General features: G+C 49.7%; 52 protein-coding genes, 1 other RNA gene and 2 pseudogenes (1 of these 55 running past the window's edge). 6 read left to right on the forward strand and 49 right to left on the reverse strand.

Features of this window, described 5'->3' with window-relative positions:
* Nucleotides 1–134 precede the first annotated feature (134 nt).
* The 27 genes and pseudogenes from rfbD to xerD form a co-directional block, all read right to left on the reverse strand.
* Nucleotides 135–986, reverse strand: a complete 852-nt coding sequence (rfbD, locus tag JK198_RS13560) for a dTDP-4-dehydrorhamnose reductase (RefSeq protein ID WP_212710786.1) — start codon at nucleotides 984–986, stop codon at nucleotides 135–137.
* 250 nt (nucleotides 987–1,236) lie between these two features.
* Entirely contained in the window at nucleotides 1,237–2,412 is a 1,176-nt protein-coding gene (manA, locus tag JK198_RS13565; RefSeq protein ID WP_212710785.1) for a mannose-6-phosphate isomerase, read from the reverse strand.
* A 193-nt stretch (nucleotides 2,413–2,605) separates the two neighbouring features.
* Nucleotides 2,606–2,899, reverse strand: a pseudogene (locus JK198_RS16850) (sugar nucleotide-binding protein); the annotation flags it as partial.
* 14 nt (nucleotides 2,900–2,913) lie between these two features.
* Nucleotides 2,914–3,234 carry a sugar nucleotide-binding protein gene (locus tag JK198_RS16855; protein WP_249213333.1) on the reverse strand — a complete coding sequence of 107 codons (321 nt, stop codon included), beginning with the start codon at nucleotides 3,232–3,234 and terminating at the stop codon, nucleotides 2,914–2,916.
* A 52-nt stretch (nucleotides 3,235–3,286) separates the two neighbouring features.
* Nucleotides 3,287–4,120, reverse strand: coding sequence for a hypothetical protein (locus tag JK198_RS13575; protein WP_212710784.1), 834 nt, complete (start codon nucleotides 4,118–4,120; stop codon nucleotides 3,287–3,289).
* On the reverse strand, nucleotides 4,110–5,357 hold the full coding sequence (locus JK198_RS13580; protein ID WP_212710783.1) for a flippase: 1,248 nt from the start codon (nucleotides 5,355–5,357) through the stop codon (nucleotides 4,110–4,112). The genes JK198_RS13575 and JK198_RS13580 overlap by 11 nt, the downstream gene beginning before the upstream one ends.
* A gap of 27 nt (nucleotides 5,358–5,384) precedes the next feature.
* Nucleotides 5,385–6,344 (reverse strand): cellulase family glycosylhydrolase, encoded by a 960-nt coding sequence (locus JK198_RS13585; protein ID WP_212710782.1) that lies wholly within the window; start codon nucleotides 6,342–6,344, stop codon nucleotides 5,385–5,387.
* A 64-nt stretch (nucleotides 6,345–6,408) separates the two neighbouring features.
* On the reverse strand, nucleotides 6,409–7,521 hold the full coding sequence (locus tag JK198_RS13590; protein WP_212710781.1) for an EpsG family protein: 1,113 nt from the start codon (nucleotides 7,519–7,521) through the stop codon (nucleotides 6,409–6,411).
* A 106-nt stretch (nucleotides 7,522–7,627) separates the two neighbouring features.
* Nucleotides 7,628–8,161, reverse strand: coding sequence for a dTDP-4-dehydrorhamnose 3,5-epimerase (gene rfbC, locus JK198_RS13595; protein ID WP_212710780.1), 534 nt, complete (start codon nucleotides 8,159–8,161; stop codon nucleotides 7,628–7,630).
* A gap of 1 nt (nucleotide 8,162) precedes the next feature.
* Nucleotides 8,163–9,032: a glucose-1-phosphate thymidylyltransferase RfbA gene (rfbA, locus tag JK198_RS13600; protein WP_212710779.1), complete on the reverse strand. Its 870-nt coding sequence runs from the start codon at nucleotides 9,030–9,032 to the stop codon at nucleotides 8,163–8,165.
* A gap of 19 nt (nucleotides 9,033–9,051) precedes the next feature.
* On the reverse strand, nucleotides 9,052–10,113 hold the full coding sequence (gene rffG / locus JK198_RS13605) for a dTDP-glucose 4,6-dehydratase (RefSeq protein WP_212710778.1): 1,062 nt from the start codon (nucleotides 10,111–10,113) through the stop codon (nucleotides 9,052–9,054).
* Between the two features lie 8 nt (nucleotides 10,114–10,121).
* On the reverse strand, nucleotides 10,122–11,270 hold the full coding sequence (locus JK198_RS13610; protein ID WP_212710777.1) for a glycosyltransferase family 4 protein: 1,149 nt from the start codon (nucleotides 11,268–11,270) through the stop codon (nucleotides 10,122–10,124).
* 49 nt (nucleotides 11,271–11,319) lie between these two features.
* Complete coding sequence (cpsG, locus tag JK198_RS13615) at nucleotides 11,320–12,696, reverse strand: phosphomannomutase CpsG (RefSeq protein WP_212710776.1); 1,377 nt, start codon at nucleotides 12,694–12,696, stop codon at nucleotides 11,320–11,322.
* A 9-nt stretch (nucleotides 12,697–12,705) separates the two neighbouring features.
* The gene (locus tag JK198_RS13620; RefSeq protein WP_212710775.1) at nucleotides 12,706–14,130 is read right to left on the reverse strand and encodes a mannose-1-phosphate guanylyltransferase/mannose-6-phosphate isomerase; all 1,425 of its coding nucleotides are present in this window, start codon (nucleotides 14,128–14,130) and stop codon (nucleotides 12,706–12,708) included.
* A gap of 10 nt (nucleotides 14,131–14,140) precedes the next feature.
* Entirely contained in the window at nucleotides 14,141–15,025 is an 885-nt protein-coding gene (locus tag JK198_RS13625) for a glycosyl transferase (RefSeq protein WP_212710774.1), read from the reverse strand.
* Nucleotides 15,022–16,200, reverse strand: coding sequence for a glycosyltransferase (locus JK198_RS13630; RefSeq protein ID WP_212710773.1), 1,179 nt, complete (start codon nucleotides 16,198–16,200; stop codon nucleotides 15,022–15,024). Before JK198_RS13630 ends, JK198_RS13625 begins: the two co-directional genes overlap by 4 nt.
* Before the next feature lie 34 nt (nucleotides 16,201–16,234).
* Nucleotides 16,235–17,665: an undecaprenyl-phosphate galactose phosphotransferase WbaP gene (gene wbaP / locus JK198_RS13635; protein WP_212710772.1), complete on the reverse strand. Its 1,431-nt coding sequence runs from the start codon at nucleotides 17,663–17,665 to the stop codon at nucleotides 16,235–16,237.
* Nucleotides 17,666–17,769: 104 nt separating this feature from the next.
* The gene (locus JK198_RS13640) at nucleotides 17,770–19,941 is read right to left on the reverse strand and encodes a polysaccharide biosynthesis tyrosine autokinase (RefSeq protein WP_212710771.1); all 2,172 of its coding nucleotides are present in this window, start codon (nucleotides 19,939–19,941) and stop codon (nucleotides 17,770–17,772) included.
* A 15-nt stretch (nucleotides 19,942–19,956) separates the two neighbouring features.
* Entirely contained in the window at nucleotides 19,957–20,391 is a 435-nt protein-coding gene (locus tag JK198_RS13645; RefSeq protein WP_212710770.1) for a protein tyrosine phosphatase, read from the reverse strand.
* A gap of 4 nt (nucleotides 20,392–20,395) precedes the next feature.
* Nucleotides 20,396–21,529: a polysaccharide export protein gene (locus JK198_RS13650; RefSeq protein ID WP_212710769.1), complete on the reverse strand. Its 1,134-nt coding sequence runs from the start codon at nucleotides 21,527–21,529 to the stop codon at nucleotides 20,396–20,398.
* Nucleotides 21,530–21,643: 114 nt separating this feature from the next.
* A complete protein-coding gene (locus tag JK198_RS13655; protein WP_249213336.1) occupies nucleotides 21,644–23,065 on the reverse strand; it encodes a capsule assembly Wzi family protein in 1,422 nt (473 codons plus the stop codon).
* Between the two features lie 885 nt (nucleotides 23,066–23,950).
* Nucleotides 23,951–25,471 (reverse strand): lysine--tRNA ligase, encoded by a 1,521-nt coding sequence (gene lysS, locus JK198_RS13660; RefSeq protein WP_212710767.1) that lies wholly within the window; start codon nucleotides 25,469–25,471, stop codon nucleotides 23,951–23,953.
* Between the two features lie 9 nt (nucleotides 25,472–25,480).
* A protein-coding gene (gene prfB, locus JK198_RS13665; protein ID WP_212709130.1) for a peptide chain release factor 2 occupies nucleotides 25,481–26,579 on the reverse strand; the annotation gives its coding sequence in 2 pieces (ribosomal slippage) (nucleotides 25,481–26,503 and nucleotides 26,505–26,579; 1,098 coding nt in all).
* A 166-nt stretch (nucleotides 26,580–26,745) separates the two neighbouring features.
* Entirely contained in the window at nucleotides 26,746–27,741 is a 996-nt protein-coding gene (locus JK198_RS13670; RefSeq protein WP_212710766.1) for a glycosyltransferase family 1 protein, read from the reverse strand.
* Nucleotides 27,742–27,900: 159 nt separating this feature from the next.
* Nucleotides 27,901–29,634, reverse strand: a complete 1,734-nt coding sequence (gene recJ, locus JK198_RS13675) for a single-stranded-DNA-specific exonuclease RecJ (RefSeq protein WP_212710765.1) — start codon at nucleotides 29,632–29,634, stop codon at nucleotides 27,901–27,903.
* A gap of 3 nt (nucleotides 29,635–29,637) precedes the next feature.
* Nucleotides 29,638–30,342 (reverse strand): bifunctional protein-disulfide isomerase/oxidoreductase DsbC, encoded by a 705-nt coding sequence (gene dsbC / locus JK198_RS13680; RefSeq protein ID WP_212709132.1) that lies wholly within the window; start codon nucleotides 30,340–30,342, stop codon nucleotides 29,638–29,640.
* A gap of 28 nt (nucleotides 30,343–30,370) precedes the next feature.
* Complete coding sequence (xerD, locus tag JK198_RS13685; RefSeq protein WP_212710764.1) at nucleotides 30,371–31,285, reverse strand: site-specific tyrosine recombinase XerD; 915 nt, start codon at nucleotides 31,283–31,285, stop codon at nucleotides 30,371–30,373.
* A 188-nt stretch (nucleotides 31,286–31,473) separates the two neighbouring features.
* On the opposite strand from xerD, the gene fldB reads away from it, so the two are divergent.
* On the forward strand, nucleotides 31,474–31,992 hold the full coding sequence (gene fldB / locus JK198_RS13690) for a flavodoxin FldB (protein WP_212709134.1): 519 nt from the start codon (nucleotides 31,474–31,476) through the stop codon (nucleotides 31,990–31,992).
* Nucleotides 31,993–32,000: 8 nt separating this feature from the next.
* Here fldB and JK198_RS13695 read toward each other — a convergent pair whose 3' ends face one another.
* Together JK198_RS13695 and sdhE are read right to left on the reverse strand one after the other, a co-directional pair.
* Nucleotides 32,001–32,423, reverse strand: coding sequence for a protein YgfX (locus JK198_RS13695; protein ID WP_212710763.1), 423 nt, complete (start codon nucleotides 32,421–32,423; stop codon nucleotides 32,001–32,003).
* Nucleotides 32,395–32,679 carry an FAD assembly factor SdhE gene (gene sdhE, locus JK198_RS13700; protein ID WP_212710762.1) on the reverse strand — a complete coding sequence of 95 codons (285 nt, stop codon included), beginning with the start codon at nucleotides 32,677–32,679 and terminating at the stop codon, nucleotides 32,395–32,397. Before sdhE ends, JK198_RS13695 begins: the two co-directional genes overlap by 29 nt.
* Before the next feature lie 308 nt (nucleotides 32,680–32,987).
* Between sdhE and ygfZ the strand changes: the two genes are divergently transcribed.
* Nucleotides 32,988–33,968 carry a tRNA-modifying protein YgfZ gene (ygfZ, locus tag JK198_RS13705; RefSeq protein WP_212710761.1) on the forward strand — a complete coding sequence of 327 codons (981 nt, stop codon included), beginning with the start codon at nucleotides 32,988–32,990 and terminating at the stop codon, nucleotides 33,966–33,968.
* Nucleotides 33,969–34,002: 34 nt separating this feature from the next.
* On the opposite strand, the gene JK198_RS13710 is transcribed toward ygfZ, so the two are convergent.
* From JK198_RS13710 to JK198_RS13770, 13 genes are all read right to left on the reverse strand, one after another.
* Nucleotides 34,003–34,656, reverse strand: a complete 654-nt coding sequence (locus JK198_RS13710; RefSeq protein WP_212710760.1) for a hemolysin III family protein — start codon at nucleotides 34,654–34,656, stop codon at nucleotides 34,003–34,005.
* A gap of 194 nt (nucleotides 34,657–34,850) precedes the next feature.
* Nucleotides 34,851–35,387 carry a GNAT family N-acetyltransferase gene (locus tag JK198_RS13715; protein ID WP_212710759.1) on the reverse strand — a complete coding sequence of 179 codons (537 nt, stop codon included), beginning with the start codon at nucleotides 35,385–35,387 and terminating at the stop codon, nucleotides 34,851–34,853.
* Nucleotides 35,388–35,490: 103 nt separating this feature from the next.
* Complete coding sequence (gcvP, locus tag JK198_RS13720) at nucleotides 35,491–38,325, reverse strand: aminomethyl-transferring glycine dehydrogenase (RefSeq protein WP_212710758.1); 2,835 nt, start codon at nucleotides 38,323–38,325, stop codon at nucleotides 35,491–35,493.
* A 104-nt stretch (nucleotides 38,326–38,429) separates the two neighbouring features.
* Nucleotides 38,430–38,810: a glycine cleavage system protein GcvH gene (gene gcvH, locus JK198_RS13725; protein WP_212709141.1), complete on the reverse strand. Its 381-nt coding sequence runs from the start codon at nucleotides 38,808–38,810 to the stop codon at nucleotides 38,430–38,432.
* Nucleotides 38,811–38,834: 24 nt separating this feature from the next.
* Nucleotides 38,835–39,929: a glycine cleavage system aminomethyltransferase GcvT gene (gene gcvT, locus JK198_RS13730; protein ID WP_212710757.1), complete on the reverse strand. Its 1,095-nt coding sequence runs from the start codon at nucleotides 39,927–39,929 to the stop codon at nucleotides 38,835–38,837.
* A 311-nt stretch (nucleotides 39,930–40,240) separates the two neighbouring features.
* Nucleotides 40,241–41,218, reverse strand: a complete 978-nt coding sequence (locus JK198_RS13735) for an ABC transporter substrate-binding protein (RefSeq protein ID WP_212709143.1) — start codon at nucleotides 41,216–41,218, stop codon at nucleotides 40,241–40,243.
* Nucleotides 41,219–41,267: 49 nt separating this feature from the next.
* Complete coding sequence (locus JK198_RS13740) at nucleotides 41,268–42,059, reverse strand: ABC transporter permease (protein WP_212709144.1); 792 nt, start codon at nucleotides 42,057–42,059, stop codon at nucleotides 41,268–41,270.
* Nucleotides 42,052–42,849, reverse strand: coding sequence for an ABC transporter ATP-binding protein (locus tag JK198_RS13745; protein WP_249213334.1), 798 nt, complete (start codon nucleotides 42,847–42,849; stop codon nucleotides 42,052–42,054). Before JK198_RS13745 ends, JK198_RS13740 begins: the two co-directional genes overlap by 8 nt.
* A gap of 30 nt (nucleotides 42,850–42,879) precedes the next feature.
* On the reverse strand, nucleotides 42,880–43,536 hold the full coding sequence (gene pncA, locus JK198_RS13750) for a bifunctional nicotinamidase/pyrazinamidase (protein ID WP_212709145.1): 657 nt from the start codon (nucleotides 43,534–43,536) through the stop codon (nucleotides 42,880–42,882).
* A gap of 299 nt (nucleotides 43,537–43,835) precedes the next feature.
* Nucleotides 43,836–45,044, reverse strand: coding sequence for an FAD-dependent 2-octaprenylphenol hydroxylase (gene ubiI / locus JK198_RS13755; protein WP_212710756.1), 1,209 nt, complete (start codon nucleotides 45,042–45,044; stop codon nucleotides 43,836–43,838).
* 13 nt (nucleotides 45,045–45,057) lie between these two features.
* Nucleotides 45,058–46,236, reverse strand: coding sequence for a 2-octaprenyl-6-methoxyphenyl hydroxylase (gene ubiH, locus JK198_RS13760; RefSeq protein ID WP_212710755.1), 1,179 nt, complete (start codon nucleotides 46,234–46,236; stop codon nucleotides 45,058–45,060).
* Between the two features lie 15 nt (nucleotides 46,237–46,251).
* Entirely contained in the window at nucleotides 46,252–47,583 is a 1,332-nt protein-coding gene (pepP, locus tag JK198_RS13765; protein WP_212710754.1) for a Xaa-Pro aminopeptidase, read from the reverse strand.
* Nucleotides 47,584–47,626: 43 nt separating this feature from the next.
* Nucleotides 47,627–48,205 carry a YecA family protein gene (locus JK198_RS13770; RefSeq protein WP_212710753.1) on the reverse strand — a complete coding sequence of 193 codons (579 nt, stop codon included), beginning with the start codon at nucleotides 48,203–48,205 and terminating at the stop codon, nucleotides 47,627–47,629.
* Nucleotides 48,206–48,368: 163 nt separating this feature from the next.
* Between JK198_RS13770 and zapA the strand changes: the two genes are divergently transcribed.
* The 3 genes from zapA (at nucleotide 48,369) to JK198_RS13785 (ending at nucleotide 49,779) form a co-directional block, all read left to right on the forward strand.
* The gene (gene zapA / locus JK198_RS13775) at nucleotides 48,369–48,698 is read left to right on the forward strand and encodes a cell division protein ZapA (RefSeq protein ID WP_212709150.1); all 330 of its coding nucleotides are present in this window, start codon (nucleotides 48,369–48,371) and stop codon (nucleotides 48,696–48,698) included.
* Nucleotides 48,699–48,737: 39 nt separating this feature from the next.
* Nucleotides 48,738–48,922, forward strand: a non-coding RNA gene (gene ssrS / locus JK198_RS13780) — 6S RNA.
* A gap of 260 nt (nucleotides 48,923–49,182) precedes the next feature.
* Nucleotides 49,183–49,779 (forward strand): 5-formyltetrahydrofolate cyclo-ligase, encoded by a 597-nt coding sequence (locus JK198_RS13785; protein ID WP_212710752.1) that lies wholly within the window; start codon nucleotides 49,183–49,185, stop codon nucleotides 49,777–49,779.
* A 56-nt stretch (nucleotides 49,780–49,835) separates the two neighbouring features.
* Here the strand turns inward: JK198_RS13785 and serA are convergent, their stop codons facing one another.
* Nucleotides 49,836–51,074 carry a phosphoglycerate dehydrogenase gene (serA, locus tag JK198_RS13790; RefSeq protein ID WP_212710751.1) on the reverse strand — a complete coding sequence of 413 codons (1,239 nt, stop codon included), beginning with the start codon at nucleotides 51,072–51,074 and terminating at the stop codon, nucleotides 49,836–49,838.
* A 237-nt stretch (nucleotides 51,075–51,311) separates the two neighbouring features.
* Nucleotides 51,312–51,977 carry a ribose-5-phosphate isomerase RpiA gene (gene rpiA, locus JK198_RS13795; protein WP_212710750.1) on the reverse strand — a complete coding sequence of 222 codons (666 nt, stop codon included), beginning with the start codon at nucleotides 51,975–51,977 and terminating at the stop codon, nucleotides 51,312–51,314.
* A 191-nt stretch (nucleotides 51,978–52,168) separates the two neighbouring features.
* Between rpiA and JK198_RS13800 the strand changes: the two genes are divergently transcribed.
* Nucleotides 52,169–53,074 (forward strand): LysR family transcriptional regulator ArgP, encoded by a 906-nt coding sequence (locus tag JK198_RS13800; RefSeq protein WP_212709154.1) that lies wholly within the window; start codon nucleotides 52,169–52,171, stop codon nucleotides 53,072–53,074.
* Between the two features lie 27 nt (nucleotides 53,075–53,101).
* Here the strand turns inward: JK198_RS13800 and JK198_RS13805 are convergent.
* The 5 genes and pseudogenes from JK198_RS13805 to pgk form a co-directional block, all read right to left on the reverse strand.
* A pseudogene (locus JK198_RS13805) lies at nucleotides 53,102–53,822 on the reverse strand (oxidative stress defense protein).
* Nucleotides 53,823–53,916: 94 nt separating this feature from the next.
* Nucleotides 53,917–54,546 (reverse strand): LysE family transporter, encoded by a 630-nt coding sequence (locus JK198_RS13810; protein WP_212709156.1) that lies wholly within the window; start codon nucleotides 54,544–54,546, stop codon nucleotides 53,917–53,919.
* Between the two features lie 152 nt (nucleotides 54,547–54,698).
* Nucleotides 54,699–55,568, reverse strand: a complete 870-nt coding sequence (gene mscS, locus JK198_RS13815; protein ID WP_212709157.1) for a small-conductance mechanosensitive channel MscS — start codon at nucleotides 55,566–55,568, stop codon at nucleotides 54,699–54,701.
* Nucleotides 55,569–55,899: 331 nt separating this feature from the next.
* Complete coding sequence (fbaA, locus tag JK198_RS13820) at nucleotides 55,900–56,979, reverse strand: class II fructose-bisphosphate aldolase (protein ID WP_212709710.1); 1,080 nt, start codon at nucleotides 56,977–56,979, stop codon at nucleotides 55,900–55,902.
* Between the two features lie 86 nt (nucleotides 56,980–57,065).
* Nucleotides 57,066–57,671, reverse strand: partial view of a phosphoglycerate kinase gene (gene pgk, locus JK198_RS13825; RefSeq protein WP_212709711.1) — the 3' portion only. It continues 558 nt past the right edge of the window; the window shows 606 of its 1,164 coding nt (coding positions 559–1,164); its start codon lies beyond the right edge, outside the window; the stop codon is at nucleotides 57,066–57,068.

Here is a 57,671-nt window from a genome sequence, read left to right on the forward strand (position 1 = left end):
CGGTAACGTTGAACCCGGAACGGGAAAAACAGGCGGCTTAAATTAACCGGGGGTGACAACTACCTTGACACTTACCGTACGGGAAGTAACGCGGGGAAAATAAATCCCGTGCAGGATCCTGCACGGGATTTATTTTAAAGAACCGGAATGATTTTAACCAAAGCCGCCTGCCAGTCAGAAGCCGGGTAAAATTCAGAAACTCTGGCGGTAGATAACACCGAGTATGCCGGACGCTTTGCCGGAGTCGGGTACTGGTCGGTAGTGATATGATTCACCTTCGGTTGCCGGGCTAACATACCAGACTTTTCACCCTCAGCGAAGATAGCCTGTGCAAACTCAGCCCAGCTGACACTGCTATCACCACAGTAATGGTAAATCCCGCCTGCTGCATCAGCAGCAACCATCTTCAGAATGGCAGCAGCAATATCCCCGGCATACGTCGGGCAGCCCACCTGGTCGCCAACGACACCTAATTCCGGACGATCTTTTGCCAGCCGCAGCATGGTTTTAACGAAATTATTGCCGTATTCGCTAAACACCCAGGCAGTACGCACAATAATCGCGTCCGGAAGAATACTGCGTACCAGCAGCTCTCCGGCCAGTTTGGTCTGCCCGTAAACGCCTAATGGGTTTACTGCATCTGTTTCCAGGTAAGGCGTACTGCCTGTGCCATCAAATACATAATCGGTAGAGACGTGTACCAACCGTGCCCCCACCGCTTTTGCCGCCAGCGCCAGATTTTCCGGCCCATGGCTATTTACCTCCGCCGCGCGTTCAGGTTCGCTTTCTGCCTTATCTACCGCAGTGTAGGCAGCAGCATTAATGATGATATCAGGCTGAAACTGTTTAGCGGTTTCAAGCACTGCCTGTCGATTACTGATATCCAGCTCCTGCGAACCCAGAGCTAAAACAGTATCAGTTTCGGACACCAGGTCCCGGAAGCAACGGCCCAGCTGACCGTTTGCACCTGTAAGGATAATTTTCATTTTTATACATCTCGTAAGCTGAATCTATTAGTATCTTTTTCTGATAATCATAATTATCAATTAATCAGTTTGTTAATCACTGCTTCAGGCTCATTCTATCCAAGGCGGCCTTCAAACCCGGGAGGGGATTCTAAAAAGAAAGATTAAGGAAAAAAGCAACTAAAACGCAAAAATACACATTAAATCCAGTTAAAAATACAGAGTAAAACCGGATAAACCACGGGGGCTCCCCGCAGCACGCGACTAGTGATTAAACCTCTGCATAAGCACGAGCTATCCGCCCCTGACCGAAGAAAGATATAGCTGCTTCATTGGCTCCGATAAAAGCAGATTCTCCCGGAACCAGAGCGATGGTTTGTTCTCCATTACTACAGGTCACGTTTCCATCAATACAGAAAATAATTGCTGGCCCATCCTGATTAAATGTTGCCGGTTCACTTGTTACATGATGAATAGAGAAAGAGAAATCATCAACCGGGACCGGGAAATAATCAGCATTACCTTCAGTAACAGGAGCAGTACGTAACATATTATATGGAACAGGTTTAAAGATGACGTTAGCAAGTAACTCGGGAACATCTATATGCTTTGGTGTTAACCCTGCACGCAAAACGTTATCTGAATTAGCCATAACTTCCAGACCGACACCTTTGAAATAAGCATGTGGTGTTTCAGCATGGAGGAACATAGCCTCGCCTGGTTGCAACTCAATAACATTAAGCAGTAAAGGCATAAACAGCCCTGTATCCTGAGGGTAATCTTCAAGCAAATGTTCAATAGTTCGCCATGCAACGCCCTGTTTTGAAGAAACCACAGACTTAAGCAATGAAAGGGCATTATCCTTCGCCTGTCCCTGAAGACTAAGTAAATCAGCAAAAACAGTTTTCAGATGGGTGGTATCAGGATTAGCGACAAATTCAGCAACTGAAGGGTGAGCATCTGTTACCGGTCCAAGCAACTCTGCGATTTCGGATAACTCACGAAATGCATTCATTGCGCGGAAAGGCGTAAGAGCAAAAACCAATTCGGGTTTATGATTAGGATCTTTATAATTTCGGACAGGGGAATCTAAAGGAATACCGGCTTCATCTTCTTTAGCAAAACCAGTTTCCGCTGCCGTTTTAGAAGGATGTACCTGAATAGATAACGCTTTGTCAGCACAAAGAACTTTAAACAGAAAAGGCAACTCACCGAAAGTATCTGCGATTTTTTTACCCAAAAAATCCTGCTTAGATGCTGTAATAACATCAATAAGCTTGCTTTGTTGTTGATCAGCATTAATGATCAACGACGAACTTTTAGGATGAGCACCCATCCATATTTCCGCAATCGGTTGCGAATCAGGATTAACAAGTCCAAACATCTCGCCAAGTAATGTCGGGCTTCCCCAAACATAGTGCTGTAATGTATTGCTTAATTGAAACATAATCACCCCCTGTTAAAAACTTATTCCGCAAGCTGAAACAGCTATTCCTGCTGTAATGCAACGGCATAAATCATAAACTTGTTGTATAAGTCAGATAGTATCTATCACTTTCTTCAACGCTGGACGCCAGTCTGACGCAGAAGAATAACCAGCAATTTTATCAGTAGAGAGAAGGGAGTATACTGGTCGAATATTACCTCTGCAAACTGAGCCCAGGAAACCGCCCTGTCACCACAATAATGATATACTCCCCGGTAGCACTATTCTCAATCAGGCTAAAAATAGCTGATGCTATATCACCAGTATAAGTCGGACAGCCTGGCTGATCAGCAACTATACCCAATTCATCACGTTCACCGCCAAGCCGCAGCATAGTCTTAACAAAATTATTCCCATACTCGCTGAATACCCATGCAGTAAGGACAGTAGGAGCTTCAGGAAGAATACTGCGGACCAGTAACTCTCCGGCTAGTTTTTTCTGACCGTAAACACCTAACGGATTTACAGGATCGGTTTCAAAATAAGGATATGTATTAGATCCATAAAAACATAGTCAGTGGATAAATGAATAAATTTAGCACCAACTGATTTTGCCGCCAACGCAATATTCTCAGGCCCAAAAGAGTTTACAGCAGCTACAATTTCAGGCTCAGACCCGGATTTATCGATAGCTGTGTAAGCTGCTGTATTAATGATAATATCATTTTTAAAACTTTTGCAGGATTCTAAGACTACTGAACCATTACTCATATCTACAGTCTTTGATGGTAATTTAATTATAGAATAATATTCATTAAAACCATTCTCTATACTACTTGCCAATTACCCACTATAATAAAAAATTAAACCAATTTCCAAATTCAACCTCGGAAAATCAACTATACTTACCACTCTTTCGAGTAAGATAGTGGATTACACCCTTAGTAATATATTTTATTTTTTTTGTTTTATCAGGTTCAAAGGCCAATGAAACCAGAGTATTCATAACGAAGGATTTTAAATAACCCAAAGAAAACCTGGTTTTTTTAAACATAAAAGCCTCGATTAAATAGAGACTATTGCGAGTAATATAATATCGCCTCAGGGGCGAGTGATTAGTAATCTCATAACCCAGGAATTTCTTTATAGAACTCCCAAGACCATGATGTAATACACAAAAATTAACTTGTTTAATCAAGAGTCCATGATTGATAACTTGAGCACATAACTCATGATCAATGCAATCTATGAAAAAATCTTCTCTAAGATTACCAATACTATTAATTAATTTTACATTGATAAAGTTACCTGATGTCATTACAGATTTAACTAAACTAACATCTTGTGACGGAATATCCCGGGTTCCGGTATTGTGAAATGGTGAGTAAATCCCAACTGAATAAAACTCAGGATCATTAATGATATAACTCTTCATAGACTCAACATCAACAAATGAGCTATCCTGATCCATAGTTAAAAGACATTCTACTTTATTATTCAGACAATCTTGAATAGCACAATTGATTGGGAAAGCTATACCTTTATTCCCATTGAGAAATATATATTTAACTTTCCCTACGGGAAGAGAAACATCAACCAACTGTCTAAAAGAAGGATCTTCAGAATTATCATAAATAAACAAAAAATCCACACTATCTATATAAGTTTTTATATTGTCAATGACAGCCGCATCAGGGTTATACAAAACAACAACAGCATTAAAATTCATTCATAATCTCTTTTTTCGATTTATTGAAATAGATAAAGATGAGTAGAGAAACTAAGCACTCTGTAAACAAGACTGAGGAAGCAGCACCCAATACACCAAAAATTTTAATAGCTATAAAAATGTGTACCAAATGAGACAATCCAGTATACAAGTATATTTTACTTAATAATTTTTCTTTCCCTAAATTCACCAATCCCCATTGACCATAGCAAATTGCAACACCAACAACAAAAGGAAGAAAAGAAAGAATAATAAGCACATCTTCAGCCCCAACATACCTCTCATCAAGAAATAATCTTATTAAAAAATGACTACAAAAAATAAGAAAAACAGAAATCGCCATAGAAAATAAGATGAGGAGACGTGAATATTTAGAGTGCTTTATAAAAAATATCTTTTTATCATTTGTATATGTTGCCAGATGAGGATATATTGCTTGGGAAACAGGCGATAATGCGTTTTGCGCAACAGCTCTTATTTTGTCAGCGGAGCTATAAACTCCCAATTGACTAACCGAAGAATACAACCCCAGAAAAAAAACATTTAAAGTAGTATAAACGCTAGAACCAATATAACTTAAAAATATAGGAAAGGAGTCCCTAATAAGAATGAATGAACCCCTTATTGAAGGGGTAACAAAAAATAAAGACCTCTCCTGAAATATATAATAATATGAAATTACACCAGCAGAAAATATCATTAGACTATTTACAAACATAGCCATATTCAAATCATTACTATCTTTAACAAGAATAAAGGTCAGAAATAAGCAAATAACTTTACTAATAGTTGTAGAAATAGCTATTTTCTTCATCTTCTGAACGCCTTGGAAATACCATATTGGAAAAATAGCACTTCCAAACAAAGAAACAAAACCAATATAAATCAAGTAAGATATTGAATTAACTTTATCAGAAAATAACGACAAAATAAAACATGTTATTATAGATATAATTAACATGAAAAACTTTGCCAGAAGTGTATTTGCAAATACTTTTGGTATTTTATCAAGGCTTCCAGCAGAATGTAACTGGCTAATTTTTTTAGTAATCGTAAGATTAAATCCAAAATCAATTATAAAGGTCATGTAAGTAATAATTGATTGTGCAAAGGATATGCTCCCAAACCCATCAGGTCCCAAAACACGTGATAAGTAAGGAAAGGTGATAAGCGGGAATAGATAGTTAGATAACTGCACTATCAAAAGCATTACGATATTTTTTCTTACATTAGACACAACATCTCCTAAAAAAGGATGATTTATTTATTTCAAAAAGTTCGCGATGTTTTTTTCTTCTAAATTACTGTTCAATATACCAAAATTATTTTCGCCATTCATCTTATCATCACCATCATTAATTAAGTCATACCACCACACACCGCGAATATAATCCTTTTCTTTCGACAGAGATACATAACTTTTCGCATAATCAATAACTTCTTTATCTGTTATTGTTGAATTTCCATATATTGAAACCCCAAACTCAGTTATATATATAGGTTTAGTCTCACCTTTAGACTCCATCCATTTATAGAATTCATCTATCCTATTTATATTTTCCTGATATGATAGTATTCTATTCTGATTAAAATTATAAGTATGAATAGAAATACCATCAACGTAATTTAAAACCCCTTTATTTATTAGATATTTACCAAACTTTATCTCTTCTGATTTTGTTGGATTAAAAGATCCGGCAATTACAATGGATCGTGGATTTATAGGTTTAATAGCTGTATATACTGCCTTGATGAGTTTCGCATATTGCTTTGCTGAAATTTCGCTCTGAGAATAACTCCTCGGCTTACTTTGGTCCCACTCATTCCAAATTTCAAATATTACATTTTTATTCTTGAAATGTTGCGCAACCCAAACTGCATAATTAGTAAATAACAATATATCATTATCACTAACTGGCTTTGAAATGTTATATATTTTATTCCCATAATCTAATATTATTATTGGGGTAATTTTTTTTTCAATAGCTTTTTCGATTACATCATCAGATATCTCTGATGGTGGGTTAAATACTCCTTTTCTTAACTCCACCTGGGACCATTTATAATCCATCCTTAATGAATTTAGTTTATATTTTCCGATTAAATATAATGTTTTTGATGCGCTAATCCTATTGTTTTCAGGATGTATTCCAACCCCAAGATAAAATGCATATACATTAGAAGATAAAGACAAAATCGCCAGTGTGAAAATTACCTTTATCATTAAATCCACCTCTCGAATTACGGTTTAGTTTACATTAAATAAATAATAAGGAATGTACCCTACCTTATTTGCATTGTTTAATTGTATGGTTATCTATATATAAATTTATAATTCTGCATTTATTAGCAATTACAAAGCTAACATCATTTTTACTAGAAAATGGTGTGACATGGTAATATGTACCATCCCAATACAGAGGATTCCAAACAGGAATTGAAGATATCATCAGTATTGATAAAATATAAATTATCTTTATGAACTTAGTTCGTGTGTTTTTACCATAAGGAGCCCAGCATTCATCTGCATATAACACTAGTGCAGGTATAAAATAATAACCAATCCTTACCAGAGGACGCCCAAGCCTCGAAAGAAATACAAGGTACATGGATATAACTGATGAATAACTGGTATCATATTTCTTTCGTGCCATTACAAATAAAAAATACACTCCAAAATAAAATATAATTGTCCTTGATGATGTTATATATTCTATATATGTTTCTCCACTTTCTGACAGAACATCGGAATACCCAGAGATCTTCTCTCCAAAAATAGGAAGCCATGCCAGAACATATGGATTGTACAATGAAATCAACAAAACAAAAGTAATTAATGACGATACTAAAATTGTCTTTTTATAATTTTCTTTTGAATCTGATAGAAAATAACTAACAATTCCAAGTATTGCCGTGAAATGAAAAGTTACCGCAAGGATAATTAAGGAGAAATATTTTCCTTTTTTACCTGAGTTTAGATACATCAAAGCTAACATAACCAAACAAAGAGCAACCCCCTGCCTTATCCACTCACTAAATACAAATAACCCTAGAAAACTAAATAGAGTAAAGAATGCCAGGCTAGGATTTTTTAATTTATTACAAAAATAGAAAACAATATAATAAATGAATGAATTTACAAAAAACATAAAAGTAGAAAAACTTGCACCAAGATAAGCAAACACCTTCATAATCAGGTATAAACCCGGTTCAGCAAAAAATGGTCTCCAATTAGCTTCCAGGCAATGAGCGTAATCATTTTTATAGTTTATCCAATCATAGCCATAACCATATGTTAAACTAAAAACCAACCACACGACAATGGATGACATATAAAACAACAACTTACTCTCTATTAAAGCAAAAAGAGATAAGACGATAGAAATTATTATAAAGATCATCTAGCATCACTCATAAATACCAGCTTGAATTATTTTAAAAATCAAATTAACTTTATAATGCTAGCCACACCATAAAAATAGCATGGCTAACAATAAAAAATTACTTTTAAATTAATATTAATGGCATCCCATTCTTATCTTTTTCAGATAAAATAGGCTCAAAATCAATCGGCCATTGAATCCCTACTTCGGGGTCATTCCATGCCAGGCAGCCTTCAAAACCCGGGGTATAATAGTCGGTGCATTTATATTCAAAGTCAGCAATATCAGAAAGCACCACAAAACCATGTGCCAGGCCCGGCGGGATCCAGAACTGGGTTTTATTTTCTTCTGAAAGAATAACGCCTTCCCACTGGCCATAGGTCGGTGAGTCTTTGCGGATATCCACCGCCACATCAAAGACTTCGCCGCGTACTACCCGCACCAGCTTGCCCTGGGCATGTTTAGTCTGGAAATGCAGACCGCGTAATACCCCTTTTGACGAACGGGAATGGTTATCCTGCACAAAATCAAAGTCGATATTCAGCATCTGCTGATAACGTTTTTTCTCAAAGGTTTCGAGAAAAAAACCACGCTCATCGCCGAACACTTTTGGCTGAATAATTTTAACATCAGCGATTTTAGTATCGATAACCTGCATTTTATTCCCCTTCAATCATACGCTGCAAATACTGACCATAGCCGGTTTTAGCTAATAATGTTGCCTGACGCTGCACCTGCTCACGACTCAGCCAGCCTTTTTTATAGGCAATCTCTTCCAGGCAGGCGACTTTATAGCCCTGACGCTTTTCGATGGTATGAATAAACGATGATGCTTCCAGCAGGCTGTCATGGGTGCCGGTATCCAGCCAGGCGAAACCGCGGCCCAGTTTCTCGACATGCAGGGCATTTTTCTGCAGGTACATTTCATTGAGGGTGGTAATTTCCAGTTCGCCACGTGCCGACGGTTTTACCTGCTTTGCCATTTCCACAACATCTTTATCGTAGAAATATAAGCCGGTCACCGCCCAGTTAGATTTAGGTGCGGCCGGTTTTTCTTCCAGCGAAATAGCACGGTTATTTTCGTCAAACTCAACCACCCCGAAACGTTCCGGATCAAGTACCTGATAACCGAACACCGTGGCACCTTCAGTACGCTGCACCACATTTTCCAGCTTACGGCCAAAGCTTTCACCGAAATAGATATTATCGCCCAGTACCAGCGCACAGCTGTCACCATTGATAAACTCTTCACCGATAATAAAAGCCTGTGCCAGCCCGTCCGGACTCGGCTGAATGGCATAAGAAAAACTGACACCAAACTGGCTGCCGTCACCCAGCAGGCGTTTAAAGCCCGGCATATCCTCGGGGGTGGAGATAATCAGAATCTCGCGGATCCCGGCCAGCATCAGTACCGAAATCGGGTAAAACACCATCGGCTTATCATAAATCGGCATCAGCTGCTTAGAGACGCCCTGAGTAATCGGATATAAACGGGTACCTGACCCCCCGGCTAACACAATACCTTTCATTGACTCTGTTTCCTGTTAATTAAAGTGAACCCAGGCGTTCGCCGGCATAAGAACCATCCAGTACCCGCTGCCACCAGACCGGGTTATTCAGATACCACTCTACGGTTTTACGGATACCGGATTCGAAAGTTTCTGCCGGAGTCCAGCCCAGTTCTTTTTCGATTTTAGAAGCATCGATGGCATAACGCAGATCATGGCCGGGACGATCCTGAACGTAGGTAATCAGATCCGCGTAATGGTTAACACCCTGTGGTTTTTCCGGAACCAGTTCTTCCAGCAGTCCGCAGATGGTCTTCACCACATCGATATTTTTACGTTCGTTATGACCACCGATATTATAGGTTTCGCCGACTTCACCCTTAGTCACCACGGTATAAAGCGCCCGGGCATGATCTTCGACATACAGCCAGTCACGGATCTGGCTGCCGTTACCATAGACCGGTAACGGTTTACCGGCCATCGCATTGAGGATAATCAGCGGGATCAGTTTTTCCGGGAAGTGATACGGGCCATAGTTATTTGAGCAGTTGGTGACAATGGTCGGCAAGCCATAGGTACGCAGCCAGGCTCTGACCAGGTGGTCACTGGAAGCTTTAGAGGCAGAATACGGGCTGCTGGGTGCATAAGGCGTAGTTTCGGTAAACAAATCGTCAGTGCCTTCCAGATCGCCATACACCTCATCAGTAGAGATATGGTGGAAACGGAATGCCTGTTTTGCCTGCTCTTCCAGCGTGTTCCAGTACTGACGCGTCGCTTCCAGCAGAGTATAGGTGCCGACCACATTGGTTTCGATAAATGCCGCCGGGCCATCGATAGAACGGTCAACATGGCTCTCTGCCGCCAGGTGCATTACCGCATCCGGCTGATACTTGCTAAACAGGGCATCCAGCGCGGCACGGTCACAGATATTGACCTGTTCAAAATGATAACGCGGGCTGTCTGCTACCCCGGCCAGAGATTCCAGGTTTCCGGCATAGGTCAGACTGTCAACGACAATCGCCTGATCCTGAGTATTTTCTATAATATTGCGTACTACTGCCGAACCGATAAACCCGGCACCACCGGTGATTAAAATTTTCATATATAATCCTAAATAGTTTTACTTTTTTGAAATAAATCCCATTTCTTACTAATGTAGGTGGATATTTCAGAGTTAAATCTTTCCACAGAAAATTTTTCTGCCTGAAGCCTGCAATCCCTGTAGGAAATAGCAGTCTGGTTAGCCTCGAAAAACTCAATAGAATCAATTACTTCATTGACTTCCTGAGAATAAAAAAAGCAGCCAGTTGGATTATTTTGTCCAAAAGGTATCACCGTTTCCAGTACACCTCCTTTACCAAAAGCAATGACCGGAGTACCACAGGCCATAGCTTCTACCGGAATTATCCCAAAATCCTCTTCAGCAGCAAAGACAAAAGCCTTCGCCTTACTCATATATTCCTGCATCACTGCATTTGACTGATAACCTAAAATTTCTACATTACCTGCGGCTTTTGACCGGATCTTAGCCATTTCTGAACCATCACCAATGACCACTAATTTTTTATCAGGCATCCGGCTAAAAGCATCAACAATCAGGTCTATTCGCTTATAAGGTACTAATCTTGAAGCAGTAAAGTAGAAATCCTCTTTATTTTCGTTAAAAACAAATCGATTTACATCTACAGGGGGATAAATTACATCTGCGTCACGTCCGTATACTTTTTTAATTCTTCGGGCTATAAAGCGTGAATTCGCAATAAAGTGGTCAACACCATTTGATGTACGAACATCCCACATCCTTATTTTATGTAACAAATAACGGGCTAACTTCCCTTTAATACCTTTATCTAAACCAGCTTCGCGCAAATACTGATGTTGCATATCCCATGCATAGCGAATTGGAGAGTGCACGTAACTGATATGCAACTGATCCGGTCCTGTCAAAATACCTTTAGCTACTGCATGACTACTTGACAGTATAATATCATGTTTAGAAACATCTAGCTGCTCGATAGCTAAAGGCATCAGAGGTAAATAACTTTGATACTTTGTTCGGGACTTAGGCAAATTCTGAATAAAACTGGTCGTTGCCTTTTTTCCTTGAAAAAGACGCCTGCTATCATCAGACAGAAAATCAACCACGGAATATAAGTCTGCCTCCGGGTAGATATCTATAAATTCAGCTATAACTTTTTCCGCACCGGCAAAGGTAACTAACCAGTCTGCAACAATCCCAACACTTAACTTCTCGTTCATAACAGACCTATAATTAATCAATGATTTAGAATCATCTACAAACCATTACTCATGAGCGTAACAGTGACAAAATTTCATTAGTTTTTTCTTTCATTAACTCAATGTCAGATTTTGATTCAACATTTAATCGCACAACAGGTTCAGTATTAGAACTTCTTAAATTAAATCGCCAGGTTCCGAAATCCATACTTATTCCGTCAGTATGATCAATGTTATGAACATCCGATTTCATCTTTTCGATAACTTTACTAATAGATTCCTTAGGATTCTTCAATGATGAATTTATCTCTCCCGATGCCGGATATGCCAAAATTCTTTCCTGAACCATTTGACTTAATGATTTATTTTTCAGAATCATTAACTCAGTTACCAGCAACCATGGGATCATACCACTGTCACAGTAATAAAAATCCCTGAAGTAATGGTGAGCGCTCATTTCACCACCATAGACAGCATCCTCCTGTCTCATTCTTTCTTTAATAAATGCATGGCCGGTTTTTGACATAACAGGAACACCACCAGACTTAGTGACTATATCAATAGTATTCCAGCTCAAACGAGGGTCATGAATGATTTTCGCCCCGGGGTTTTTTTCCAGAAAAGCCTCAGCCAACAATCCGACTATATAGTAACCTTCAATAAACTCACCATTTTCATCAAAGAGAAAGCAGCGATCAAAATCACCATCGAATGCAATTCCCATATCAGCCTTATGATTGATAACTGCTTCCGATGTATCCTTTCTGCATTCCGGTAATAATGGGTTAGGGATACCATTTGGAAAACTACCATCCGGCTGATGATGCACTTTTATAATATCAATAGGAACTTTTCTGGAAATAAATACTTTTTCAATTTCATCAATTACATGCCCCGCAGCACCATTGCCTGAATTTATAACCAGCTTCAAAGGTTTATCTAGCTTATCAATATTGATGAAGCTTAATATCTTATCTACATATTGCTTTGAGATATCCACCTTTTGATAGCTTCCTCTGCCCTGAGGATTAACTGCAATAAATTCATTTTTCTCAGCTAATTGCTGTATTATTTTAAGCCCGGTATCACCACTGATTGGTTTTGAATTCTCACGAACCAGCTTCATGCCATTATAATCAATAGGGTTATGACTGGCCGTAATTTCAACGCCACCATCAGCTTGTAAGTGAGTTGTCGAAAAATAGATTTCTTCAGTTCCACTCAATCCGATATCTAATACATCTGTACCAGAATCCATTAAGCCATTTGCAAAAGATAACTTCAGACTTTCACTGGTATGCCTTATATCTCCGCCAACAACCATTTTCTTTGGTTTGAGATACTCACCATATGCACGCCCTATTCTATAGGCAATATCATCATTGAGCTCAGCACCTAATTTTCCACGAATATCATAAGCTTTAAAACATGTCAGTATGTCAGTCATATATATATCCTAGCATCCAGGGCTATAATGATCTTTTAATCGAATAATATCATCATCAGCTAAATAATCACCCGATTGAATCTCCAGCAACTCCAGTGGAATTTTTCCCGGATTCTCAAGCATATGAATCGCGCCAACGGGTATAAATGTTGATTGATTTTCCGTCAAAATAAAGGAATTCTCACCAAGTGTTACTTTTGCAGTACCGGCCAATACTACCCAATGTTCAGCTCTGTGGTGATGCATTTGAAGTGATAAAGCTCCGCCAGGTTTAACCGTCAGACGGTTAACATGATATCTGGGCTCACTAACAACTTTATCAGCATGTCCCCAGGGCTGGTAGGATTCACGATGCACACGGAATTCAGAACGGTTAGAGATCTTCAGATGCTCAACAACCTTTTTAACATCCTGCACCTGGTTTTTATCTATAATCAATATAGCGTCCTTGGTGTTTACTACGACCAGATTATCAACACCAATAGCAGCCACCAACCCTTCTTCAGAGTTTATATAACAATTAGAGGTATTATGAGTAAAAACATCCCCGGTTGTTGCATTGCCGTCAATGTCCTTATCATTGACTTCCCATAAAGCCGACCATGAGCCAACATCGTTCCAGCCGGCATCTAACGGAATGACAACTGCATCACGTGTTTTTTCCATTACTGCATAATCAATCGATTCATCAGGACACAGTTCAAAGCAATCCCGATCAACCCTTATAAAATTTTCCTGATTATCTGAATTTTTACCTTCAATAGCTTTCAGACAAACAGAATAAATATCGGGTCTGAATTTCTCAAGTTGCGTCAGATAATCCTGTGCTTTAAACAGGAACATGCCGCTATTCCAGTAATATTCTTCACTATCTATATAAGCCTGTGCTGTTGTCTTATCTGGTTTCTCAACAAAACCGCCAACACTGAACCCTTTGGCTTCTCCCTGAGAAATTTCATTCCCACGTCGGATATACCCATAGCCTGTTTCAGCTCCCTGAGGAACAATTCCAAACGTAACTAATTTACCTTGTTCAGCAAACGGTATTGCCTGAGAAATAGCCGCATGAAATGATTTATTATTATCAATTACATGATCCGCCGCCAGAACTAACAGCAAAGGATTCTCACCCTTTAAAATTGCACTAAACGCAGCTAATGCAATCGCCGGTGCGGTATTCCTGCCAACGGGCTCAAGTATAATATTATTAGATAATTGATCAATTTGTCTTAGTTGCTCTGCGACCAAAAACCTGTGATTTTCATTACAGATAACCAGCGGATGATCAATTTTCAGACCACTTAATCTCAGCACTGTTTCCTGGAGCATAGAGTTTTCACTATGAAGTCGCAGAAACTGCTTTGGGAATAATTCCCGGGACATTGGCCATAAACGTGAACCAGTACCACCAGCCATAATTACGGGTATTAACATTTATTCCTCATCATTTTGTATATGTTGATTTTTTCCATAACCTTGATCTGTCATGACAACCTAATGCGAAATATTTACATAGCAATGTAACACTATTTACAACACCTATCACAGGTATGCTTTTAGCAAATACTTTAAGCATAAATATTTCATTTCTAATGCAAAAGTATCGTCTTCCGGTAATTGCTGCATCAATCAGACGTTCTGTTGTTCTAAATTTACCAGGTTTTGAACCAACTCTTGAGAGTGAATGCATAAGTACACCTTCACATCTTATTTTTATAGCAGAAGGGTAAGTTTTGCTAATCTTATGAATACGTCTGAATATACTCATATCAACACCGTAAAGTGCATAGCTCTCATCAAATACAGTGTTAAATCTACTAATTAATTTGTTAATTACCTTTTTATTTAACATCAAACCGGAACCAATACTTAGCGTTCCTTTTGGATCCATATCTTTTTCTTTTTCTATAACAATATCATTTTCTACCGGATAGTAAATTTTTCCATCTGCTTCTGAATGAATGATTGGTAACACCACATCATAATCATTTAACTTTTTATCGCTCAGTTTACTTAAGAAGGATTCTTCAATTACAGTATCATCATCAAGTATGATAAGCCTTTCAGCATTAACATTATCACGAATGAAGTCATTGTATAGAAAACTCAATGGCTTGTTATTCAAGTACTCATTTATGATTAATTCTTTTACGTTACCTTCCAGTTCTTTGACTATAACTGAATTATCACATATCAAATCAGGACCATTGTTTACTATCGTTAAAACAATACCTTTAAGATTACACTTCGAAAGCGTTGTTAAAGTAACAGAGTCATTAATTTTCTTTCCGTAGAGCACGACTAATATTGCCGTATCAAACCCATTCATTCATTAACCTCTGGCAATGGATTATTATTTATCAAGCACTCCCAATCATTAATTATTTTATTTGTTGAAAAGTCACTCAAATCGAAATCAAATGAAATGGTTTCATTAACAAAATCACTAATTTTAGCGGATAAATCCTCTGCCGTATCAAATATAAACTTGGGATTCTTCTCTAATAACTCAGGTATTCCGCCACTTCTCTTACCTAAAACAGCAACCCCTCTTCCCATTCCTTCTACAACAACCCTGCCAAAGGGTTCATTCCAGATAGAGGGAACAACAAGCAAATCAATTTTATCTAAAAATTCCGTAGCATTCACATTACCGGTAAAGACCGTAGTGACATTATTTTCTTTTGCTACTTTTCTTAATTCCTCCATGTAATAAGGGTCACCGCTTCCTGCTACGTACACAGAACATCGTCTCTTCACATTATCTGACAACTGAGACATTGCAGAGAAGATTATTTCTATTCCTTTTGTTTTATGGATCCTCCCTAAATACCCCACTTTTACTTCATCACTTATAATTTTTCTTTCTGCTATCGAATCATCAAGGCATATATTGTAAATAACGGTTGATTTTGAATTTTTAAAGTAGCCAAGATCCAGGTGTTTCTTCAGAATATAATCACTAATCCCAATTATATCATCAACATATTTTGAGTTGATTTTCTTTGGAAGTGTCAACATCTTACATTCCTTACACTGACCTTCACAGTTTTCTGACTTAAACATGTTAGCATTACTACATAATAACGAATAACTTCTTAAAACATGCATAACCCTGATTTTTTTTCGTGAAGCTAACTTCCATATCACTGAGGATACATCTTCAATTGTACTGGTAATCAGTATATCCGGAGAAATTTCCTCTAATTTATCCCTAAGCTTATTTTCTATAAAAACATTATGCGAATCGATCACGTGCCATAATATTTTTCTTACTATACCTTTATTTTTTTTATCCAGGGACCAATATATATTTTTATTTTTAATTCTTGTAACTGGTACGTGTTCAATCGTTTCTACTGTACTCTTATCCGAGATAGCCAGAACAGAAACGTCATATCCTTTTTTTAAGAGATTTTCCGCCAATGTTTTGGTCGATAGTTCCCCGCCCCCTCCCACATCAGGATAATACGCTCTGCATGCTATTAAAATTTTCTTTTTCATAAAAGACAAACCTTAGTAATATGTTATTTAAACTTTAGTAAGCACCATCGCGTTTTAGCACTACTCCTATAGTTTTAAATAATATTGCTATATCATTCCACATCGACCAGTTTTTTACATACCAGGCATCAAAATAGACACGGGTTTCATAATCCACATCACTGCGGCCGCTGACCTGCCAGAGTCCGGTCATACCCGGTTTACTCATCAGATAATAGTCGACCTGTTCATGATAACGCTCCAGTTCCTGATGGATAATCGGCCGCGGTCCGACCAGGCTCATTTCCCCTTTCAGTACATTAAACAGCTGGGGTAACTCATCCATACTGGTGCGGCGCAGAATATCGCCGATTTTGGTGATCCGCGGGTCGTTTTTCAGTTTAAAGGTGGCATCCCATTCGGCTTTTGCTTCAGGGTCACTGGCCAGTAACTCTTCCAGCAGCTGTCCGGAGTTAACCGCCATAGAGCGGAATTTCAGGCATTTAAACGGCTTGCCATGCTGACCAATACGTTCATGACCATAAATTGCCGGCCCCCCGTCTTTTCTGACTTTACTGCGGATATACAGCAGTAACGGCGCTAGCAGAATAATAATCGCCAGCGAGGCACAGATATCAAAACCGCGTTTCAGTGCCCGTGATGACCACTTTGCCAGGTTCTGATGGACACGGAAAATCATCACTTCATGGCTGAAAATAAATGACATATCGGTACTGTCGAGGGGCATACCACGTAATGTCGGGATTACCGATACATAACGATAGCCTTTAATCATCATTTCCCGCAGCCAGCTATTCCGCAGTTCGGCCTGCTGACTTTCCACCGCCACAATAAACTGCTGACGCCGATCTACGCCATTACCCAGCCAGCCGGGATTACACTCTAATAACGGAATTCCCTGCAACTGTTGCTGCCCGGCCAGAGCCGGTTCGGTATTAATAAACCCGGTGACACGGAAACCAAGGTTTTTCTCGCTGGTAATCGCCAGGTAAGCGTCAATGGCATTTTTACCGCTGCCGATAATAATCGCGTCACGCTGCCACAGGCCGGCTTTATCCAGCAGTTTTTTGGTCAGCATCCGCAGGGCGGGGACCAGTAGCAGCACCAGCAGCCAGGTCAGTACCCACAGGTAGCGGGAAAAATACCATTTGGCAAAAGCCACTATCGCTATTTCAAATACCGCAAAAATCAGCAGAGTGCGCAGGATCTCTTTCAGTTCAAACCAGAAGGTTTTACGGTAAAAGTAATGGCGCAGCCGGACAGCAAACCATCCGATACAGCAGCAGGCCAGCATCCAGTGCAGACTGATCCAGCCTTCGGTCGGCACCTCAGGAATGCGGTCATGAAAATGGCTCAGGGTCAGCTGTAAAATGCCCATCGCAATATAAATCGCCAGGGTAAAGCCGATAAAATCTGACAGGATCAGCAGCCCGCTGACCCACAAATTTCGGGTTAAACGCGTCATGGTTTCCTCACCATCTCCCTGTGCGGGTGGTGTTAATAAAGAGGTTGCGGAGGGAATGCCGGGGCACCGCTATGTGCCCCGCACTGAGTGTTAGAATAACGGAATTATGATTGCTGTTTATCGTCGTAAGAGTAGCCGTAGTGGCTGTAACCGTAGCCATAATAGCTGCTGGCTTTTTTCACCACCCCGTTCAGAATACAGCCTTTAATCTCTACCCCGCTCTGTTCAAAGCGGCGGATACTGACTTCAATTTCTTTGGCGGTGTTCTGTTCAAAACGGGCCACCAGCAGGGTGGTCCCCGCATAACGGCCAATCACTGCCGCATCGGTGACCGCCAGAATCGGCGGGGTATCCACCAGTACCAGGTCATAGTGTTCGCCGGCCCAGTCCAGCAGCTGCTGAAAACGCGGGTGCATTAACAGCTCCGCCGGGTTGGGCGGTATGGCACCACGGGCAATAAAGTCAAAGCTGCCGTTCGCCACGCTTTTTACCGCCTGCGGTATCTGTGATTTACCGGACAGAATATCCGATAAGCCATGGTCGGTGGTCTGGTTAAATATCTGGTGAGCATAGCCTTTACGCATATCACCGTCGATAAACAGTACCTTCTGGCCGCTCTGGGCAATTACCGCCGCCAGGTTGGTGGTAATAAAGGTTTTACCGGCATTGGGGCTGGCCCCGGAAATCATCAGCACGTTATTTCTGGCTTCCATCATGGCAAAGTGCAGACTGGTGCGCAGGCTGCGGATCGCTTCGATGGCCAGGTCTGCCGGGTTATCTTTCGCCAGGAAATGGATATTTTCTTTACGTTTATGTTTACCTTTCAGTGACCGTTTCGGCTGCTGGCGGGCCATCCACTCAGAAACCGGCACACTGGCATAGACATTAATCCCCAGCTCCTCCAGCTGCTCCGGCGATTCAATCCCGCGGCGCAAAAATACCTGTAACAACACCAGCCCGACAGAAATAAAAACACCCAGAATAATGCCGATTAAAACCACCAGGACTTTTTTCGGTTTTACCGGTTTCGGTTCGGTCACTGCATCATCAATAATACGCACATTACCGATGGCACTGTTTTTGGCAATATTCAGTTCCTGCTGGCGGTTAAGTAACTGCATATATACCGCCTGGCCTGATTCCACATCTCGGCTTAACTGCAGTACCTGCTGCTGGGTGGCCGGCATCGCCGAAACCTGTTTATTTAAACGGGCTTTTTCATCCTGCAGGGTTTTACGCTTTTCCAGCAGCGCCTTATAGGTCGGGTGGTCTTTGGTAAACAGCTGTGACACTTCCGCTTCACGGAAAGTCAGCTGGTTCAGCTGATTATCGACATTCACCACCTGGTCAAGGGTCGAACGGGCCTGCATGGTTAAATCAACCGAATCACTGCGCTTGCGGTAGTCGCTCAGTTTATCTTCGGCCGCATCCAGATCCGCCCGTACCTCAGGTAACTGCCGGGCCAGAAAGTCAAGGCTTTTACTGTCCTGGGCGGCCTGGCGGGCAATATTCTGTGCCAGGTAGTTATCACTGATGCTGCGTAAGGTCTCCCGGATCAGCGCCGGGTCACTGCCGCTCAGGGTCAGATTTAACATTCCCGTATCTTTACCCTGATCAATAGCAGAAAAAACCTGTTGCAGATTATTAATTGCCTCCAGCCGGGTCAGATAATCAATGGTAAATTTTGTGCCCGGCGGGGCCTGCAGATCACTGATTAACAGGGATAAACCATCCGCTTCCAGCAACTGGCCGCTATGGCCCTGTAAATGATAGGGACCGCCGGATAACTGATAGTTACCATTGTCACCCGCGGTAACCGTCAGGGTCGGGACTTTGCCGTCTGCCGGGGCTACATAAATACGGCCGACAGTCAGGGTGCCCGGCGAATGGCCGGTTAACCGCGCCCAGCCGCGGCCAAATAGCGGAAAGTATTTTTCGCTGACCTGCGCCTGCAGGTTAAGGTCGTCGACGGTTTTACCGAGGATCATCCGTGACTGTAACAGGGCAATTTCCGGGGCCGATTCCGGCTGGCTGTCGGGCAGTATCTGGCTAAGGTTGTTTAGCAGGGCATTGCCCTGTTTCTGTTCCACCTGCACCAGCGCATCCGCCTGATAGACGGGGGTGGCAAACAGGGCATAGAGTATTGCCAGCACGGTAAAAACCGCAGTAATACTGATAATCAGTTTACGGTGGTCGATCAGTTCGCCAAGCAGGCGTCCCAGATCGATTTCATCAGAGTCCGGACTGGCCGGGGTATGTTTCGCTGTCGGTGACATGTTGACTTCCTAAGGTTAACCGCCCAGTTTCCCGGCCCAGCGCTGACAAGCCTGGTCAAGTAACTGATAGACAAATTCAAATGCTTCCATACTCTGCCGGTACGGATCGGGGATCTGTTTATTTTCCAGCCAGTGGCCGATTAACAGGGTTTTGCCGCGCGCTTCGGGGGCAATTCTGGTCACCTGTTCGATATGGTGTTTTTCCATTACCAGTATCAGGTCATACTGCCGCCCCAGCCGGCCGGTAAACTGGCGGGCTTTATGGCCCTGCAGCGATAACTGATGCTGTCCGGCGACAGCAATCGCTGAGCTATCGGCTTCATGATCAACCAATGCGCCGACCCCCGCAGAGTCAATTGTTTTGTCCGGTAACGCCTGACGCAGCAGCCGTTCGCCAATCGGTGAACGGCAGATATTACCGGTACAGACCACAAGTATTGAATTAAACATAATTTTACCAGGTCCTGATATAACGTGCGGTTTCTGTCATATCATGTACGCCGGTAATAGTCGGTACCAGCTGAGAAATCACCCGGTTCCAGCGGACAATCGGAGCGGTAGTCACATAGACAATATCGTACGGCTGTAACTGGAATTCGGTAGACAACACCATAGTGGAAGCATCTTTGGCATTCAGCTGGTAGATATTAGCGATACGTCCGCCTTTATCTTTAGGGATCTGGCGGATAACGAAAATCCCTGAGGCATCGGCATATTGCTGATTAATACCGTCAGAGCTGCCAAGGGCTTCGGCCAGGGTCATACCACTGCGATCCATTTTCAGGGTGCTCTGTTTGCCGACTTCTCCCATCACAAAGACTTTCTGGTCGTCGTTCCGCGGTACAAACAAAATATCGCCCGGATAGAGCAGCCGGTTTTCTAACAGATCCCCTTTCTGCATCAGGGCCTGCAGTGACAGCACAATGTCTTTACCGTTATGGGTCAGTACCACATGCCGCCAGTCCGCATCGGCCGATAATCCGCCGGCCGCATTAATCGCATCCATAATGGTTAACGGCACATTGGTAATCGCCTGCTGGCCGGAGCGGGTCACCTCACCGGTGACATAGGCTTTCTGGGAACGGAAAGCCGCCACACTGACATCCACCTGCGGGCTTTCGATATAGGTCGCCAGCCGGCGGGCAATTTCCACCCGTACCTGGTCGAGGGTTTTACCGGCCACATACACTTTACCGATATAAGGGTAGAAAATAGTGCCGTCAGCCCCGACCCAGTTACCGGTATCACTGGCACTGCGGTAGGTGCCGGCCGGGGTGGTCAGTTCCGGGTGGTCATAAACGGTAATCATTAATACATCGCCGCGGCCGATATGGTACTGGTAGCTGCTCAGCAGGCTGTCGAGCTGCGGGTTAGGCTGGGCCAGTATCGGTGCCGGACGCAGCTGGTCGATCAGGTCCGGGGTCATCGGGTAGACATTTACCAGTTTATCCCAGTCATAGTCACTGTCCGGCAGTTCCACCACATTTTTACGCAGGCTGTTCAGCCCCTGGCCGGGGATCATGGTACAACCGCTCAGCAGCCCCACCAGGGCTGCCGCGGCTGTCAGTTTCAGTACGGTTGTTTTCATCAATTTATTTCATCAGTTAAAAGTAGACACTGCTGACTGTTGCCCTTCCGCGGCGGATACTGCGGGCCTCCCTGCCCCGGCCGCCTGATACGGCCATACAACGTCAGTGATTAGTTACAGCTGAAACGGGATTTCCAGTGCCGCGCTGGCACCTAAATCGTTATTATCACTATGGCTGGCATCGGTATACCAGCTACTCAGATTCAGCCGTACCGATTTATAGACTGCGCCTCCCCAGCCCAGCTGTACCCCTTTCAGGGTATCCGCATGGGGGAAGGCACGGTTAATACGCTGATTTTCCGGGTTTACTCTGGCGTAGAACATACGCACACTCCAGCGCTGGTTATCTTCGGTGACCAGCTCGGTTTTCGCCGCCAGTAACCGGCCATCGCCCCCCAGGCTGTCGCCCAGCGGATAACCCTGCTGGTAGTAACCGTCTTTATAGATATGGTGGGTATAACTGTAGTTGGTGCGGCTCATATCAGTACGGGTATCATGGCCTTCCAGATACCAGTTAACCGCATTTTTCCCCAGGCTCTGATGCCCTTCGATCCCCAGCAGGTACATATTCGACGACGGCAGTTTACCGGCTTCGTCTTCCCCAATCAGCTGACCGTAGATACTGACCGGGATACCGAGGGTCGGTTCCAGTTTCAGCCGGGCATCAAACCCGGCCAGCTGGTTACCCGGCTCGTTAGGGTCATTGGCGGTGGTATTGTCATTACCGGCAAAACCGTCCCAGAAATTATTTAACGACTGAGGACGTCCTTCGCCGCCCCACTGCATTATCCGGCTGGCTCCCAGTTCCAGTGACTGCCACGGGGAAACACTGAGGCGCATACCGATAATCTTTGTATGGGGCACTGCCGTATACTGGGCTTCCTGGGCGGCAGAGATCTGGTACTGCCACGGGCCGACCCAGTTCAGCCACCAGATATCCGGGGCGGTCTGGCGGTCACGCTGTAACATAAATCCGGTCAGTGGCCGGGCGGCATCAGAGCGGATTAGGCTGCCTTCGTTACCCGGCCCCCACCACTGGGGAGTCTGACCAAAAGACAACCACTGGCCCCAGATTTTTACCGCAGCGTAGCTGTTATTCAGGTTGGCGCGGGAAGGCGACTGGATCTGTTCTCCCGCTTCAAGGTTGCCCTGCAGATTAATGTCCCACCAGTCACCGCTGTTGCTGGAGATTACCGATAACCGGTTATCGGCAGTTACTGACTGTGCAAAGGCTTTCGGCTGGCCGGAACCACCGGTCGAGGTATATCCGTTGATCCGCACATCCGATTTCAGGGTCCGCAACCGTTGCTGTACCCGCTCAATCGCCAGTTGTTCCGAAGAATAGGCCGGATGGGCTTTCTCCAGTGCGGCTTCTATTGCATCTTCACTCAGGGGCCAGGTGCTGAGGCTAAGGCGGATCACCCCGCGGTCTGCCAGCCAGCTGAGGTCAGAACGTAAATCACTGTCCGGTAATACCAGGCCACCGGCAAAGCTGCTGGCGGCCGGCAGTAGTGCCAGCCCGACCATCATCGCCATCAGGCTTTTTTTTGCTCCGCGACGGGGATGGGCTGGCGGCGTCTGTTCAGCCTTGCTTAAGGCGTTGTGCATCAGTGCTGTCTCCTCTCCTGTCCCGCGGGCCGCACAAACTGAAGGGTATTCCGGGCCTGCAGCAGGTAAAATATAAGCTATAATGAAGTCATGTCTGTTCTTAGTATCAGAATGCCGGACAATCCGACAGGTCGCCGGCGGGGACTACTGCCGGTGATTATTCGCGGTCATAATCGTCACTGTGATGCTCCGGTAACAGGCTCTGCCGTGGCAGACTGATATGTTCCGGAAGCCTGAAGATAGCAAAGATTACTGATCAGAAAGCGTTTTATTCACAAAATCATTCAAAAATATTTTACAGGCACGCTACCGCCCCTGGCTTGCAGCTACCAGTGCACTGTACGCAGGACAGCAACTTCCGCGGGCAGATGCCCTGCGCAAATGGGGTTATATGGCGCATTGCGGAACCAGTTCCGGGCGCAATCGCGGATAATTTCTCAACAATTGCTAAATCATTCCAGCAATATTTGCCAATTATTAAGAAATAATCAGGCTAAATATATAGATAAATTCCGGGTTTTTTACTGTTGCTGACAATTAAGCCTGCCTGTGGTTTCGGGCAGCCTAAACGCGGCCGTTTCCGCACCGGAAAAATAAGAAGTCTTCAGGTAAAGGATAGATTAACGCTGCTGAAATAATCAGTTGTGAGGCGGAGTTGTCAGTAATGAGGCACGGCAGAGAGTGAACCGGGGCCGGGCGGCAAAGTGCAGTCCTGCCAGTGACGGTGAAGGGAGCAGTCTGGTGCCGCTGTAAAAACGCCCGGCACTGGCCGGGCGTTAAAAGCTGACAAGATGACTGTCCGCTGACGCGGAATTATTTGCTTTCCGGGCGCAGGGCCGGGAACAGGATCACATCACGGATGGTGTGGCTGTCGGTAAACAGCATTACCATCCGGTCAATACCGATACCCAGTCCGGCGGTTGGCGGCAGACCATGTTCCAGGGCGGTCACATAGTCTTCATCATAGAACATGGCTTCGTCATCACCGGCGTCTTTGGCATTAACCTGTTGCCGGAAACGTTCCGCCTGGTCTTCCGCGTCATTCAGCTCTGAGAAGCCGTTACCGATTTCCCGTCCGCCGATAAAGAACTCAAAACGGTCAGTGATTTCCGGGTTCTGGTCATTACGGCGTGCCAGCGGCGAAACCTCGGCCGGATACTCGGTAATAAAAGCTGGCTGAATCAACTGGCTTTCGGCGGTTTCTTCGAAAATTTCCGTCACCACACGGCCCAGCCCCCAGCTTTTCTCAACCTTAATCCCCAGTGAACCGGCAATTGCCACCGCTTTATCAAAGTCATCCAGATCGCTGAGTTCGGTCTCCGGACGGTACTTTTTAATCGCTTCACGCATGGTCATGCGGGCAAACGGCTGACCAAAATCAAACACCTGATCACCGTAGGTGACTTTGGTATGGCCGAGTACTTTCTCTGCCAGGGTACGGAACAGGCTTTCGGTCAGTTCGATCAAATCGTTGTAGTCCGCATAGGCCATATAGAGTTCCATCATGGTGAACTCAGGGTTATGGCGCGGCGAAATACCTTCGTTACGGAAGTTACGGTTAATTTCGAAAACCCGATCAAAACCGCCCACCACCAGCCGTTTCAGGTACAGTTCCGGGGCAATACGCAGGTACATATCAATGTCCAGCGCATTATGATGGGTAATAAACGGACGCGCAGATGCGCCACCGGGGATCACCTGCATCATCGGGGTTTCCACTTCCATAAACTGACGCTCCACCATAAACTGGCGGATCGCGGCCATGATTTTTGAACGTACCCGGAAGGTGTCCCGCGACTGCTGGTTAGCAATCAGATCCAGATAGCGCTGACGGTAACGGGTTTCCTGGTCCGCCAGGCCGTGGAATTTGTCCGGCAACGGGCGTAATGCTTTGGTCAGCAGACGCAGTTCTGTACAGTGGATCGACAGTTCGCCGGTTTTGGTTTTAAACAGTTTACCGCGCGCCCCGAGGATATCCCCGAGGTCCCACTTTTTAAACTGCTCGTTGTAGTAACCTTCCGCCAGGTCATCACGCGATACATATAACTGGATACGTCCGCCGGTATCCTGCAGGGTGACAAAGGAAGCTTTCCCCATGATACGGCGGGTCATCATTCTGCCGGCCACGCTGACTTCGATTCCGGTGCTTTCCAGCTGTTCGCTGTCCTTATCATCAAACTGCTGGTGCAGCTGGTCAGACAGTGAATCACGACGGAAATCATTCGGAAATGCCACGCCGTTCTGGCGCAGGGCTGCCAGTTTCTCACGACGACTTTTCAGTTCGTTATTGAGATCCTGACTGGCATCCGTTTGCTGTGGTTGTTGTTCAGACATGGGGTTTCCTTATAAACCTGCTTTTAAACTTGCTTCAATAAACCGGTCCAGGTCGCCATCCAGTACTGCCTGGGTATTGCGTGTTTCCACGCCGGTACGCAGATCTTTAATCCGCGAATCATCCAGTACATAAGAACGGATCTGGCTGCCCCAACCGATATCGGATTTGTTATCTTCCAGCGCCTGTTTTTCGGCATTCTTTTTCTGCATTTCCAGCTCGTATAACTTGGCCTTCATCTGCTTCATTGCCTGGTCTTTGTTTTTATGCTGGGAGCGGTCATTCTGACACTGAGTGACAGTATTGGTCGGAATATGGGTAATACGCACCGCAGACTCGGTACGGTTAACGTGCTGACCACCGGCCCCGGAGGCGCGGTAAACGTCAATCCGCAGGTCGGCCGGGTTAATGTCGATATCAATATCGTCAGACACTTCCGGATAGACAAACGCCGAGCTGAAAGAGGTATGACGGCGACCGCCGGAGTCAAACGGGCTTTTACGTACCAGACGGTGCACCCCGGTTTCGGTACGCAGCCAGCCGAACGCATATTCGCCGGAGATACGGATAGTGGCTGATTTGATACCAGCCACATCGCCATCCGACTCTTCGATCACTTCAGTTTTAAAGCCTTTATCTTCGGCCCAGCGCAGGTACATCCGCAGCAGCATACTGGCCCAGTCCTGGGCTTCGGTGCCGCCGGAACCGGCCTGCAGATCGATATAACAGTCAGCGCTGTCGTGCTCACCGGAGAACATACGGCGGAATTCCAGTTCGGCCAGCTTTTTGTCCAGATCGTCCAGTTCAGCAACTGCTTCGTTGAAGGTCTCTTCGTCGTCCGCTTCCACTGCCAGGTCCAGCAGGCCGCTGACATCTTCCAGCCCCTGTGCCAGCTGGTTCAGGGTGTTGACTATGGCTTCCAGTGAGGAACGCTCTTTACCCAGCGCCTGAGCGCGTTCAGGTTCGTTCCAGACATCGGACTGCTCTAGTTCAGCATTAACTTCTTCGAGACGCTCATTTTTAGCATCGTAGTCAAAGATACCCCCGAAGCACATTACTGCGCTCAGAGAGGTCCTGGATACGGTTTCTTACCGGATTAATCTCAAACATGGCTTTAGATGTCTTTAGTTAGAGTAAATATATGCACAGAAAGGACTGATTCTACCCTAAGAGAGGTTTTATAGGGAGTATTGAGGTCAAAAATTCCCTTACTTGATGCCCGTAGCAGACAATTAAGCTGGCCATGGGCACGAATAACTACAATTGGTGAATAATATCAGACTGAGATTTTTTTCAGGTGCTCGTCAACCATCGCGGCTGTTTTTTTCCAGCTATAACGAGTTGCATTCACCAAACCTTTAGCTTTAAGTTCTGCAACCAATTCCGGCTCAGTAAAAATCCGTGTAATAGCCTCAGCTATTTGCTGGGTATCTTCTGCATTTGTCAGTAATGCGGCTCCGCCAGATACTTCAGCCAGAGACGTGTTATCTGCCGTAATTACAGGAACAGCACTGGCCATAGCTTCAATCACTGGCAAACCAAAACCTTCGTAAAATGAAACAAAAATCAATCCTTTAGCCGTTCTGTATAACAAGGGCAGATCTTCTTCTGCTAAATACCCCGTAAAGACCACCCTGTTCTGCAGGCCCAACTCTGCAATTTTTTCGGTAATAAAAGTATCTGCTTTGCCGGTAAAGACCAGTTTTATGCTTTCATCTATGTCTGCTTCTTTGAAAGCCTTAAGGGTTCCCGTTTCATTTTTATGACCTTTACGATTGCTGACACACAACAGATATTCAAAGTCATAATTCATACGGGCCCCTTCAGGGCTGAAATATTCAGAGACACCATTGCCTACATTGATCACTTTACCGGCAGGAATTCCAGCCCAGTCAATGATTCTTTGCCGTGAAAACTCTGAGACAGTAAAGACATAGGCGGCCTGGCGGCAACCTCTTTTAATTACTGTATTATAAAAAATATGTTTAGATTTGCTGCTATTCTCCGGGCGATCAAGATGATTAAGATCATGAATAGTAATCACAAACGGTACTTTTGTTACCAGAGGAGGAATATAGCCAGGGAAAAACATGACGGCATCTTTTATATCTTTAAGCGCTTTAGCTGATCTGAAGGTATCCAGTGGTGAAGCCGGATGCCCTTCCGGAGCCAATTCAGGATATTCATTCAACCGGTTAATCTGTTGATAAAATGTACCGATACCTCCCATACCTTCCCAGCGAGGATCAATATAAATTTTATTATTTGGCATAAGATTATCCAATGATGTCAGCAGATGAACGTTAATAGGTGAAGTTTAATCAGCCGGATAATCAGCAAAATAATGCCGAATATCAAAGCTTCTTTACAGGTTACTAAAGAAGTTCCGGATTTTCATCAAGTTACTTTCTGAAAGCTAATAGTCTATGCCTCATAATGCCCATAGGTGCTCGATAAGCAGCTGCAGATTACGCTGACCGCGGAATTCGTTAATATCCAGCTTATAGGCAATTTCGGCCTGTTGTACGCTGTTGTCCGGCCACAGGGCGGTATCAATATTAAAGGCGATACCATCCAGTAACGGACCGCCGCCCACCGGTTCGAGCATCAGTTTCAGGTGGCGTTCGCCCACCAGCCGTTGCCGGAGGATGCGGAATTGACCGTCAAACAACGGTTCCGGGAAAGCCTGCCCCCAGGGCCCCGCTTCACGCAGTATTTCCGCCGTCTGCAGGCTGAGTTGATGGCCGGATAATTCACCGTCAGACCAGACCACGCCCTGCAACTGCTGCTCATCCAGCCATTCACCGGCCAGCTCTGCAAATGCCTGGCGGAAGTGTTCAAACTGGTCTTCATTCAGTGACAGGCCCGCCGCCATGGCATGGCCGCCAAATTTCAGCATCATCCCCGGGTGCAGCGTGTCCAGCCGTTCCAGTACATCACGCAGATGCAGCCCGCTGACCGAACGGCCGGAACCTTTCAGGGTTCCGTCGCCGGCCGGGGCAAAAGCAAATACCGGCCGGTGGAAACGCTCTTTCAGACGCGAGGCGACAATGCCGACCACGCCCTGATGCCAGCCAGGATGATAAAATGCCAGCCCGCCGGGCAGTTGCTCATCAGCCTGTTCCAGCGAATCACACAGGCTTAATGCTTCGGCCTGCATCCCCTGTTCTATCTGTTTACGGGTCTGGTTCAGGGCATCTAATTCACTGGCCAGCATCCGCGCCTGTTGGGTGTCGTCGCACAGCAGCAGGGAGACCCCGACAGACATATCGTCGAGCCGCCCGGCCGCATTTAAACGCGGCCCGAGGGCAAAACCAAGATCACTGGCGACCAGCCTGGCCGGTTGCCGGTTTGCCACTTCCAGTAACGCACGGATCCCCGGACGGCATTTCCCGGCGCGGATCCGTTGCAGCCCCTGCCAGACAAGGATACGGTTATTGGCGTCGAGGGGAACCACATCCGCCACGGTACCGAGGGCCACCAGGTCGAGCAGCTCTGCGAGGTTTGGCACCGGCCGGTCACCGAACCCGCCGTGCTGACGCAGCCGCGCCCGCAGGGCCAGCATCAGGTAAAACGCCACCCCGACCCCGGCCAGCGAACGGGACAAAAAAGCACAGTCTCTGAGGTTAGGGTTAACGATAGCCGCCGCCGGCGGCAGGGTTTCCCCCGGCAGGTGATGATCGGTAATCACCACCGGAATACCGTACTGGCTGGCCAGTACCACCCCCGCATGGGAGGAAATTCCGTTATCCACCGTCAGGATCAATTCCGCGCCGCGGGCCCGTGCCTGTTCCACCACTTCCGGACTCAGGCCATAACCGTCTTCAAAGCGGTTAGGGATCAGAAAATCAAGGTTTTCTGCCCCGAGGCTGCGTAACGCCAGCAGCGACAGGGCGGTGCTGGTGGCCCCGTCTGCATCAAAGTCACCGACCACAATAATCCGCTGCCGGTCTGATATGGCCTGGTGCAGTAACGCGGCTGCCGTTTCTATCCCCGTCAGGCCCTGCCAGGGCAGTAACCCCGCGGCACTGCGATCCAGTTCGCTGGCCGAGTTTACCCCGCGCAGGGCATATAAACGGCGTAATAGTGCCGGCATTTCGGCCGGCAGTTGCGTTTCATCGGCCGGCTGGCGACGACGCAGTTGAGCAACATGTTTTCCGGCCAAAAGTTACTTCCCTGCTGACTGGCTGTCGAGATACTGTTTCAGTTCCTGAGGTCCCTGATAGCCGGGGATCAGGGTGCCGTTTTCGGTCAGTATCGCCGGTGTCCCCTGGATACCGTACATCAGGCCGAGCTGATACTGGCGGCTGAGGTCAATATTACAGCTGGCCGGTGCCGGGGCGCTGCCGTTCATCGCCGCATCAAAGGCTTTGTTGCGGTCGGCGGCACACCATACGGAAGTCATGGCTTTGGCGACCTCACCGCCCATTCCTTCACGCGGGAAGGCCAGGTAACGTACGGTGATCCCCAGGGCATTGTAATCGGCCATTTGCTGGTGCAGTTTATGGCAATAGCCGCAGGTAATATCGGTAAATACCGTCACCACGTGCTGCTGCTTCGCCGCTTTATAGATAATCATCTGCGGGACCATCTGTTCCATTTTCTGGCCCAGCTGACGGAAAGTCACATTCACCGGGTGCTGACCGCTGATATCGTACAGCGGCCCCTGAATCATCTGTTTACCGTCGTCACTGATATAAAATACGCCGCTGTCGGTGAGGACAGTTTTCATGCCCGGCAGGGTTGACGGCTGTATATCGGTCACTTTAACGCCCAGCCGTTGCAGGGTGTTCTGAATCGCTGAGTCATCGGCCTGTGCCAGACCGGAAAGTGCCGACCACAGCAGAGTTACTGCTAAAAGTGTTTTTTTCATGGAAATACTGTCCTTTTCACCCGCCGGGTCAGGCCCGGGGATGATGCTGTTGATGTAACTGTCGCAGCCGCTCGTTGGCTACATGGGTATAAATCTGGGTTGTCGACAGGTCACTGTGCCCAAGCAGCATCTGTACAACCCGTAAATCTGCGCCGTGATTCAGTAAATGAGTGGCAAACGCATGCCGCAATACATGGGGGGATAACTTTTCACTGTCGATCCCGGCCAGCAGCGCATAGTGTTTTATCCGGTGCCAGAAGGTCTGACGGGTCATTTGTCTGGCACGGTTACTCGGGAACATCACGTCCAGCGACTGGCCATTGGTCAGCCACGGGCGGCCATATTCCAGGTACTGCTCCAGCCAGTAAACCGCTTCTTCACCGAGCGGCACCAGCCGCTCTTTGTCCCCTTTGCCCAGTACCCGCACCACCCCCTGCCGCAGGCTGATATCGCTAAGGGATAAGCCCACCAGCTCCGAGACCCGCAGCCCGGTGGCGTAGAGTAATTCCAGCATCGCTTTATCACGCAGTTCGAGGGGGATGTCAGTACAGGGTGCCTGCAGCAGACGTTCAATCTGCGATTCACTGAGATCTTTCGGCAGCCGCTGCGGCAGTTTCGGCGACGATAATAACGCCGCAGGGTCATCACTGCGTTGCTTTTCTCGGTACAGGTACTGGAATAACCGCCGCATGGCACTGAGCTGCCTTGCCGAACTGCTTGCTTTATAACCACCGGCAAGGCGTTCGGCAAGAAAACCCTGTAACTGTTCGGCAGTCACCTGCCGCAGAGATAACTGATGTGCCGCCAGCCAGTCCGTAAGCTGTTGCAGGTCCTGACGGTATGACGACAGGGTATTCTGTGCGAGGTTACGCTCTATCCAGACAGTGTCGAGAAACAGTTCAACAATGCTGGTATTTTCATCAGCCGGCTGTTTATCCTGCACCTTGCCTCCGTTTTTTCGCCTGTGGTAAACCTGATCTGCCGGGGGTTACCCGACGGGCTATTATGCCGAAATCGGCGGGTGATTTCTAAGGGAATCTCCCGGTGACCCTGCGCCGTGGCGTAATACCCCCGCTGCCTGCTTTCTGCTACCATACGGCAAAATTTTCGATCAACAGAGCCACTGACAGCATGAAAATCGGATTATTCTACGGTTCCAGTACCTGCTATACGGAGATTGTTGCGGAAAAAATCCGTGATTTTATCGGTGCGGATTTGGTGACATTACATAATGTCAAAGACGGGCCGATAGAAGCTACCCTGCAATATGACGTGCTGATTATGGGCATTCCGACCTGGGATTTCGGTGAATTACAGGAAGACTGGGAAGCGGTGTGGCCCCTGCTGCCGGATTTACAGCTGCGCGGTAAAATTGTCGCTTTGTACGGGATGGGGGACCAGATTGGTTACAGCGAATGGTTCCTTGATGCTCTGGGTATGCTGCACGATTTACTGCAACCGATGGGGGTGCGCTTTATCGGGTACTGGCCGACGGACGGCTTCGGGTTTATCAGCCAGAAAGCGGTTCTGCCGGACGGCAGGCATTTTGCCGGACTGGCGCTGGATGATGTTAACCAGTTTGAACTGACCGACCAGCGAATTGAGCGCTGGTGTGAGCAAATCCTCAGCCAGATGGCGGCGTTATTCTGAACAGCCTGTTATGCGACGGGGAAGCGGCGGCAATAAAACCAGTGCATCCGTAACCCCCGCCAATCACCGGCAGGCATCGCATCCTGCATCAGCCAGAATCTCAGCCGCTGCCGGCGGCTGTTCTCCAGACATAATAATACGCCACAAGGCAGCCAGCCGGGGTTCCCTCGCGTCCGCCATTGCTGCTGTTGCCAGTACCAGATACCCTGCTCATCGACCTCTAACCGGCCGTGGCGTTCTGCCAGCCGCCGTCTTGCCTGTTTTCCTTCCCGCCACACCAGCCAGCCTGCCAGTAATTTAACCGGCAGCCACGGCAGCGGCCACGGGGAACAGAGCAGCGCCAGTAAGACCAGCCCCTGCAATACTGTCTGTATCCGCAGGGCCAGCCGTGAGGCTGTCAGCTCAGCGTGCCACCGGGCCGCGTAGTGCATTACGTTCACGGATCAGATTAACCATCCGCTTCAGCTGCGGATCGGCGGGTTCACCGTGCTGCATCATCCAGTTAAATAAGTCCGGATCATCGGCACCCAGCAGATGAATAAAACACTGTTTATCCTGGTCACTCAGGCTGTCATATTCATATTTGAAAAACGGCATAATCGCCATATCCAGTTCCAGCATACCGCGTCTGCATGCCCACTGAATGCGCGATTTATCATCAATGCCCGGGGTGGTGTGATCCGACATAGCTCATCCTGTACTGTTGAGGGGAAGACCGCCAGTTTACCCCGGATAATGACAGGCTGGCGACCAGGCCGATGCGGACAGATAAAAAAATGCGCGGCCGGGCGTAATATCCACAGGCCCGGGATGTAAACCCGTTCCCCGCTCCCCGCAGCCCGCCGCGGAACAGAAGTCGGGGAAAGGCACTGCCTGCCCGGTCCGGCTCTTTTCAGCAGCGCAGCTTTGGTGAATAATGCCGGAAGTGTTTTTCTGTCGTACCCGGCAAGGCGGTTTGCCGGGCCGGTACGGCACTTTCAGCCACAGGATGCCTTATGCCCGCACATACTTCTTCTTCTCCGGCAGCGGCACATGCCCTGCCTCTGACCGTTATCGCTCTGGATGACTGGGCGCTGGTCACCGCTCAGGGACCGGACAGCACCAGTTACTTACAGGGGCAGCTCACCCTGGATGTGGCCGCGCTGGCAGAGAATGACCACCGGCTGGCCGCCCACTGTGATGCCAAAGGCAAAATGTGGAGCAGCCTGCGCCTGTTCCATGATTTACAGGGCTATGCCTATCTGCTGCGCCGCGAGGTTCGCGAGCATCAGCTGACCGAACTGAAAAAATATGCGGTTTTTTCCAAAGTCAGCCTGGCTGCCGATGACAGTCGCCAGCTGACCGGGGTGGCCGGTAACGGCGCACGTCAAGCGCTGGCCGCCTGTTTCCCTGAGTTGCCGGACGCGGATAATCCGCGCCGGGTGGCAGGCGATACCCTGCTGCTGTGGCAAGGCCAGCCTGCGGAACGTTTTCTGGTGATTGCCGGCGAACCGCAGACCACAGCCCTGCGCCAGGCCCTGAGCCAGGCGCAGACCGCCGACAGCCAGCAGTGGCTGGCACTGGATATCGAAGCCGGACAACCGCTGATCGACAGTGCGGTCAGCGGTGAATTTATCCCTCAGGCCACCAATTTACAGGCCCTGCAGGCGATCAGTTTTAAGAAAGGCTGTTACACCGGTCAGGAAATGGTGGCGCGGGCAAAATACCGTGGTGCTAATAAACGGGCCCTTTACTGGCTGCTGGGTAACGGCGAATCGGTACCTCTGCCCGGGGCTGCGCTGGAATTACAACTGGGGGATAAATGGCGCCGTACCGGAACCGTCCTGGCGGCAGTAAAACGGAATGATGGCCAGTTGTCGGTACAGGCAGTACTGAATAATGATCTGGATGACGGGGCGATATTACGCCCCGCAGGCGATGAAGGGGCGGAACTGACCCCCCGGCCGTTGCCTTATTCGCTGACCGACGAAGATTAAATACCGCCCGGCAGCCGCACTGCTGCCGGGGATTTTAACGAACGTAGAGGTAAATAGCACAGAAGTGGCAAATGGCACCACCGAGTACAAACCCGTGCCAGATGGCATGGTTGTAAGGAATTCGCCGCGAAACGTAAAAAATCACCCCCAGAGAATACACGATACCGCCAGCCGCCAGTAACCAGACACTGGCCGCCGACAGACGTGTCGCCAGCTGATAGACCACCACCAGCGATAGCCAGCCCATTAGCAGGTAGGTGATCAGCGATAATATTTTAAAACGGTGGGCAAAAAATAATTTAAAGATAATCCCTGCCAGCGCCAGTAGCCAGATAACTACCATCAGGCCGTATGCCAGCGGTGATTTCAGGCCGACCAGCAGAAACGGCGTATAGGTGCCGGCGATCAGCAGATAAATGGCACAGTGGTCAAATTTTTTCAGCCAGGGTTTGGCCTTTGGCGACGGAATGGCATGGTAGAGGGTCGATGCCAGAAACAGCAGGATCATACTGCCACCGTACAGGCTGTAACTGGTGATGGTGATGGCATCCGCATGGGATGTTATGGCCCGGCTCAGCAATAATAGCAGCCCGGCGACCCCGAACAGGCAACCCAGTCCGTGGCTAAGGCTGTTAGCGATTTCTTCGCCAACGGAATATCCTTTGGGGAAAAAACGGTGTTTTGTCATCGTGTACTTCCTGATCTTCTGATAGCGGATTACTGATAAACCTCCTCCAGCCTAACCATAATCAATTTCAGTGTACAGGTGTAAGCTGAAATTAATTTGTGAATGCCTGTAACTGATTTATTTTCAGGTAACCCGGTGATTCTGTGCCGGTTTAGCCGCCGGGCCTCCGGCGCAGCAGGCCGTTGTCAGTGCCTTTATCTGCCACTGACCGGATCACTGGCCAGCCGCGAAAACAGCAGATCATCCTGCCACTGCCGGTGCAGAAAAAAACATTGTCTTAACCGGCCTTCCTGCTGAAAACCACAGCGCTGCATCAGACTTATGCAGGCATGATTTTCTGCGCTGACGCGGGTGCATATCCGGTGACCGTAACCGCGATTAAAATACTCAGCCGTCAGGGCATTCAGTGATTCACTGGCATAACCTTTTCCCTGAGCCTCAGGGCTGAACATAAAGCCCGCTTCGGCGATGCCCGGCTCCCTGAGACAAAATCCCGTCAGACCGACGGGCTGAGCGCTGGTGCGTTCGGTCAGCAGCAGGCACAGCCAGTGTCTGCTGTCGGTGTTCCATGGTTTCAGGCGCTGCCGGAACCTAGTCAGAATCTGCTGTTCGGTGAGAGGATCGGCAATAAACGCCATCACCTGTGGGTGCTGATGCAGTTGCAGAAAAAAAGGCCAGTCCCGGCCGGTTAACCGGCGGCCGGTCAGCCGAGGAGTAGTTAATAAGTGCATATTGTTACCTGACGGATTACAGATTCGTCTATGCTGGTCAGCCTGAGTCAGTCACCGCAGCCCTGCCCGTACCGGTGCAGGGCGCGTCACCTGTCAGCGGCGATTACTGATAATCACTGAGGGCAGGACAGGCACAGAACAGATGGCGGTCACCGTAAACATCATCCGGGCGTTTTACGGCAGGCCAGTATTTGTCTGCGCTGCCGGCAGGGAATACCGCCAGGCTGCGTGAGTAACAGTGCTGCCAGTCACCGGTGATTTCCTGCTGAGTATGGGGCGCATTGCCCAGCGGGTTATCATCTGCCGGCCATTCTCCGGCAGCCACACGCTCAATTTCAGCGCGGATAGCCAGCATGGCGTCAATAAAACGGTCCAGTTCCGTCAGGCTTTCTGACTCTGTCGGTTCCACCATCAGGGTACCGGTGACCGGAAATGACATGGTTGGCGCATGAAATCCATAGTCGATCAGTCGTTTGGCAATATCCATTTCGCTGATACCGGTCTGTTCTTTGAGTGGCCGGATATCGAGGATACATTCATGGGCCACATACCCCTGTTCCCCCGTGTACAGCACAGGATAAGCCGCTGCCAGCCGGGCGGCAATATAGTTGGCATTCAGGATCGCGATTTCACTGGCCTGCCGCAGCCCTGCGGCCCCCATCATGCGGATATACATCCAGCTGACCGGCAGAATAGACGCACTGCCAAAAGGTGCTGCCGCTACAGCCCCCTGGCGGGTTAATACCCCTTCGGCCTGCACTACACTGTGGCCCGGCACAAAGGGTGCCAGATGGGCTTTTACCCCGACAGGCCCCATCCCCGGCCCGCCGCCACCGTGGGGAATACAGAACGTTTTGTGCAGATTGAGGTGCGATACATCCGCCCAGATAATGCCGGGTGACGTCAGGCCGACCTGAGCATTCATATTCGCTCCGTCCAGGTAGACCTGCCCGCCGTGCTGATGCACCACCCGGCAGACTTCACTGATCGTCGCTTCATACACCCCATGGGTTGAAGGATAGGTCACCATAATGCAGGACAGCTGATCCCCCGCCTGCGCCGCTTTGTGCCGCAGATCCTGCAGGTCAATATTGCCCCTTGGATCACAGGCCACCACCTGCACCGACATACCTGCCATCTGCGCCGACGCCGGGTTGGTGCCGTGGGCCGATGCAGGGATCAGGCAAATATGGCGCTGTGACTGATGACGGCTTTCATGGTAACGACGAATTGCCAGCAAACCGGCATATTCTCCCTGGGCCCCGGAATTCGGCTGCATACACAGAGCATCATAGCCGGTCAGCTGTACCAGCCAGCGCGAAAGCATTGCTATCATCTGCTGATACCCTGCGGCCTGTGACAGGGGGCAGAACGGGTGCAGCGCAGTAAATTCCGGCCAGCTGACCGGCAGCATTTCTGCCGTGGCGGTCAGTTTCATGGTACAGGAGCCAAGCGGAATCATCGCCTGGTTAAGGGCAAGGTCTTTTTTTTCCAGCCGGTGCAGGTAGCGCAGCATCTCTGTTTCGCTGTGATAACGGTTAAAGACCGGATGGCTGAGAATAGTCCCGCTACGGCACAGCGCCGGTGGCAGTGACTGGCTGTCAGTGGCAACCTGACGGTCAAGCGCCTCAATATCAGCCTGTGCCGGCCCGCCATCAAGGATTGCCAGTAAGGTCAGCAGATCATCGCGGGTTGTGGTTTCATCGAGGGTGATCCCCACCGCCCGGTGAAGATCGGTGCGCAGATTCACCTGTTGCTGTGCCGCGCGCTTCAGTACCGCCGCTTTATCGCTGACTTCGACCATCAGGGTATCAAACCACTGATGATGGCAAAGTGTCAGCCGGTGGATACGTCCGGCGATCCGTTTCAGCCCCTGCGGCCCGTGGTATACGGCATACATCCCGGCAATATTGGCCAGCAATACCTGCGATGTACAGATATTCGAGTTGGCTTTCTCGCGGCGGATATGCTGCTCACGGGTCTGCATCGCCATACGTAAAGCCGTGTTACCGCTGGCATCACGCGAGACGCCGATGATCCGGCCGGGCATCGCCCGTTTAAAGGCCTCACGGCAGGCAAAGAAAGCCGCAGAGGGGCCGCCGTACCCCATCGGCACGCCGAAACGCTGGGAAGATCCAAACACAATGTCTGCCCCCTGGCTGCCCGGAGAGGCCAGCAATACCAGCGCCATAAATTCGGCAGCAACACTGACAATAACGTCGCGCTGTTTCAGCTGTGCAATCAGCGCACGGTGATCATGCAGCTGACCGCGGGTGCCGCAATACTGGAGCAATACCCCGAAGATCTGCGGATGTTCGACGGCACGTTCCGGCAGATCAATAATCAGTTCAATACCGAGAGTACCGGCCCGGGTGCGCAGCACATCAAGGGTTTGCGGGTGGACATCTTCAGCGACAAAAAATTTACCGGCGGTTTTCAGTTTACTGACCCGTTTTGCCATCGCCATCGCTTCGGCAGCGGCGGTGGCTTCATCCAGTAACGAGGCCGAGGCAATCTCCATCCCCGTCAGGTCAAGGGTCAGTTGCTGGAAGTTAAGCAGCGCTTCCAGCCGCCCCTGAGATACCTCGGGCTGATAAGGCGTGTAGGCCGTGTACCAGCCGGGGTTTTCCAGTAAATTACGCTGGATCACCGGCGGGGTGATGACCGCGCTATAGCCCATACCAATCCAAGATTTAAAAATTTTGTTCTGTCCGGCAATCTCTTTCAGTTCCGCCAGCGCCTGCTGCTCTGTTACCGCCTGGCCTGTGGCGGGCAGTTCCGGCAGACGAATGGCCTGCGGGATAATATCTGCGATCAGCGCCGGTAACGATTCAGCGCCGATCACCTGCAACATCTGTTGCTGTTGCCGGCGATCGGGGCCGATATGGCGGGCGATAAATTCATTGTGGTTTTCCAGCTGGCTTAAGGTCCGTGTCATATGCTGTGCATCCTGAATCTGGCGGGAAAGATAACGGCAGGACAGAGTGCCCTGCCGCGTCGGACAGCGCCGCTTAGCGGCGCAGGGGCCTGGGATGGCCGCGATTACTCGTCAACCGAAGCCTGATAGGCGGCCGCATCCAGCAGGCCTTGCTCTCCGCCGGACGGGGTGAGCTTAAATAACCAGCCTTCCCCGTAAGGATCGCTGTTCACCAGCTCCGGGTGTTCTGCCAGCGCCTGGTTAACGGCAATCACTTCGCCATCCAGCGGGGCATAAATATCAGAGGCGGCTTTTACGGATTCAGCAACCGCACACTCCTGCCCGCAGGTGAGTTGCGCGCCCGTTGCTGGCAGGTCAACAAATACCATATCACCGAGTAATTGCTGGGCGTGTTCGGTGATGCCCACGGTTACACTGCCATCGTCTGCATAACGCAGCCATTCGTGGCTGGCACGGTATTTTAGTTCTGCCGGGATATTGCTCATAAAAATGCTCTCCTGAAAATAATGTTAGTTCAGCGGCTGACCGGCACGGACAAACACCGGCTGAGTGACTATCACCGGAACTTCACGCTGACGGATTTGCACCACCGCCTGATGGCCGATGGATGCGGGTACCCGCGCGAGGGCAATACTGCAACCGAGGGTCGGTGAAAATGAACCGCTGGTAATGATCCCCTGCCGGTGCACCCCCTGACTGTCGGTAAACAATACCGGCTGCGCCGGGCGTAATATGCCTTTCTGTTTCAGTATCAGTCCGACCAGTTTTTCTGTGCCGTGCTGACGCTGATCCTGCAGTGCTTCACGGCCGATAAACTGACGTTCTTCCGGCTGCCAGGCAATGGTCCAGCCCATATTGGCTGCCAGAGGTGAGATGCTTTCGTCCATCTCCTGACCATAGAGGTTCATACCGGCTTCCAGCCGCAGGGTATCACGGGCCCCCAGCCCTGCCGGTTTTACCCCGGCACTGAGTAATTGCTGCCATAACCCGGCCGCCTGCTCAGCAGGCAACGCAATTTCGTAACCCGGTTCCCCCGTGTAACCGGTGGTGGCGATAAACAGATCACCGCTTTGTACAGCAGAAAAAGCAGCCATTTGCCGGGTATCGCTGCGCTGGCTGTCGGTAAGCAGGCTGCGGACTTTTTGCTGTGCCTGCGGCCCCTGCACGGCAATCAGCGCCAGATCAGGCCGCGCCTGTACACTGACCGCAAAAGGGGCTGCATGCCGGGAGATCCAGGCCAGATCTTTTTCGCGGGTCGCCGAGTTAACCACCAGCCGGAAATGGTCACCGGCCAGGTAATAGACAATCAGGTCGTCCATCACGCCCGCGGAGGCGGTCAGCATTGCGCTGTACAGGGCTTTGCCGGGGCGGGTCAGCTTTGCCACATCGTTAGCCAGCAGATAACGCAGAAATTCACGGCTGCGGGGGCCTTTCAGGTCAATAATCGTCATATGAGAGACATCAAACATCCCTGCCGAATGACGTACCGCCAGGTGTTCTTCAATCTGCGAGCCGTAGTGCAGTGGCATCATCCAGCCATGGAAGTCGACCAGCCTGGCACCGCAGGCCTGATGCTGTTCAAACAAAGGTGTGTGCTGAGTCATAACCCATCCTGTCCGTAAGTAAGAGGTTTACCCTGAAGAGCGCGCCGGTATCTGCCGTCATACAAATACTGCCCTGCTTAAAAAACTTACCACCGAAAGATAAAATTAACCACAGGCTGAATAATGGTAAGCAGCAGTGTGCACTGTCAGAAGAGCGCGGGTGACCGGGAAAAAAGTAGCGGGTTTGAAGAGAAAAAACTGATATAACCGCGGCAGAACCATAAAATAATGCTGGTTATTCTGTGATACCTGCACACAAGCACAGGGGCCGTCTCCGGCCCCTGTGCTTCCGGCATCTGCGGGGACGGCGGTTATTCCAGTAGCTGACGGGTGTAGTATTTGTCTGCCGGCAGGACAGTTTTGATTTGTCCTGTTGCCTGTAAGGCGCGGGCAATCGGCAGCCAGCTGCTGTCACTCTGCGTCATATAGCCCTGCTCACCTTTCATGTCCGGCGAAATAATTTTCCAGGCTTTACTGATCAGTGCCACTGAACCACTGTCCGGATAGGCATTATGCAGCATAGTCGCAGCCTCATCCGGATGAGCCGCGGCCCACTCGGTGGCTTTAATCGTCGCCTGCATCCATTTTTTTGCCACATCGCCGTGCTGTTGCAGATAACGGGTCGACGCCGTATAAGCCCAGACCGGCACATCCGGCACCCCGGCGGCTTTGCCGGTCAGTTCTCCCGGCGATTTTCCGACCGCCAGTTCCACATCCGGCACCAGGAAGTTATTGGTATTTGTGGCAATATCCACTTTGCCGGACAGCAGCAGAGGAATATCACTGTCCTGAGCAATAATAAATCTGACATCACTTTCCTGCAGACCGGCGGCTTTAAGCACAAAAGGCAGCATCGCCCGGCTCCAGGAGTCGGTAAAGATGGCGATGGATTTTCCTTTCAGATCCTGCAGGGACAGAGGTACCCCGGGACGGGTAAACAGCCCCCAGTTGTTATGCTGGGCATACAGGCCAACAGCGATCACCGGCAGCCCCTGGTCGGCAGCAAAGACCACATCAGTGGTGGCATTCAGCCCGACATCGGCCTGACCGAGGGCCAGCATACGTGCGGTTGTCTGGGAGTCCGGCGGGAAGATCACTTTGACATCCAGCCCGGCCTGCTGATAGAAGCCTTTCTGCTGCCCGACGACCAGCGGGATCAACTGATGGTCGGCCGCAGACCAGTCATAAACAAAACGGACAGGGGTCAGTGCAGCAGCATAAACACTGCCGGCAGAAAGACCGGCGAGTAATGCACTGATAATGGCGCTACCGGTTATGGTTTTTTTCACTGTGTATATCTCCAGTCAGTCAGCATAGTGACGGTAATTTTCAGCGGGCTTAACGCAAATAACGGGGGGCTTTGTTGCTGCTGCGCCACGGGGTGGCGATTTTTTCCAGCCCGAGGACCAGCAGGAAAGATCCTACCCCGATCGCGGTCAGCAGGATCATCGCGGCATATACTCCTGCCGTATCCATCCGCGCGTTAGCGCTGAGTAAGTAAGTCCCCAGCCCCTGTTGTGCCGAGGCCGTCCATTCACCGATCACCGCCCCGGTGACCGCATAGGTGGCACCGATTTTCAGGCCGGAAAATAACGGTCCGACACAGGCCGGAAGTTTAACCCGCAGAAAAACCCGCAGCGGTGTGCCGCCCATCAGTCTGGCAAGATTCAGCATATCCCGGTCAATCGCCGCCAGCCCGTCAAGTACATTCACCAGTACCGGGAAGAAGACGATCCACGCCACGATAATCAGTTTCGGTAACATACCAAAACCAAAAATAATCACCAGCGGTGCAGCAATCGCCACTATCGGTACCGCCTGGGAGACAATCAGCGCCGGCATCACCAGCCGCTGAATGATGCGGATCTGCCCCATCATCAGTGCAAGGATAAACCCGGCACAGGCACCCAGCAGATAGCCGATGGCAGTTTCGGTAACGGTTTGCAGGGTCAGCAGTTTCAGGCGCTGGCCATTTTCCAGCAGGGTAGTCAATGCTGTCAGGGGGGAAGGAATAACATAGCCCGGCAGCCCGGAAACCCAGACCACCAGCTGCCAGAATACCAGGATCATCACCAGCGATAACAGCCACACCAGTACCGCGCGAACAGGACGTTGCTGACCATTATTCATGGCGGCCTCCGTTATTTTTCTCGTCGTGATACAGCCTGCTCATGATTTGTCGTTTCAGTTGTATAAAGGAGTCACCGGTCAGATCATCCAGTCGCCGTGGCCGTGGCAGAGTGACCGGCAGAATTTCGGCAATCCGGCCCGGTCGTGGTGTCATCACCACGATCCGGTCCGCCAGAAAGATAGCTTCATCAACATCATGGGTCACAAACAGGATAGTTCGCCTGAGATCGCGCCAGATTTGCAGTAACCATTCCTGCATACTGAACCGGGTCTGGGCATCCAGTGCGCCAAAAGGCTCATCCAGCAGCATCAGCTCTTTTCCCGCCGCCAGGGTACGCATCATCGCCACCCGCTGGCGCATCCCCCCCGAGAGGGCGTGGGGATAATAGTCCAGAAATTCACCCAGTCCGTAGCGGGTCGCCAGCTGGCGGGCCTGCTGGCGATCTTCGGGACGAACACCCCGTGTCAGGGCCGCCGACAGGGTGATATTCCCCAGAACGGTACGCCACGGCAGCAGCAGGTCTTTTTGCAGCATATAGCCAACCTGGCCGGGCTTATGAGTGACGTCCTTTCCCTGCAACAAGATATGGCCTTCACTGGCCGGCAGCAGTCCGGAGACGACATTGAATAAGGTGCTTTTCCCGCAGCCCGATGCGCCGAGGATGCAGATAAACTCTCCTTCAGCGACCTGCAGGCTGACATTATTTAAGGCTGTGACATCACCATAACGCACCGTCAGATTATTAATTTCCAGCCGGGGTGGTGGCAGATCAGTGGTCAGTTCCGGCATAGTTTTTTCCTGTAACTGAGAGGGGGATTGTCAGACAATCGCAGCAGAGCCGATAAGGCTGACGCCATGGGCGAGCATCTGCTGCCGGGCTGCGTCGAGAGATCCACGGATATCAATGGCTTTACAGGCATCGGTGATCACCCGGGTGTCGAATCCGGCCTGGCTGGCATCAATGGCGGTCATAGCCACACAAAAATCAGTCGCCAGCCCCGCAATCCACAGAGTACGGATATCCCGGGCCCTGAGGTAAGCCGCCAGCCCGGTGGTGGTCTGGCGATCGGCTTCCGTAAAGGCCGAGTAGCTGTCGATATGCGGATGGCAGCCTTTACGGATAATCAGCTGCGCGTGATCGACCTGTAATTCCGGATGCAGGGCCGCATCCTCTGTTCCCTGCACCGCGTGTACCGGCCAGAGGATTTGCGGACCATAAGTGGTGTCGATAAATTCTCCGGGCTGTTTGCCGGGATGTTGTGCGGCGAACGAAATATGCTGCGCCGGATGCCAGTCCTGGGTGAGGATCAGGTTGCTGAACCGCGCTGCCAGCCGGTTAATCAGCGGGATGATGGTTTCGCCGCCGTCCACCGCCAGGCTTCCGCCGGTGACAAAGCAGTTCTGAACATCCACAATAATCAATGCGCTGTGCTGATCCACACCGGCTGCGGGTGCTGAAGTCGCTGATAACGGCATAACAGAGTCCCCTTATAACAAATACACTGCCGTCACTGGCCGCCGGAGATCCGGCAAACGGCGGACAGACAGTGACCTCCCGGGCGGGAGTCGTCTGATTATAGGTTCCGGTTTCAGAGACTTAAAGCACTATATTCGGTGGCCTGTGGCGCGGCGTGTCTCTCCTTCTGCGATGCCGTGACTGCCGGACAATCAGCCAGCGTGCGGTGCTTCCGGCAAAACACCCCTGCCACCAGACAATAATGGCCGGGGATCTCTCCCCGGCCATCGGTCACCCGCCACCCACCCAGCCCGCTTATTCAGCGGTCTTGCAGCCAGTCCGGCAGATCATGTAACCCCATGGCCTGTTTCAGCAGTTGCGGTTTCACTCCCGGCAGTGTGTCTGCCAGTTTCAGCCCGATGTCACGCAACAGTTTGCGGGCCGGATTATTACCGGCAAACAGATCGCGGAACCCCTGCATTGAGGCCAGCATCAGCGCTGCACTGTGTTTACGGTTGCGTTCATAGCGGCGCAGATAGAGGTGCTGACCAATATCTTTCCCCTGCTGATGCAGACGGCGGATTTCGCCGATCAGTTCTGCCGCATCCATAAAACCGAGGTTAACTCCCTGTCCGGCCAGCGGATGGATGGTATGGGCGGCGTCTCCCACCAGGGCCAGCCGGTGAGCAGCAAACTGCTGGGCATAGCGTGCCACCAGCGGGAAGGTTTTACGGTCACTTTCCAGCTGACAAAGGCCGAGTTTCATATCAAAGGCCACCGCCAGCTGCTGGTTAAATTCCTGTTCAGACATGCCCTGCAGGCGGCTGGCTTGTTGCGGATCGCAGGACCAGACAATCGAGCTGAGGTGCGGATCGGCCAATGGCAGAAACGCCAGAATGCCGTCACCATAAAATACCTGTCGTGCCACAGACTGATGGGGCTGTACGCTGCGGATATTCGCCACCAGTGCATGGTGCTGATAATCGCGGAAGACCAGCGGGATATCGGCTTTCTCGCGCAGTGCGGACTGCGCTCCATCAGCGGCAACCAGCAACCTGGCGGTCAGCATACTGCCGTCCTGCAAGGTGACAAAGGCTTCGTTATCGCCGAAGGCAACCTGTTGCAGGGCGGACGGGGCAATCAGCTGTATATCGCTGCACTGGCTGGCACGCTGCCAGAGGGCATGGTGGATCACCTGGTTTTCGATAATATAGCCGAGGCTGGAGATGCCCTGTGGCTGATCGTCAAAACGGATCTGGCCGAAGCTGTCTTTCTCCCAGACTTCCATACCGTGATAGGCACTGGCCCGCATGGCCAGAATATCCTGCCAGACCCCGAGATGGCAGAGCAGCCGTTCGCTGGCGAGGTTAATTGCCGAGACGCGGACCGCCGGGGCTGCCTGTAAATCCGGGGCCTGCGGCGGATGCTGTTCCAGTACCGCGACCCGCATACCGCTGCCCTGTAACCCACAGGCTACAGCCAGTCCGACCATTCCGCCACCGGCGATGACAACATCAAAGCTCTGCATCAGTACTCTCTCATTAACGTTTTACCCAGCCCAGGGTACGCCCGGCCAGTTGATTTTTCAGCCACGGTAGTTTTTCCATGACGCTTAACCCCAGGTTGCGGCTGACGACCAGCGGCAGATCCTCACAGGAAAACAGCCTGACCAGTCCGTCGGTAATGGCAATGGTTTTCTGACGATCCGGCAGACGTCGCTGGCGGTACTGGCTGAGTACCCGGTGACTGCCCGTATCTTCTCCGGCTGCCGCCGCCTGTGCCACCGTTTCAGCCAGGGTCATAACATCCCGTAATCCGAGGTTAAACCCTTGTCCGGCAATCGGATGCAGTGTCTGGGCTGCATTACCGATCAGCGCCAGCCGGTGATGAGTGATATCAACCGCCTGTTGCAGGGCCAGCGGATAATAATCACGTTTACCGCAATGAATAAAACGTCCCTGACGCCAGCCAAATGCCTGCTGAAGTTGTTCCAGAAACTGCCGGGCAGTCCACTGGCTGATTTGCTGCCGCATGTCAGCCGGTAACGACCACACCAGTGAGAAGCGATGGCCGGACATCGGCAACAGTGCCAGCGGGCCATAAGGGGTGAAACGTTCATAAGCACGGCCGGCCGGCAGTTGGCTGGTGGTGACATTAGCGATCACCGCCAGTTGCCGGTAGTCCTCTTTCTGCCAGCGGATACCGCAACCGGCGGCCAGAGACGAACCGGAGCCGTTCGCAGCCACCAGCAGGCTGCCGGTCAGGGTTTCACCGTTGTCCAGGCTGACCGTGACCTGCTGCGCGGTACGCTGTACCTGTGTGACCTGTGCAGGGCACACCACCCGCACCCCGGCAGCATTGTTCAGCCGTGAAAACAGCCGGAGTCCGGCATCATAGAGCTCCAGCACATTTCCCAACGCCGGCAGATGATACTGGCGATGGCTGATCCGCACCATGCCCGGGTGGCCGCGATCACTGACATGAATATCGGTGATCGGCGTCGCACAATCGGCAAGCGATGACCAGACACCGATATTATCCAGTTGCTGACAGGTTCCGGCCGCAAGGGCAATCGCCCGGCCGTCAAATCCGGGATGCCCGCGCTCGCCGGGGGCTGTGGCTTCAATCAGGGTGACAGGGAGTTTCCCTTCCGTCAGGTGAGAGATTGCCAGCGCCAGTGTGGCCCCGGTCATCCCTCCCCCCGCAATTATTATGCTCATGGCGAAGTATTTAGCCTATGGGTGATGTGACTGACTGGCCGCAGCCATCAGTGCCTCAATATCGTCTGCATTTTTTACTACAGTATCGGTCAGGTTTTCATGACCGTGCTCAGTAATCAGGATATCGTCTTCAATTCTTATACCAATACCGCGATATTGTGCCGGAACATCCGCGTCCGGCGCAATGTACAGCCCCGGTTCAACGGTTAATACCATGCCGGGTTCCAGTAACCGTTCGCGGGAAGCAGAACCGTAATCACCGACATCATGCACATCCAGCCCCATCCAGTGGCCCAGACCATGCATATAGAACTGGCGATGGGCATTCTCCGCGATCAGAACCTCCACTTCCCCCTGCATGATGCCCAGCGCCACCAGGCCGCTGACCATAATGCGGATAACTTCGTCATTGACCTGACGGATGCTGACGCCCGGCCGGTACAGGGACAGGGCTTTTTCCAGAGAGGCCAGCACAATGTCATAGATCTGTCGCTGCGCCGGGCTGAAACGGCCATTCACCGGGAACGTTCGCGTAATATCCCCGGCATAGCCGTAGAGTTCGCAGCCGGCATCAATCAGTACCAGCTCGCCGTCACGCAGTTCACTTTCATTTTCGGTGTAATGCAGAATACAGGCATTCGCCCCGCCACCGACGATAGTGTTATAAGCCGGTACCCGCGAGCCATGACGGCTGAATTCGTAGTGAATTTCACCTTCCAGCTGATATTCATATTTTCCCGGACGGCAGCTTTGCATCGCCCGCTGATGGGCAAGGGCTGAGATTTTGCCGGTCTGCCGCAGAATATTAATTTCTTCCGCGTCTTTAAACAGTCGCATTTCGTGTACCCGCGGCCGCCAGTCCGTGACGGTAGAGGGTGCCTGAAGATTGTGCCGACTGCCGTTGCGTAATTTTTCCAGTGCCTCAGCGACTTTCCGGTCGGCAAACCGGTATTCGCCACTGGCATGATAGATGACGTCCAGACCGTTCAGCAGCTGGTATAACTGCTGGTCCAGTTCATCCCACGGCAGGGCTTTATCCACCGCCAGAGCCTGCGGGGCAGCCTCCTGACCGAGACGGCGGCCAAACCAGGTTTCGGCACTCAGATCCCGGACCCGGTTAAACAGAACACTGTGACTATGATTTTCATCACTTTTTATCAGTACCAGCAAAGCGTCCGGCTCATTAAATCCGGTGAAGTACCAGAAGTCACTGTTCTGCCGGTACAGATATTCAGTATCACGACTGCGGGTGACTTCCGGGGCGGCAAAAAATAAAGCCGCACTGCCCGGTGCCATTGTCGCCAGCAGTTTACGGCGACGCTGTTGATAGTTTTCCAGAGTAATCATAATCAGGCTCCCTGTTACCGCGTGGCTTACGCCCGGGATTTCATTAATGCAAAGTGGGTTTCTGTATTTCAGGCACAGATGGCTGCGGTCGATTAAATGTTTCGTAGCACAGTACCGCGGCAACCCGCACATACTCCACCACTTCTTCGAGTGACTGCTCCAGTTCCTGCTGGTCTTCCTCTTCATCGTAGCCCAGCTGAGCGATAGTACGCAGATCATCGATGGCTTCGCCCGTTTCGCCGGTCACTTTGTCCAGTTTGGGCTGGGTAACACCGAGGCCAAGCAGGAAGTGATTTACCCAGCCGGCCAGCGCATCCGCACGTTCAAAAACAGTGGAATTGCTGTCATCCGGCATTAACAGGCGGAACATAAAGCCGTCATCTTCGAGGGTTTGCTGAACCGAGTCATGTAACTGCTGTAACGGCTGCGACAGGGGCTGTGAGAAGGCCATGCCGTCGTTCGCCAGGTCATGAACCAGCGTTTTCCAGCTGTGATCCTGATTGCCACCACAGATAATGCCGCTGATTAAACCGTGCATTTCTGCGGCGGTCATACCTACGCCCTGTGACGATAATGTCGCAGATAAGGCGTCGAAAGAAGATAGTGCGTTCTGTAAGGACATAGTTATTCATCAATGTTGGAAAGTTAAGTTCATGGTATGCTACCACTAGCAGCCTGAAGGATTCCAGAAAAGGGGTTGTAAGTTATAATTCAGGTCTATATAGTGGCCCCCGTTCCCCGATAAAGCATCGGATGCGGGTAATGTAATCAGTCAGGAAGGTGGCATGTCTGCGCAACCAGTAGATATACAAATATTTGGTCGTTCGTTAAGAGTTAACTGTCCGCCGGAACAGCAGGAAGCACTCACTGCGGCAGCAACTGACCTTGACCAGCGCTTACAGGACCTGAAGGTCCGCACCCGGGTGAACAATACTGAGCAATTAGTATTTATTGCTGCGCTAAACATCTGTCATGAGTTAGCACAGGAAAAAAATAAAACCCGTGATTACGCGTCGAATATGGAACAACGTATTCGCATGCTGCAGCAGACTATTGAACAGGCACTAGTCGAGCAGGGCCGGATTACCGACCATCAGGGACCGAAATTCGAATAACACTTTATGAATCCTGTGCTAGACTATTCATGAAGTAAATTTTCTCTGGGATGTTTGCGAGCGGGCCAGTCCCCTGAGCCGATATTTCATACCAAACAGAATGTGGCGCCTCATTAACTGTGAGCATGCCCGGTCCGTCCGGGAAGCCTGATGATAATGACGACATGTTCACCTTGAACCAAGGGTTCAAGGGTTACAGCCTGCAGCGGCATCCCGGAGATCTCCCCTTTTAACACAATGCGACACAGTTTTTTTCACCTGTTCCGGCATTGTTTTTTTCCTGCTTAATTAATCGGCAGTATTTTATCTGTCCGGTATTATCCCCTGTTATTTATCCGGTTATATTTTATTGCCGGTTATTTTATTGCCGGTTATTTCTAATCTGTAGTAGTCTGTTTACAGATAACCGCTGCACTGTCATGGTTATTTCCCACCGCCAGCCCTGTGCTGGATTAACGTTTCCATAATTACTACGGACAGTCACGTGAGTTCTTTTTCCCCGGTTGCTGCACGGCAACAGATCCGTGCCGAAATTCGCCGTTTACGTCAGGCCCTGAGCAGCGAACAGCAGCAACAGGCTGCACAGGCGGCTGCCCGCCGGGCAATGGCTTTCCCGCCGATACAACAGGCGCAGAAAGTTGCCCTGTTTCTGTCATTTGATGGTGAACTGGATACCAGGCCATTAATCAGGCAGCTCTGGCAGCAGGGACAACAGGTTTATCTGCCGGTACTGCACCCTTTTTCTGCCGGACAGCTGTTATTTCTCCGCTACCTGCCGGAGACCCCGCTGCTAAAGAACCGGCTGGGAATTGATGAGCCCCCTTTAGATATCCGCCAGCTGGCGACCCTCGATCAGCTGGACGTGATGCTGGTTCCGCTGGTCGCCTTTGATGCGACAGGACAGCGGCTGGGGATGGGAGGTGGTTTTTATGACCGGACGCTGCAGCGCTGGCAACAGCATGGCTGTTTACCGGTGGGGATTGCTCACAGCTGCCAGCAGGTTACCGCTCTGCCGGCGGAACACTGGGATATCCCACTACCGGCGCTGATAACCCCGGACAATATCTGGCAATGGTCGTGATTAAGGGCGGAAAAAGCAGGATTCCGGGGGGCTAAACGTCCCCCGGATTTAGCGGATCAGTACAGCAGGCGGGCACGCAGAGTACCCTGAATGTTTTTCATTAATTCGAGTGCTTTGTCGGCCACATCCTGCGGCGCGTCAATATCAATCACCACATATCCCATATACGGGGTGGTTTGCAGATACTGCCCGACAATATTGATACCCTGTTCGGCAAAAATCTGGTTGATGGCTGTCAGTACACCAGGCCGGTTTTCATGGATATGCAGCAAACGGCTGGCGCTGGCCGCGTGGGCCGGCAGTGACACTTCCGGGAAGTTAACCGCTGACAGTGTTGATCCGTTATCAGAATATTTGATCAGTTTACCGGAAACTTCGACACCGATATTTTCCTGAGCTTCTTCTGTAGAGCCACCGATATGCGGAGTCAGGATAACGTTGTCGAATTCACATAATGGTGACACAAAAGGATCGCTGTTGGTGGCCGGTTCAACAGGATAGACATCAATCGCTGCCCCGCCAACATGCTTGCTGGCCAGCGCATCACATAAGGCCGGAATATCGATCACCGTTCCCCGTGAGGCGTTGATTAGCAGGCCACCTTTTTTCATCGCCGCCAGTTCAGCTGCCGCAATCATATTCTGAGTTGCCGGCGTTTCAGGCACATGCAGGCTGACCACATCGCTCATATTCAGTAAGTCATGCAGTTTCTTCACCTGGGTGGCGTTACCTAATGGCAGTTTATCTTCCACGTCATAGAAGAACACATTCATCCCGAGGCTTTCGGCCAGCACGCCCAATTGCATACCGATATGACCGTAACCGACGATCCCCAGCTTTTTACCGCGCGCTTCAAAGGAACCTTTGGCATTTTTGTTCCAGATACCCCGGTGGGCTTTGGCATTGGCTTCCGGAATACCGCGCAGTAATAACAGCAATTCACCGATCACCAGTTCAGCAACCGAACGGGTGTTAGAGAACGGTGCATTAAAGACCGGAATACCCCGTTTAGCGGCAGCATCCAAATCAACCTGGTTAGTTCCGATACAGAAACATCCCACGGCAATCAGCTTCTCGGCAGCCGCGAACACTTCTTCAGTGAGCTGTGAACGCGAACGGATCCCGATAAAGTGCGCGTCACGAATCGAATTTTTCAGGGATTCCGTGTCCAGTGCGCCCTTATGAAATTCGATATTGGTATAACCGGCTGCCCGTAAATTATCCAGTGCTGTCTGATGGACACCTTCCACCAGCAGGAACTTAATTTTGTCTTTCTCGAGTGATACCTTTGCCATTGCCCGACCTTATGGTTAATGATGTTGATACGAATATAAGAATTTCTTCTGTCAAAATAACAAATATTACGCTGCGGGCAACAGAAAACGATTGCGCCGGTTTATTGTCTGCCCGCAACAGGCAGCAGATCAGAGTAACAACGGTCTCTGTTCTGGCTGTCAGAAAGCATATTTAATCTGGTAATAACAGAAATGTGATATAAATCACTGAAAAGCAGCAACAAAAAAAGACGACGTTCAGTCGTCTTTATTCAGGGTGATCACTCCGGCGTCGGTACCAATCAGCGCCACATCGGCACCTCTGGCAGCAAACAGGCCGGTGGTCACCACCCCCGCCAGGGCGTTGATCTTAATCTCCAGTTCACGCGGATTGACAATACTCAGGTTGTGAACGTCGAGAATAATATTGCCATTATCGGTGACCACATTTGGCCGGTACTCTGGTAACCCGCCCAGTTTCACCAGCTGCCGTGCGACATAGGATCTGGCCATCGGGATCACTTCGACGGGCAGCGGAAAGTGCCCCAGTACATCCACCTGTTTGGAGCTGTCAGCAATACAGATAAATTTATCCGCCACTGCCGCTATGATCTTTTCACGGGTCAGGGCTGCACCGCCGCCCTTGATCATCTGCATCTGCGGGTTAATTTCGTCGGCTCCGTCAACGTAGATCGATAACTGGTCAACCGTATTCAGATCCAGTACCGGGATACCATAAGCCAGTAGTTTTTTGGTCGATGCTTCTGAGCTGGAAACCGTACCTTCGATGTCATGTTTAATGGTGGCCAATGCATCAATAAAATGGGCTGCCGTACTGCCGGTGCCAACACCGACAATGCTGCCCGGCCGCACATATTTCAACGCTGCCCAGCCTACCGCTTTTTTTAGTTCATCCTGGCTCATGATATGTTTAACCCTGTACGCTCTGTTGGTTAACGTAGTATAAAACAAGCTACAGGAAAATAATTAGTGTTACTGACAGATTTCGTGCTTTGCAGACCAGCTGGCTGATTTTTCAGGCATTACGGCTGACTGACCATGGCAAACATAATAATACAGGGTGCATTTTCCCTGCAGCAGAGAGCAAAATAACCATGAAACGCCCCGATTACCGAACACTTCAGGCACTGGATGCCGTTATCCGCGAACGGGGCTTCGAGCGTGCCGCACAAAAGCTTTGCATTACCCAGTCGGCGGTGTCACAGCGCATTAAACAGCTGGAAAACCTGTTTGGTCAGCCGCTGCTGGTCAGAACTGTCCCGCCCCGTCCGACAGAACAAGGCCAGAAATTACTGGCCCTGCTGCATCAGGTAGAAATGCTGGAGGAACAATGGCTGGCAGACGAAAGCGGCAGCAGTACTCCGTTACTACTGTCGATTGCGGTTAACGCCGACAGCCTGGCGACCTGGTTGCTGCCGGCACTGAAAGACGTACTGGCCGATTCACCGGTCCGGCTGAATTTACAGGTGGAAGATGAAAGCCGTACCCAGGAACGTTTGCGGCGCGGCGAGGTGGTCGGTGCTGTCAGTATCCAGCCACAGGCACTGCCGAGTTGCCTGGTTGACCAACTGGGGGCACTGGATTATCTGTTTGTTGCTTCACCTGAATTTGCCAGACGCTATTTCCCGAACGGGGTTACCCGCCCGGCCCTGTTAAAAGCACCGGCGGTGGCCTTTGATCATCTGGATGATATGCATCAGGCGTTTTTGCAGCAATATTTCGACCTGCCTCCCGGCAGTGTGCCCTGCCATATTGTCAATTCATCAGAGGCTTTTGTTCAGCTGGCCAGGCAGGGCTCGGTGTGCTGTATGATCCCGCATTTACAGATCGGCGGCGAGCTGGCGCGCGGTGAACTGGTGGATTTAACCCCCGGCCTGTTCCAGCGGCGGATGCTGTACTGGCACCGTTTCGCTCCGGAAAGCCGTTTAATGCGCCGGGTGACGGATGCATTACTGGAACACGGCCATGGCGTACTACGCCAGGGCGAATTTGCTGACTGAGCAGCCCCGGCCACCGGAGAGGCTCAGTCAGGGAACCGCAGGCTGCTGCGGTTTCAGTTCGAAGACGACACTTAGCTGGTCATCAAAACTGACACTCTGCTGCTGATAGGTTTCTTCCGGGCTAGTCTCTGCACTGGCTTTTGCCAGTCCGTAGAAGCGCATTACCGGCTGTGGCTGAGGTTGCTGAGCATGATAGCGGATACTCCAGACCGGTCCCAGTTGTGCATTAAAACCTTTGGCTACCGCCTGTGCCTGACTGATAGCATCTTTTATCGCCTCATCCCGTGCCTGCTGCTGATAACGTGCCGCGTCGCTGACTGCCGGGGTGACAGCACGGATTTCATCTAACCCTGAATTCAGGGCCCCTTCCAGCAGCGTATTCAGCCTGTCTATATGACGCACCGTTACGCTTACCTGACGTTCTGCCTGGTAACCGGTCAACTGTGCTGTTCCCTGTTTGCTGTAATCATATTGCGCGCGGGTGGAGATATTGGCGGCATCAATGTCCTTACTATCAATACCGTTTTTCTTCAGAAAATCGAAATAGAGCGCCACCCGCTGGTCGGCCTGTTTTTTCGCCTGTGCGGCCTGTTTGTCGGTCACCCGGACATCAATACTGAGGGTAGCCATATCAGGTTTGACCTTTACCAGCGCCTGACCGGTCACCGCAATATGGGGTGAATCGGGCGATTCGGCCGCAATAACCGGCAGGGATGATAGCCGGGATAACCAGCGACTGTAATTTCACAATACGGCTCCTGTCTGTGGATGTCAGCCCGTGAATACAGGCAGTGATAACTGATTGGAGTCACGGGAATACGGAAAGTTCTGCGGCACTGCTGTTATCTGTCTGCCCGCAGCATTAGCAAACCTTCGGCAGCCAGGCGGAGTGCCAGATAAAACATCATCCCGGCCACCAGCAAATTAATCACCTGCCGGGGGCGGCCACGCTTCAGTAACGGTGACAATCCGCTGGCCAGTAATGCCAGAGCATAAAACCAGACGACCGATGCCGTCACTGCCCCCAGCGCAAACCAGATACGTGACGGGGCCGGAACCTGACTGCCCAGGCTCCCGAGCACTACAAAGGTATCCAGATAGACATGGGGATTCAGCCAGGTGACGGCAATTAAGGTTAAGAGTATTTTAACGCGTTGCTGTGCCAGCGGGGGCTGTCCGGCGCTTTCAGCCACAGGCCGCCACACCTGACGAAGTGTACCGGCGGCATACCACAGCAGGAAAGCACAGCCTGCCCAGGTAATACACTGCAATGCCAGCGGCGATTGCTGCAGAATTGTACTGCCACCAAAAATACCGGCACAGATAAGCAGCACATCACTGAGGATACAGAAGCTGGCAGCCATCAGTGCATAACGGCGTAAAATTCCCTGATTAAGGATTAAGGTATTCTGCGGGCCCAGTGGCAGAATAAGTGCCAGCCCGAGGGTAATTCCCTGTAAATAGAATAACATAGACAAACTCCGATTAATGAATAGGCAGAGTCTGGCGATTTCCGGGCAGAAAAGGAAATGGAAAGAACTTATCGATAATTAGAAAAAATAATAATCCGGGGGGAGTTGGCGGGCCTGTCCGCCAGAAAACTGGCGGCAGGCCATCATCATAATTACTGTTTGCCGTCGATAGCCGGCGCAGAATTATTCACGATATGTACATCCATTTGCGGGTAAGGGATACCAATATTATTTGCATCCAGTGCCCGTTTGAAACCGGCCATCAGATCCCAGTAAGTCTGGGTCTGATCGTTATAGGTGGTCCAGCAACGAACAACGATATTCAGCGTTGACGCCCCCATTTCGTTCAGGGCAACCACAATCGGTTTATCCTGAATTACACGCGGCTCAGCTTCCACCACTTTGCGCAGTACCGAAAACACTTCGTCGATATCTGCATCATAAGAGACACCGATAATAAACTGGCTGCGGCTCATTGGCTCACGGCTGTAGTTGATAATTTTGCCGGAAATAATGCTGCCGTTCGGCACCACAATAATCTTCCCGTCACTGCTTTTCAGGGTCGTAGAGAAGATTTGTACACTCAGTACGGTACCGGCAGCGCCGTTGATGTCCACGTATTCACCGACACGGAACGGACGCAGGGTAACCAGCAATACACCTGCCGCAAGGTTCGACAGAGAACCTTGTAATGACAGGCCCACCGCCAGACCAACGGCACCCAGTACAGCGATTACCGAGGCGGTCTGTACACCGACACGGCTAAGGGCGGCGATTAAGGTAAAGGCGATAACACCGTAACGTACCAGTACCGCCAGAAAGTCGGCCACCGTCTGATCGATACTGCGGGCCAGCAGAACTTTGTTCAGGGCGTTTGATACCACGCGGGCAACCAGAAAACCAAAAAAGAGGATGGCAATGGCAGCCGCAATATTGACGACATAACCCAGCAACAGTTCCTGGTTACGTGCCAGCCAGCTGCCGGCATTATGAATGCTATCTACGACGTTTATGTCTTGCATCAAATAATCCTGTAATAAAAATTCCTGAGTGAATCAAGGGTAGCTGATTTACCAGCTGCTCAGCGCAAAGGGTAAACAATAAATGGCTGAATGCCAAATCCGGTAACCGCTGAACGGTGATTTTTAAGACACTGTTACCTGATATTACCGGTCCGACGGCCGTGGCCGCCAGGCTGATAATCCGCGGTTTTACCGGCCGGAGGCAGGCGGCGGAAGTACAGCAATACAGTCCGCCCCGTTGGCCCCGGGATAAGGTGAGCCCCTGCTGCCGCGCGGATGACAGAAATAAAAAAGCCCGCCGGGCGGCGGGCTTTCCGATAACAGTCTCGATTTACAGGCGATCGATAGCGTTCAGCTCTCTGAATGCCTGCTCTACGCGTTCCACCATTGAACTCTGGGCGGCACGTAACCAGACACGCGGATCATAGTATTTTTTGTTCGGCTTATCGGCACCTTCCGGGTTACCCAACTGCGACTGCAGGTAACCTTCGTTCTTTTTGTAGAACTCAAGAATACCGTGCCAGTTAGCCCACTGGGTATCAGTATCGATGTTCATTTTAATGACACCGTAACCGATAGACTCTTTGATTTCTTCCGGGGTCGAACCTGAACCACCATGGAAGACAAAGTTCAGTGCATTGTGCGGCAGACCATGTTTTTCGCTGACATAGTCCTGAGAATTACGCAGGATTTTTGGTGTCAGCTGAACGTTACCTGGTTTATAAACACCGTGCACGTTACCGAAAGAGGCTGCGATAGTGAAATTCGGGCTGATTGCGCTCAGCTTCTGGTAAGCATAGTCGACATCTTCCGGCTGGGTATACAGAGCCGAGTTATCCAGATGTGAGTTATCGACACCATCTTCTTCACCGCCGGTACAACCCAGTTCAATTTCCAGCGTCATACCCATTTTAGCCATACGGGCCAGGTATTTACTGCTGATTTCAATGTTTTCTTCCAGTGACTGCTCTGACAGGTCAATCATATGGGAAGAGAACAGAGGTTTACCGGTTTTGGCAAAGTGCGCTTCACCGGCATCCAGCAGGCCGTCGATCCACGGCAGCAGTTTTTTCGCGCAATGGTCAGTATGCAGGATCACTGGCACACCATAAGCTTCAGCCATCAGATGCACATGATGGGCACCGGCAATCGCACCCATAATAGATGCGCCCTGCGGTTTGTCAGTTTTATAGCCTTTACCGGCGATAAAAGCAGCACCACCGTTAGAGAACTGAATAATGACCGGGGCTTTTACTTTCGCTGCGGCTTCAAGTACCGCGTTAATTGAGTCACTGCCCACACAGTTTACCGCAGGCAGAGCAAAGTGGTTTTCTTTGGCAACTTTAAAGATTTTCTGAACATCTTCACCAGTAACTACACCGGGTTTTACGAAATCAAAAATTTTAGACATAACATTGTCCTGTTTCGTTGGCCGTATACGGAAGCCCGTCAATCGGGAAAAATCGATGTGGCCTGACGGCCACATCTGCTGCTGAATTACTGTTTTGCGCGCTCTTCCAGCATCGCAACCGCCGGAAGTTTTTTGCCTTCGACAAACTCAAGGAAAGCACCACCGCCGGTGGAAATATAAGAAATTTTATCTTCAAGACCGAACAGGTCGATTGCCGCCAGGGTATCACCGCCGCCTGCCACAGAGAATGCATCGCTGTCAGCGATAGCGTTGGCAACAATTTCAGTTCCTTTACGGAAATTAGGGAATTCGAACACGCCGACCGGACCATTCCACAGGATGGTTTTGGCTTCTTTAAGAATTTTAGCCATCGCCAGGGCAGTTTCGTCACCGAAGTCCATAATTTCTTCGTTATCTTTAATCTCGCTGACGCGCTTAACCGTGGCCGGAGCCGTTTCAGAGAACTCAGTCCCTACACGGGAATCGGTCGGTACCGGGATACCGTACTGGTCGCGCAGTTTTTTCGCTGCATCGACAAACTCAGGCTCGTACAGTGATTTACCCACTTTGTTGTCGATAGCCACAAATGTATTCGCAATACCGCCACCGACAATCACCGTGTCGGCAATGTTAACCAGTGATTGTAATACATCAAATTTGGTCGAGACTTTTGAACCACCGACCACTGCAAC

It is taken from the genome of Tatumella sp. JGM91, from assembly GCF_018257575.1.
GTDB classification, from domain to species: domain Bacteria; phylum Pseudomonadota; class Gammaproteobacteria; order Enterobacterales; family Enterobacteriaceae; genus Tatumella; species Tatumella punctata.

Excerpts from the sequence above, each read along its gene's own strand:
- JK198_RS13585 (WP_212710782.1), bottom strand. The coding sequence starts at position 6,344 with ATGATAAAGGTAATTTTCACACTGGCGATTTTGTCTTTATCTTCTAAT.
- mscS (WP_212709157.1), bottom strand. The coding sequence starts at position 55,568 with ATGCAAGACATAAACGTCGTAGATAGCATTCATAATGCCGGCAGCTGG.
- JK198_RS13645 (WP_212710770.1), bottom strand. The coding sequence starts at position 20,391 with ATGTTTAATTCAATACTTGTGGTCTGTACCGGTAATATCTGCCGTTCA.
- JK198_RS13810 (WP_212709156.1), bottom strand. The coding sequence starts at position 54,546 with ATGTTATTCTATTTACAGGGAATTACCCTCGGGCTGGCACTTATTCTG.
- pepP (WP_212710754.1), bottom strand. The coding sequence starts at position 47,583 with ATGATTACTCTGGAAAACTATCAACAGCGTCGCCGTAAACTGCTGGCG.
- JK198_RS13575 (WP_212710784.1), bottom strand. The coding sequence starts at position 4,120 with ATGAATTTTAATGCTGTTGTTGTTTTGTATAACCCTGATGCGGCTGTC.
- rpiA (WP_212710750.1), bottom strand. The coding sequence starts at position 51,977 with ATGAGCCAGGATGAACTAAAAAAAGCGGTAGGCTGGGCAGCGTTGAAA.
- JK198_RS13590 (WP_212710781.1), bottom strand. The coding sequence starts at position 7,521 with ATGATCTTTATAATAATTTCTATCGTCTTATCTCTTTTTGCTTTAATA.
- pncA (WP_212709145.1), bottom strand. The coding sequence starts at position 43,536 with ATGCCGTTATCAGCGACTTCAGCACCCGCAGCCGGTGTGGATCAGCAC.
- rfbA (WP_212710779.1), bottom strand. The coding sequence starts at position 9,032 with ATGAAAGGTATTGTGTTAGCCGGGGGGTCAGGTACCCGTTTATATCCG.
- gcvP (WP_212710758.1), bottom strand. The coding sequence starts at position 38,325 with ATGACACGGACCTTAAGCCAGCTGGAAAACCACAATGAATTTATCGCC.
- JK198_RS13770 (WP_212710753.1), bottom strand. The coding sequence starts at position 48,205 with ATGTCCTTACAGAACGCACTATCTTCTTTCGACGCCTTATCTGCGACA.
- JK198_RS13650 (WP_212710769.1), bottom strand. The coding sequence starts at position 21,529 with ATGAAAACAACCGTACTGAAACTGACAGCCGCGGCAGCCCTGGTGGGG.
- JK198_RS13695 (WP_212710763.1), bottom strand. The coding sequence starts at position 32,423 with ATGCACTACGCGGCCCGGTGGCACGCTGAGCTGACAGCCTCACGGCTG.
- JK198_RS13620 (WP_212710775.1), bottom strand. The coding sequence starts at position 14,130 with ATGTTAATACCCGTAATTATGGCTGGTGGTACTGGTTCACGTTTATGG.
- wbaP (WP_212710772.1), bottom strand. The coding sequence starts at position 17,665 with ATGACGCGTTTAACCCGAAATTTGTGGGTCAGCGGGCTGCTGATCCTG.
- rfbC (WP_212710780.1), bottom strand. The coding sequence starts at position 8,161 with ATGCAGGTTATCGATACTAAAATCGCTGATGTTAAAATTATTCAGCCA.
- dsbC (WP_212709132.1), bottom strand. The coding sequence starts at position 30,342 with ATGAAAAAAACACTTTTAGCAGTAACTCTGCTGTGGTCGGCACTTTCC.
- fldB (WP_212709134.1), top strand. The coding sequence starts at position 31,474 with ATGAAAATCGGATTATTCTACGGTTCCAGTACCTGCTATACGGAGATT.
- JK198_RS13670 (WP_212710766.1), bottom strand. The coding sequence starts at position 27,741 with ATGCCAAATAATAAAATTTATATTGATCCTCGCTGGGAAGGTATGGGA.
- JK198_RS13710 (WP_212710760.1), bottom strand. The coding sequence starts at position 34,656 with ATGACAAAACACCGTTTTTTCCCCAAAGGATATTCCGTTGGCGAAGAA.
- JK198_RS13630 (WP_212710773.1), bottom strand. The coding sequence starts at position 16,200 with ATGAAAAAGAAAATTTTAATAGCATGCAGAGCGTATTATCCTGATGTG.
- zapA (WP_212709150.1), top strand. The coding sequence starts at position 48,369 with ATGTCTGCGCAACCAGTAGATATACAAATATTTGGTCGTTCGTTAAGA.
- cpsG (WP_212710776.1), bottom strand. The coding sequence starts at position 12,696 with ATGACTGACATACTGACATGTTTTAAAGCTTATGATATTCGTGGAAAA.
- ubiH (WP_212710755.1), bottom strand. The coding sequence starts at position 46,236 with ATGAGCATAATAATTGCGGGGGGAGGGATGACCGGGGCCACACTGGCG.
- JK198_RS13640 (WP_212710771.1), bottom strand. The coding sequence starts at position 19,941 with ATGTCACCGACAGCGAAACATACCCCGGCCAGTCCGGACTCTGATGAA.
- ygfZ (WP_212710761.1), top strand. The coding sequence starts at position 32,988 with ATGCCCGCACATACTTCTTCTTCTCCGGCAGCGGCACATGCCCTGCCT.
- JK198_RS13800 (WP_212709154.1), top strand. The coding sequence starts at position 52,169 with ATGAAACGCCCCGATTACCGAACACTTCAGGCACTGGATGCCGTTATC.
- JK198_RS13655 (WP_249213336.1), bottom strand. The coding sequence starts at position 23,065 with ATGGCGATGATGGTCGGGCTGGCACTACTGCCGGCCGCCAGCAGCTTT.
- JK198_RS13610 (WP_212710777.1), bottom strand. The coding sequence starts at position 11,270 with ATGAACGAGAAGTTAAGTGTTGGGATTGTTGCAGACTGGTTAGTTACC.
- sdhE (WP_212710762.1), bottom strand. The coding sequence starts at position 32,679 with ATGTCGGATCACACCACCCCGGGCATTGATGATAAATCGCGCATTCAG.
- gcvT (WP_212710757.1), bottom strand. The coding sequence starts at position 39,929 with ATGACTCAGCACACACCTTTGTTTGAACAGCATCAGGCCTGCGGTGCC.
- serA (WP_212710751.1), bottom strand. The coding sequence starts at position 51,074 with ATGGCAAAGGTATCACTCGAGAAAGACAAAATTAAGTTCCTGCTGGTG.
- rffG (WP_212710778.1), bottom strand. The coding sequence starts at position 10,113 with ATGAAAATTTTAATCACCGGTGGTGCCGGGTTTATCGGTTCGGCAGTA.
- fbaA (WP_212709710.1), bottom strand. The coding sequence starts at position 56,979 with ATGTCTAAAATTTTTGATTTCGTAAAACCCGGTGTAGTTACTGGTGAA.
- ubiI (WP_212710756.1), bottom strand. The coding sequence starts at position 45,044 with ATGCAGAGCTTTGATGTTGTCATCGCCGGTGGCGGAATGGTCGGACTG.
- manA (WP_212710785.1), bottom strand. The coding sequence starts at position 2,412 with ATGTTTCAATTAAGCAATACATTACAGCACTATGTTTGGGGAAGCCCG.
- lysS (WP_212710767.1), bottom strand. The coding sequence starts at position 25,471 with ATGTCTGAACAACAACCACAGCAAACGGATGCCAGTCAGGATCTCAAT.
- JK198_RS13740 (WP_212709144.1), bottom strand. The coding sequence starts at position 42,059 with ATGAATAATGGTCAGCAACGTCCTGTTCGCGCGGTACTGGTGTGGCTG.
- JK198_RS13625 (WP_212710774.1), bottom strand. The coding sequence starts at position 15,025 with ATGAATGGGTTTGATACGGCAATATTAGTCGTGCTCTACGGAAAGAAA.
- rfbD (WP_212710786.1), bottom strand. The coding sequence starts at position 986 with ATGAAAATTATCCTTACAGGTGCAAACGGTCAGCTGGGCCGTTGCTTC.
- JK198_RS13715 (WP_212710759.1), bottom strand. The coding sequence starts at position 35,387 with ATGCACTTATTAACTACTCCTCGGCTGACCGGCCGCCGGTTAACCGGC.
- JK198_RS13745 (WP_249213334.1), bottom strand. The coding sequence starts at position 42,849 with ATGCCGGAACTGACCACTGATCTGCCACCACCCCGGCTGGAAATTAAT.
- gcvH (WP_212709141.1), bottom strand. The coding sequence starts at position 38,810 with ATGAGCAATATCCCGGCAGAACTAAAATACCGTGCCAGCCACGAATGG.